General features: G+C 72.5%; 47 protein-coding genes, 1 tRNA gene and 2 pseudogenes (1 of these 50 only partly in view). 26 read left to right on the top strand and 24 right to left on the bottom strand.

Annotated elements, in window-relative coordinates:
• The 3 genes from ACX6XY_RS18515 to ACX6XY_RS18505 form a co-directional block, all read right to left on the bottom strand.
• On the bottom strand, positions 1-170 hold the start of the coding sequence (locus ACX6XY_RS18515; protein WP_460331890.1) for a DNA repair ATPase. 4744 nt of this gene lie to the left of the window's left edge; only the first 170 of its 4914 coding nucleotides appear in the window; its start codon is at positions 168-170; its stop codon lies beyond the left edge, outside the window.
• 78 nt (positions 171-248) lie between these two features.
• The gene (locus tag ACX6XY_RS18510; RefSeq protein WP_460331888.1) at positions 249-2327 is read right to left on the bottom strand and encodes a flotillin family protein; all 2079 of its coding nucleotides are present in this window, start codon (positions 2325-2327) and stop codon (positions 249-251) included.
• 57 nt (positions 2328-2384) lie between these two features.
• Complete coding sequence (locus ACX6XY_RS18505) at positions 2385-3029, bottom strand: hypothetical protein (protein WP_460331886.1); 645 nt, start codon at positions 3027-3029, stop codon at positions 2385-2387.
• Positions 3030-3542: 513 nt separating this feature from the next.
• Here ACX6XY_RS18505 and ACX6XY_RS18500 point away from each other — a divergent pair.
• Entirely contained in the window at positions 3543-3962 is a 420-nt protein-coding gene (locus ACX6XY_RS18500; protein WP_460331884.1) for a hypothetical protein, read from the top strand.
• On the opposite strand, the gene ACX6XY_RS18495 is transcribed toward ACX6XY_RS18500, so the two are convergent.
• Positions 3952-4827, bottom strand: a complete 876-nt coding sequence (locus ACX6XY_RS18495) for a helix-turn-helix domain-containing protein (RefSeq protein WP_460331882.1) — start codon at positions 4825-4827, stop codon at positions 3952-3954. The two genes, ACX6XY_RS18500 and ACX6XY_RS18495, sit on opposite strands and share 11 nt — an antisense overlap.
• 112 nt (positions 4828-4939) lie before the next feature.
• On the opposite strand from ACX6XY_RS18495, the gene ACX6XY_RS18490 reads away from it, so the two are divergent.
• Both ACX6XY_RS18490 and ACX6XY_RS18485 read left to right on the top strand, forming a co-directional pair.
• Positions 4940-5245: a 4a-hydroxytetrahydrobiopterin dehydratase gene (locus ACX6XY_RS18490; protein ID WP_460331880.1), complete on the top strand. Its 306-nt coding sequence runs from the start codon at positions 4940-4942 to the stop codon at positions 5243-5245.
• A 153-nt stretch (positions 5246-5398) separates the two neighbouring features.
• Complete coding sequence (locus tag ACX6XY_RS18485) at positions 5399-6322, top strand: class I SAM-dependent methyltransferase (protein WP_460331878.1); 924 nt, start codon at positions 5399-5401, stop codon at positions 6320-6322.
• A 79-nt stretch (positions 6323-6401) separates the two neighbouring features.
• Here the strand turns inward: ACX6XY_RS18485 and ACX6XY_RS18480 are convergent, their stop codons facing one another.
• The 3 genes from ACX6XY_RS18480 to ACX6XY_RS18470 form a co-directional block, all read right to left on the bottom strand.
• Positions 6402-7202, bottom strand: coding sequence for an aldo/keto reductase (locus ACX6XY_RS18480; RefSeq protein ID WP_460331930.1), 801 nt, complete (start codon positions 7200-7202; stop codon positions 6402-6404).
• 116 nt (positions 7203-7318) lie between these two features.
• Entirely contained in the window at positions 7319-9142 is a 1824-nt protein-coding gene (locus ACX6XY_RS18475; RefSeq protein ID WP_460331876.1) for an AMP-dependent synthetase/ligase, read from the bottom strand.
• Positions 9143-9261: 119 nt separating this feature from the next.
• Positions 9262-10140 carry a LysR substrate-binding domain-containing protein gene (locus ACX6XY_RS18470; protein ID WP_460331874.1) on the bottom strand — a complete coding sequence of 293 codons (879 nt, stop codon included), beginning with the start codon at positions 10138-10140 and terminating at the stop codon, positions 9262-9264.
• Between the two features lie 188 nt (positions 10141-10328).
• Here ACX6XY_RS18470 and ACX6XY_RS18465 point away from each other — a divergent pair, with 188 nt between their 5' ends.
• On the top strand, positions 10329-11384 hold the full coding sequence (locus ACX6XY_RS18465; RefSeq protein ID WP_460331928.1) for a bile acid:sodium symporter family protein: 1056 nt from the start codon (positions 10329-10331) through the stop codon (positions 11382-11384).
• Here the strand turns inward: ACX6XY_RS18465 and ACX6XY_RS18460 are convergent.
• On the bottom strand, positions 11320-12621 hold the full coding sequence (locus ACX6XY_RS18460; protein WP_460331926.1) for a DUF4185 domain-containing protein: 1302 nt from the start codon (positions 12619-12621) through the stop codon (positions 11320-11322). The genes ACX6XY_RS18465 and ACX6XY_RS18460 overlap by 65 nt on opposite strands.
• Before the next feature lie 105 nt (positions 12622-12726).
• Positions 12727-13641, bottom strand: a complete 915-nt coding sequence (gene fdhD, locus ACX6XY_RS18455; RefSeq protein WP_460331872.1) for a formate dehydrogenase accessory sulfurtransferase FdhD — start codon at positions 13639-13641, stop codon at positions 12727-12729.
• A 260-nt stretch (positions 13642-13901) separates the two neighbouring features.
• Here fdhD and ACX6XY_RS18450 point away from each other — a divergent pair, with 260 nt between their 5' ends.
• Both ACX6XY_RS18450 and ACX6XY_RS18445 read left to right on the top strand, forming a co-directional pair.
• Positions 13902-14849: a beta-ketoacyl-ACP synthase III gene (locus ACX6XY_RS18450; RefSeq protein WP_460331870.1), complete on the top strand. Its 948-nt coding sequence runs from the start codon at positions 13902-13904 to the stop codon at positions 14847-14849.
• A gap of 181 nt (positions 14850-15030) precedes the next feature.
• Positions 15031-15118 (top strand) — tRNA-Leu (locus ACX6XY_RS18445).
• 69 nt (positions 15119-15187) lie between these two features.
• Here the strand turns inward: ACX6XY_RS18445 and ACX6XY_RS18440 are convergent.
• The 4 genes and pseudogenes from ACX6XY_RS18440 to ACX6XY_RS18425 form a co-directional block, all read right to left on the bottom strand.
• A pseudogene (locus ACX6XY_RS18440) lies at positions 15188-15806 on the bottom strand (aminoglycoside phosphotransferase family protein); the annotation flags it as partial.
• 129 nt (positions 15807-15935) lie between these two features.
• Positions 15936-16388: pseudogene (locus ACX6XY_RS18435) on the bottom strand (GNAT family N-acetyltransferase); the annotation flags it as partial.
• Positions 16389-16420: 32 nt separating this feature from the next.
• Complete coding sequence (locus ACX6XY_RS18430) at positions 16421-17041, bottom strand: hypothetical protein (RefSeq protein WP_460331868.1); 621 nt, start codon at positions 17039-17041, stop codon at positions 16421-16423.
• 136 nt (positions 17042-17177) lie between these two features.
• Positions 17178-18146, bottom strand: coding sequence for a ribokinase (locus ACX6XY_RS18425; protein WP_460331924.1), 969 nt, complete (start codon positions 18144-18146; stop codon positions 17178-17180).
• Between the two features lie 129 nt (positions 18147-18275).
• On the opposite strand from ACX6XY_RS18425, the gene ACX6XY_RS18420 reads away from it, so the two are divergent.
• From ACX6XY_RS18420 to ACX6XY_RS18400, 5 genes are all read left to right on the top strand, one after another.
• Positions 18276-19676, top strand: a complete 1401-nt coding sequence (locus ACX6XY_RS18420; RefSeq protein WP_460331866.1) for a family 2B encapsulin nanocompartment shell protein — start codon at positions 18276-18278, stop codon at positions 19674-19676.
• Positions 19673-20713, top strand: a complete 1041-nt coding sequence (locus tag ACX6XY_RS18415) for a family 2 encapsulin nanocompartment cargo protein polyprenyl transferase (protein WP_460331864.1) — start codon at positions 19673-19675, stop codon at positions 20711-20713. The genes ACX6XY_RS18420 and ACX6XY_RS18415 overlap by 4 nt, the downstream gene beginning before the upstream one ends.
• A gap of 148 nt (positions 20714-20861) precedes the next feature.
• The gene (locus tag ACX6XY_RS18410; protein WP_460331862.1) at positions 20862-23045 is read left to right on the top strand and encodes a terpene synthase family protein; all 2184 of its coding nucleotides are present in this window, start codon (positions 20862-20864) and stop codon (positions 23043-23045) included.
• 569 nt (positions 23046-23614) lie between these two features.
• A complete protein-coding gene (locus ACX6XY_RS18405; protein ID WP_460331860.1) occupies positions 23615-23782 on the top strand; it encodes a hypothetical protein in 168 nt (55 codons plus the stop codon).
• A gap of 68 nt (positions 23783-23850) precedes the next feature.
• Positions 23851-24609, top strand: coding sequence for a bestrophin-like domain (locus ACX6XY_RS18400; RefSeq protein WP_460331858.1), 759 nt, complete (start codon positions 23851-23853; stop codon positions 24607-24609).
• Here the strand turns inward: ACX6XY_RS18400 and ACX6XY_RS18395 are convergent.
• Together ACX6XY_RS18395 and ACX6XY_RS18390 are read right to left on the bottom strand one after the other, a co-directional pair.
• Complete coding sequence (locus ACX6XY_RS18395; protein ID WP_460331856.1) at positions 24593-25414, bottom strand: sirohydrochlorin chelatase; 822 nt, start codon at positions 25412-25414, stop codon at positions 24593-24595. The genes ACX6XY_RS18400 and ACX6XY_RS18395 overlap by 17 nt on opposite strands.
• Positions 25411-26544: a uroporphyrinogen-III synthase gene (locus ACX6XY_RS18390; RefSeq protein ID WP_460331854.1), complete on the bottom strand. Its 1134-nt coding sequence runs from the start codon at positions 26542-26544 to the stop codon at positions 25411-25413. The genes ACX6XY_RS18395 and ACX6XY_RS18390 overlap by 4 nt, the downstream gene beginning before the upstream one ends.
• Before the next feature lie 192 nt (positions 26545-26736).
• On the opposite strand from ACX6XY_RS18390, the gene ACX6XY_RS18385 reads away from it, so the two are divergent.
• The 5 genes from ACX6XY_RS18385 to ACX6XY_RS18365 all read left to right on the top strand — a co-directional run bounded on the left by ACX6XY_RS18385 (position 26737) and on the right by ACX6XY_RS18365 (position 34597).
• The gene (locus ACX6XY_RS18385) at positions 26737-28866 is read left to right on the top strand and encodes a molybdopterin oxidoreductase family protein (RefSeq protein WP_460331852.1); all 2130 of its coding nucleotides are present in this window, start codon (positions 26737-26739) and stop codon (positions 28864-28866) included.
• Positions 28863-30146 carry an NAD(P)/FAD-dependent oxidoreductase gene (locus tag ACX6XY_RS18380; protein ID WP_460331850.1) on the top strand — a complete coding sequence of 428 codons (1284 nt, stop codon included), beginning with the start codon at positions 28863-28865 and terminating at the stop codon, positions 30144-30146. The genes ACX6XY_RS18385 and ACX6XY_RS18380 overlap by 4 nt, the downstream gene beginning before the upstream one ends.
• Positions 30143-32713: a nitrite reductase large subunit NirB gene (gene nirB, locus ACX6XY_RS18375; protein WP_460331848.1), complete on the top strand. Its 2571-nt coding sequence runs from the start codon at positions 30143-30145 to the stop codon at positions 32711-32713. Before ACX6XY_RS18380 ends, nirB begins: the two co-directional genes overlap by 4 nt.
• Entirely contained in the window at positions 32710-33138 is a 429-nt protein-coding gene (gene nirD, locus ACX6XY_RS18370) for a nitrite reductase small subunit NirD (RefSeq protein WP_460331846.1), read from the top strand. Before nirB ends, nirD begins: the two co-directional genes overlap by 4 nt.
• Positions 33139-33232: 94 nt before the next feature.
• Complete coding sequence (locus ACX6XY_RS18365; protein WP_460331845.1) at positions 33233-34597, top strand: nitrate/nitrite transporter; 1365 nt, start codon at positions 33233-33235, stop codon at positions 34595-34597.
• 8 nt (positions 34598-34605) lie between these two features.
• On the opposite strand, the gene ACX6XY_RS18360 is transcribed toward ACX6XY_RS18365, so the two are convergent.
• The 3 genes from ACX6XY_RS18360 to ACX6XY_RS18350 form a co-directional block, all read right to left on the bottom strand.
• The gene (locus ACX6XY_RS18360) at positions 34606-35394 is read right to left on the bottom strand and encodes an N-formylglutamate amidohydrolase (RefSeq protein WP_460331843.1); all 789 of its coding nucleotides are present in this window, start codon (positions 35392-35394) and stop codon (positions 34606-34608) included.
• Between the two features lie 71 nt (positions 35395-35465).
• Complete coding sequence (locus tag ACX6XY_RS18355) at positions 35466-37232, bottom strand: hydroxysqualene dehydroxylase (protein WP_460331841.1); 1767 nt, start codon at positions 37230-37232, stop codon at positions 35466-35468.
• Positions 37233-37343: 111 nt separating this feature from the next.
• Positions 37344-38417, bottom strand: a complete 1074-nt coding sequence (locus ACX6XY_RS18350; protein WP_460331839.1) for an ATP-dependent DNA ligase — start codon at positions 38415-38417, stop codon at positions 37344-37346.
• 74 nt (positions 38418-38491) lie between these two features.
• Between ACX6XY_RS18350 and ligD the strand changes: the two genes are divergently transcribed.
• The 3 genes from ligD (at position 38492) to ACX6XY_RS18335 (ending at position 40711) form a co-directional block, all read left to right on the top strand.
• The gene (gene ligD, locus ACX6XY_RS18345) at positions 38492-39508 is read left to right on the top strand and encodes a non-homologous end-joining DNA ligase (protein ID WP_460331837.1); all 1017 of its coding nucleotides are present in this window, start codon (positions 38492-38494) and stop codon (positions 39506-39508) included.
• 32 nt (positions 39509-39540) lie between these two features.
• Positions 39541-40332, top strand: a complete 792-nt coding sequence (locus ACX6XY_RS18340; RefSeq protein WP_460331835.1) for a VOC family protein — start codon at positions 39541-39543, stop codon at positions 40330-40332.
• 127 nt (positions 40333-40459) lie between these two features.
• Positions 40460-40711, top strand: a complete 252-nt coding sequence (locus ACX6XY_RS18335; protein WP_460331833.1) for a WhiB family transcriptional regulator — start codon at positions 40460-40462, stop codon at positions 40709-40711.
• 33 nt (positions 40712-40744) lie between these two features.
• On the opposite strand, the gene ACX6XY_RS18330 is transcribed toward ACX6XY_RS18335, so the two are convergent.
• The 3 genes from ACX6XY_RS18330 to ssgD all read right to left on the bottom strand — a co-directional run bounded on the left by ACX6XY_RS18330 (position 40745) and on the right by ssgD (position 44368).
• Entirely contained in the window at positions 40745-41722 is a 978-nt protein-coding gene (locus ACX6XY_RS18330; RefSeq protein ID WP_460331831.1) for an acyl-ACP desaturase, read from the bottom strand.
• 227 nt (positions 41723-41949) lie between these two features.
• Complete coding sequence (locus tag ACX6XY_RS18325; RefSeq protein WP_460331830.1) at positions 41950-43590, bottom strand: ABC-F family ATP-binding cassette domain-containing protein; 1641 nt, start codon at positions 43588-43590, stop codon at positions 41950-41952.
• A 361-nt stretch (positions 43591-43951) separates the two neighbouring features.
• Positions 43952-44368, bottom strand: coding sequence for a spore wall synthesis regulator SsgD (gene ssgD / locus ACX6XY_RS18320; RefSeq protein ID WP_460331828.1), 417 nt, complete (start codon positions 44366-44368; stop codon positions 43952-43954).
• Between the two features lie 151 nt (positions 44369-44519).
• Here ssgD and ACX6XY_RS18315 point away from each other — a divergent pair, with 151 nt between their 5' ends.
• Together ACX6XY_RS18315 and ACX6XY_RS18310 are read left to right on the top strand one after the other, a co-directional pair.
• Positions 44520-45689, top strand: a complete 1170-nt coding sequence (locus ACX6XY_RS18315) for a WD40/YVTN/BNR-like repeat-containing protein (RefSeq protein ID WP_460331826.1) — start codon at positions 44520-44522, stop codon at positions 45687-45689.
• Between the two features lie 135 nt (positions 45690-45824).
• Positions 45825-46625, top strand: a complete 801-nt coding sequence (locus ACX6XY_RS18310) for a hypothetical protein (protein WP_460331824.1) — start codon at positions 45825-45827, stop codon at positions 46623-46625.
• A 50-nt stretch (positions 46626-46675) separates the two neighbouring features.
• On the opposite strand, the gene ACX6XY_RS18305 is transcribed toward ACX6XY_RS18310, so the two are convergent.
• Together ACX6XY_RS18305 and ACX6XY_RS18300 are read right to left on the bottom strand one after the other, a co-directional pair.
• Positions 46676-46975, bottom strand: a complete 300-nt coding sequence (locus tag ACX6XY_RS18305; protein ID WP_460331822.1) for a YciI family protein — start codon at positions 46973-46975, stop codon at positions 46676-46678.
• A 402-nt stretch (positions 46976-47377) separates the two neighbouring features.
• On the bottom strand, positions 47378-47887 hold the full coding sequence (locus ACX6XY_RS18300; RefSeq protein ID WP_460331820.1) for a hypothetical protein: 510 nt from the start codon (positions 47885-47887) through the stop codon (positions 47378-47380).
• 956 nt (positions 47888-48843) lie between these two features.
• On the opposite strand from ACX6XY_RS18300, the gene ACX6XY_RS18295 reads away from it, so the two are divergent.
• Positions 48844-49599 carry an endonuclease V gene (locus ACX6XY_RS18295; protein ID WP_460331818.1) on the top strand — a complete coding sequence of 252 codons (756 nt, stop codon included), beginning with the start codon at positions 48844-48846 and terminating at the stop codon, positions 49597-49599.
• Here ACX6XY_RS18295 and ACX6XY_RS18290 read toward each other — a convergent pair.
• Positions 49571-50752, bottom strand: a complete 1182-nt coding sequence (locus ACX6XY_RS18290) for a saccharopine dehydrogenase family protein (RefSeq protein ID WP_460331816.1) — start codon at positions 50750-50752, stop codon at positions 49571-49573. The two genes, ACX6XY_RS18295 and ACX6XY_RS18290, sit on opposite strands and share 29 nt — an antisense overlap.
• A gap of 170 nt (positions 50753-50922) precedes the next feature.
• Here ACX6XY_RS18290 and ACX6XY_RS18285 point away from each other — a divergent pair, with 170 nt between their 5' ends.
• From ACX6XY_RS18285 to ACX6XY_RS18270, 4 genes are read left to right on the top strand one after another with little or no spacing between them, the layout of a single operon-like run.
• Positions 50923-52107 carry a CaiB/BaiF CoA transferase family protein gene (locus tag ACX6XY_RS18285; protein ID WP_460331814.1) on the top strand — a complete coding sequence of 395 codons (1185 nt, stop codon included), beginning with the start codon at positions 50923-50925 and terminating at the stop codon, positions 52105-52107.
• Between the two features lie 29 nt (positions 52108-52136).
• Complete coding sequence (locus ACX6XY_RS18280; protein WP_460331922.1) at positions 52137-53279, top strand: acyl-CoA dehydrogenase family protein; 1143 nt, start codon at positions 52137-52139, stop codon at positions 53277-53279.
• Positions 53280-53339: 60 nt separating this feature from the next.
• Positions 53340-54554 (top strand): acetyl-CoA C-acetyltransferase, encoded by a 1215-nt coding sequence (locus tag ACX6XY_RS18275; protein ID WP_460331812.1) that lies wholly within the window; start codon positions 53340-53342, stop codon positions 54552-54554.
• A gap of 45 nt (positions 54555-54599) precedes the next feature.
• Positions 54600-56780, top strand: coding sequence for a 3-hydroxyacyl-CoA dehydrogenase NAD-binding domain-containing protein (locus ACX6XY_RS18270; RefSeq protein ID WP_460331810.1), 2181 nt, complete (start codon positions 54600-54602; stop codon positions 56778-56780).
• Positions 56781-56889 lie beyond the last annotated feature (109 nt).

Genomic DNA, 56889 nt, shown 5'->3' with positions numbered 1-56889 from the left:
TTGTTCTCCGTGCGGATGCGCTCGGTGCCGGTGAGCGCCAGCTCGGTCGAGCCGAACGCCTCGGTGCGCTGGGCGTTCAGGACCTCGGCGCGGCGGGCGAGTTCGGCGGCCTGCCCGGCCAGCCGGTCGCGCAGGACCTCGTACGTACCGGCATCCAGACCGGTTTTCATGTGTCTGCTCCCTTTCGGGGAATGGCGGGCCGGGGGCCGCCGACCCTGCGGCGGCCCCCGACCCGGTCCGGCCGGACCTCAGGCCTTGGCCGCGCCGTTCAGCGCGGCCACCGGGGTGTCGGCGAGGCCCAGCTCGCCCGCCTTGTCGAGCAGCTCCTTGAGCTGGCCCGCCTGGCTGCCGCCGGACCGCATCAGCTTCATCAGCAGCGCCGACACCGTCAGGTTCTGCACGTCGCCCGTGGACACCGAGCCGAGGATCCGGCTCAGGTCGTCGGTGAAGTCCGCCGAGCCGTCCAGCCACGGACCGGCCAGGGTCTGCGCGGTCCGCGAGTTCTCCACGAAGCTGTCCACGCCCTTGCCGAGCGCGATCGAGGACACCAGCCGGTCGAAGAAGACCGACTCGCCGCCGACGATGTTGATGTCGGCGCTCTCCAGGCCGGCCGCGACGACCTTGGCCTGCGCCTCGGCGACCTTGTACTGCACCTCGATGCCGGCCATCCGGATGTCCTTCTCCGCCTCCAGGCGCAGCCGGTACTCCTCGTGCGTACGGGACGCCTCGTCCAGCGCCGCCATCGCGGCCGCCTTCTCGGTGAGGCCCTCGGCCTCGGCCTTCAGCTTCTCGCCGATGGCCGCGGCGTCCGCCTTGGCCTGCGCCTCGGCGCCCTCGGCGACGGCCAGGGCCTTGGCGCGCTCGCCCTCGGCCTCGGCGCGCAGCCGTGCCTGGGTGGCCTCGGCCTCGGCGCGGCCCGCCTTCTCGATGGCGTCGGCCTCCTTCTCGCGTACCTGCACGAGGGCCAGGCCCTCGGCGGCCGCCTCGGCCTGCATCCCCTCGGCCAGCCGCAGCTTGGCGCGGGCGTCCAGGTCGGACGCCTTGAGGCGGGCCTCGGCGAGGGTGAGCTCCTCGGCGGCGCGGTGCGTCGCGGCCTGCTCGGCCGCCTCCGCCGCCTTGATGTCCTTGACCAGCTTCTCCTGCGCCTCGGCCTCGGCGGCGATGATGACGGCCTGTCGCTGCCGCTCCGCCTCCTCGACGGCGCGCAGCTTCTTGATCGACTCCTCCTGCTCGGCGACCGTACGGTCCACGGCGACCCGCTCGCGGACGACGTCGGCGATCTCCCGCTTCTCCGCCTCGACCTCCTTGTCGGCGGCGATCCGGGTCAGTGAGGTCTCCCGCTCGCGGGCGATGACCTCCAGCATCCGGTCCTTCTCGATGCGCTCGGTCTCGATGGCGATGACCCGCTCGCGGTTCTTCTCGGCGACCGCGACCTCACGGCCCTGGTTCTCGCGCTGGATGCCGAGCTGCTCCTCGGTCTTCAGGAAGGCGCTCTGCGCCCGCAGCCGCTCCTCCTCCACCACCCGCGCCGTCTCGGCCTCCTCGCGCGCCCGCGCGGTCTCGACCTCGCGCTTCTGCTTGGCCTCGGCGTCGGCCTGGCGGCGCTCCAGCTCCAGGATCGCCTCGCGCGCGTCGACGTTCTGCCGGGTGGTCTCCTTCTCCTCGGTGCGCTGGTACTCGTTGGTGCGCACGCGCTCCACGGCGGTCAGCTCGGTGATCTTCCGGATGCCCTGGGCGTCCAGGATGTTGTGGCTGTCCAGCTGCGCGAGCGGCGTCTGCTCCAGGTAGTCGATCGCCGCGTCCTCAAGGCTGTAGCCGTTGAGGTCGGTGCCGATGACCTGGATGATCCGGTCCCGGAACTCGTCGCGCATGGTGTAGAGGTCGGTGAAGTCCAGCTGCTTGCCGACGGTCTTCAGCGCCTCGGAGAACTTCGCGTTGAACAGCTCCTGGAGCGTGTTCTGGTCGCTGGCGCGCTCGGTGCCTATCGCCTGGGCGACCTTGATGACGTCCTGGGTGGTCTTGTTGACCCGGACGAAGAACGAGATCCGGATGTCGGCACGGATGTTGTCCTTGCAGATCAGCCCGTCCCGGCCGGTGCGCGTGATGTCGATCGTCTTGACCGAGATGTCCATGGTCTCGGCCTTGTGCAGCACCGGCAGGACGACCTGCCCGGTGAAGGTCACGTCGACCTTGCGCATCTTGGAGACGATCAGCGCCTTGCCCTGCTCCACCTTGCGGAACAACCGGGTGAGACAGAGCAGCACCGCTACTGTCATGATCAGGACGACGGCGATGAGCACACCGAGGCCTTGAGTGAAGACGTCCATGAAGAATCCTTGAGTCAGTGCCGGAGTTCCGCTCGGGCGGTGGTGTCGCGAGCTCGGTCAGGCAGTGGTGTCGCGGGGCTCGGGCAGCCCGTCGTACGTCGGGTGGGGCGCGGCCCAGAAGAACTCGCCCGCTTCGTCGTAGGCGTACAGCAGCGCGGTGCTGCCGAAAGTCAACGCGTTCGCCGGGTGGGCGGCCAGATCGCGGGCGGTCTGCCGGACCTGGACGACGGCGGTGGAGCCGTCGTCGGCGGCGACCTCGGCTTGGCCGAATCCGTCGTCCACGCGACTGGTGCGGATGGTGCAGGCGCGTCCGACGAAGTCCAGCCGGGACGGCAGCGGCTCGTGGGCGAAGAGCGCGCGCAGCGGTCTGCTCAGCAGCCGCGTCAGCCGCCAGGAGACCAGTACGGCGATGATCAGCACGCCGCAGGCGGCCCCGGTGGCGAGGGCGCCGCTGACGCCCCAGCGGTCCAGGAGCACCGAGCCGACCAGGCTGGTGAACCAGGAGAAGAGCGTCAGCAGGGAGACCGTGACGGTGACCGGGACGCCGCCGAGGCCGACGGCCCCGAACCCGGCATCGGCGCCGAAGGAGTCCGCCTCGGCCGCGCCGAACGCGGCGAGCAGCCAGAAGCCCAGGACCACGACGAGCGCGCCGGTGAACAGGACCGTGGGAAAGGTGAGCGCGACATGCAGGAAGTCACTCATGATCCCGTCCCCCCGTCCCGTTCACTGCTCACGTGCGTACTGATGCACGCTGAACGATTCCAGCCACCCTAGTGGATGCCAGGCGCGGCCCCTTCTCCGGGACCGACGGCCCGCTGCCGCCGTCGCCGCCGTGGCTGCCGTGGCTGCCGTCGGCGTCATCCTGGCAGAAGGACGCCATCGCGGACACTGCCGGTTCCCGGCAGTTCTTATGCGTTCTCGATGCCGGGGCGGCACCACGGGACGCACCACGGGGCCCAGGTGATCAGTTTCCAGCTTCGCTGGCGGCGCGGGACACTGCCGGGACGCGGCAAGGCCGGTGTCCCGGTGACCAAGACGCGGCGCGCTCCGGCGATCGGGCGCCCCGGCGATCGGGCGGCCCGCGGGCGGGCAGGTCCGCGGGCGGTGCGGCCGCGCGGTCTCCCCGGCGCCATTACCTCGCGCGTAATCGACCGGCCCGGCGACGCACGGCAGGGTCGACCGTACGTCCCCCTGCTCGAAGGAGGCTGAATCCGTATGTCGACCTATGCGCTCACCACACTCGCCCGCACCTCTGATCCGCGGATCATGCTGCGCCGCTTTCTCGCCCTGGACGCCCTGGTGACCGGCGCCAACGGGCTCGCCTACGCCGCCGCGTCGAAACCGCTCGGGCGGCTGCTCGGCGTGGACGCCGCCCTGCTGCTCGCCGCCGGCGTCCTGCTGGTGCTGTACGCGGCCGCGGTCGGGTACGTCGCCGCCCGTAGGCGGCCCTCGGCGCTCGCGGCCCGCGCGGTCATCGAGGCCAACGCGGCGTGGGCGGTGCTCAGCCTGGCCGTGCTGGTCGGCTGGCTGTCGCCGACCACGGCGGGCGCGGTGTGGATTCCGCTCCAGGCCGCGGTCGTGGCGGGCTTCGCGGCCGTGCAGTACGCGTCCCTGCGCGCGTGCGTCAGGGCGTGAGCGACCGCAGGTAGCTGACCGTCGCCGGGTCGGCCGGGAGGAGCGTCTCGATGGCCAGCTCGGCGACCGTCACGTCCATCGGCGTGTTGAACGTCGCGATCGACGACACGAACGACAGCACCCGCCCCTCGTGCTCGATCAGCAGCGGCAGCGCGAAGTACGGGTACGGGACGGACGCCCCCGTACCGCCGGGCCCGGCCCCGCTCGGCCTGGCCCCGTCGGGCCCTGCCCCGCCAGGCCCCGCCCCGGCGTCCTCCGCGACCGGATACGCCGCCACCTCCTCGTACAGCGCCCGCAGCGCGGCGGACCGCTGGAGCGCGATCTGTCGCTCCATCTGATGCAGCAGATGCCCGCGCCACTCACGCAGATTGCGGATCCTCGACGCCAGGCCGTCCGGGTGCAGGGTCAGCCGCATCGCGTTCAGCGGCGGCGTCAGCAGCCGCTGAGGGATCCCCGCCAGGAGCATGGTGATCCCCCGGTTGGCGGCGACCACGTCGTACGTCGCGTCGACGACCAGCGCCGGATAGGGCTCGTACCCGCGCAGCAGCCGCTCCAGGCCCTCGCGCAGCGCCCCCATCGAGGGGTCGTCCAGTGGCGTCTCGGAGAAGCGGGGCGCGTAACCGGCCGCGAGCAGCAGCGCGTTCCGCTCCCGTACCGGCACCTGGAGATGCTCGGCGAGCCGCAGCAGGAAGTCCTCGCTGGGGCGGGACCTGCCGTTCTCCACGAAGCTGATGTGCCGGGCCGACGAGTCCGCGCGCAGCGCCAGCTCCAGCTGGCTGATACGCCGTCGCTCGCGCCAGCCGCGCAGGAGCGGCCCCGCGCCCTTGGGCGCCTGGGTTCCCTGACCGGAAACGACGGTTGCCATACCGGGACGGTAGTACAGACCGCGTCGGCGTCCGGCCGCCTGTGGCACGCTGAGGAGCATCCGCAGCGAAACACCGACCCTCCCTTTCCGGCTTTTCCGAAGGAGCGCGCCCATGCCCGTCGAACCGCTGTCGCAGAAGGACATCGAGGACCGGCTCACGGAGCTTCCCGGCTGGTCGCTGCAAGGCGACCGGATCGCCCGCTCGTACCACCTGGCCTCGCACTTCGCGGCGACCGCGATGGTCGTGCACATCGCCCAGGTGCAGGAGGAGCTCAACCACCACGCGGATCTGACCCTCGGCTACAACACCGTCGCGCTCACCGTGAACACCCACAGCGTGGGCGGAGCCGTCACCGCCATGGACTTCAAGCTCGCCCACCGGATCGAGCAGCTCGCTCCCGGACACGGCGCGGCCTGAGCCGCCCGACGGGCCCCGTGGCGGCGGGCGCACACCACCGGTTTGCCGGAACCGCAACAATGATTGCCGCGCCGGCCCGGCCCGCCGCACACTGACGACGCCCCGGCGCACCGCGGCCAACCGGCCGACGACCGGGCGACGAAAGGGGACCTCATGGGCGGCCACCACCCCGCGCACACCGACAGCGGCACCGACACCCCTGCGCACGCGCATGGGCACGACCACACCACCCAGCCGGACTGGGACGCCCTGGCCGACGCGATCGAACGCCGCGCCGAGGTGTTCGGGCCGCTGTACACGCAGGTACTCGACGCCTTGCGCGAGCAACTGCCGCCCGCCGCCGGGGCTCCCGCCCGAATCGTCGACGCGGGCAGCGGCCCCGGCGTGCTCACCTGCCGCCTCGCCGAGACCTTCCCCGAGGCGGAAGTGATCGCCGTGGACTCCACCGCGAGCCTGCTGGAGCGCGCCACGCTCCGCGCCAGGGACGCCGGACTCGCGGCACGCGTCCACACCCGGCTCGCGGAACTCCCCGAGGGCCTGGCCGACACGGGCGCCGCTGACCTGCTCTGGCTGAGCCACACCCTGCACCACTTCGCCGACCAGCGGGCCGCACTCGCCGACTGCGCCCGTGCGCTGGCCCCCGGCGGCACGCTGGTCCTCATCGAGGGCGGACTCCCCGCGCGCTACCTGCCCCGCGACATCGGCATCGGCCGCCCCGGCCTGCAGTCCCGACTCGACGCGGCCAACGAGGACGTCTTCGCCGGGATGCGCGCGGCGATCCCCGGCGCCAAGGACGACGCGGAGGACTGGCCCGCCCTGCTCGACTCGGCGGGCCTGCGCCACACCGCGACCCGCAGCTACCTCCTGGACCTCCCGGCCCCGCTGACCCCCGAAGCCCTCGCCCACGTCACCGAGACCCTCACCCGCTACCGCGAGTCCTTCGCCGACCGCCTCGCCCCCGACGACCTGACCACCCTGGACCGCCTGCTCGACCCGAAGGACCCGGCAGGCCTGCACCGCCGCACGGACGTGTTCCTGCTCAGCGCCCAGACGGTCCACACGGCGGTCAAGCCGTAACGGACACCTCGACGGGCCGTGAGGGCACCGGGTCCTGATACAGGGTCAGGAACCGAAGGAACCGAAGGACCGGCAGGTGTCAGTTGTAGTCGAAGTCGTCCGGGTTCGGGCCCAGGCGCTTGCCCTCGTCGAGTGCCGTGATGGCGGTCAGGTCCTCGGTGTCCAGGTCGAAGCCGAAGACGTCGATGTTCTCCTGGATCCGGGACGGCGTCACGGACTTGGGGATCGCGATGTTGCCGGTCTGGAGGTGCCAGCGCAGCACGATCTGGGCCGGGGTGCGGCCGTGCTTCCGGGCGATGGCGACGAGGGTCGGAACCTCCAGGAGGCCCTTGCCCTGGCCGAGCGGTGACCAGGCCTCGGTGGCGATGCCGTGCTCGGCCTGGAGGGCGCGCAGCTCCGACTGCTGGAGCTGCGGGTGCAGTTCGACCTGGTTCACGGCGGGGACGACGGAGGTCTCGTCCAGCAGGCGGCGCAGATGGGCCGGCTGGAAGTTGGAGACGCCGATCGCCCTGGCCCGGCCGTCGGCGGCGATCTCCTCGAAGGTCCGCCAGATCGTGAGGTAGTCGTCGCGCATCGCGCGCGGCCAGTGGATCAGGTAGAGGTCGACGTACTCCAGGCCGAGCTTCGTCAGCGAACTCTCGAACTCGCGCAGGACGTTGTCGCGCGTCCAGGTCTCGGACGCGCTGTTCCACAGCTTCGTGGTGACGAAGAGGTCCTCGCGGGCGACGCCGGAGGCGGCCAGGGCCTTGCCGGTGCCCTCTTCGTTGCCGTAGACGGCGGCTGTGTCGATGCTGCGGTACCCGGCCTCGAGCGCGGCGCCGACGGCCCGTGTGGCCTCGGCGTCCTCGACCTGCCAGACGCCGAAGCCGAGCTGGGGCATCGCGACGCCGTTGTTGAGGGTCTTGCTGGGGACCTTGCTGCTCACGGGCTCTCGATCCTTACGTGGTGGGGTGGTACCTCCATCGTGAACGATCAGGGCCGCGCGGGCATTCCCGTTCACCCGCCGTAGAGCGCCTCGACCTCGGCCGCGTAGGCCTGCTCGATGGCCTTGCGCTTCAGCTTCAGCGACGGGGTCAGCAGCCCGTGCTCCTCGGAGAACGGCTGGGCCAGGATCCGGAAGGTGCGGATCGACTCGGCCTGGGAGACCAGGGTGTTGGCGGCGATCACGGCGCGCCTGAGCTCGCTCTCCAGGTCCGGGTCGCGTACCAGCTCGGCCGGTTCGAGCTTCGGCTTGCGGCGCATGTTCAGCCAGTGGTCGACCGCCTCGGGGTCCAGTGTCAGCAGCGCCGCGATATACGGGCGGTCGTTGCCGACCGCGACGCACTGCGCCACCAGCGGATGGTCGCGTACGCGCTCCTCCAGGCGCGCGGGCGAGACGCTCTTGCCGCCGGAGGTCACCAGGATCTCCTTCTTGCGCCCGGTGATGGTCAGATAGCCGTCGCTGTCGAGCCGTCCCAGGTCACCGGTGGCCAGCCAGCCGTCGCGGAGGGCGGCCTCGGTGGCCGCGGGGTCGCTGAGGTAGCCCGGAAAGACATGGGCGCCGCGCAGCCAGATCTCGCCGTCGTCCGCGATCCGTACCGAGGTGCCGGGGATCGGGTGGCCCACCGTGCCGAAGCGGGTCCGCTCGGGCGGGTTCATGGTGGCGGCCGCGCTGGTCTCGGTCAGCCCGTACCCCTCGTAGATCATCACCCCCGCGCCCGCGAAGAACAGGCCGAGGCGCCGGTTCATGGCCGAGCCGCCGGACATCGCGTGCCGGATGCCGCCGCCCATCGCCTCGCGCACCCTGGAGTAGACCAGCTTGTCGAAGACCTGGTGCCGCATCCGCAGCGCGGCCGAGGGGCCGGGACCCGTGCCGAAGGCCTTGTGCTCCAGCGCCTCCGCGTACCGCACCGCGACCTCGACCGCCTTGTCGAACGGCCCGAGCCTGCCCGCCAGCTCCGCCGCCCGCCGCGCCGCGTGGAAGACCTTCTCGAAGACGTACGGCACGGCCAGCACGAACGTCGGCCGGAAGGACGCCAGGTCGGGCAGGAGCGCGGCCGCGGTGAGCTCGGGCTGGTGTCCGAAGACCACCCGGCCGCGGATGCCCGCCACCTGCGCCACCCGGCCGAAGATGTGCGCGAGCGGCAGGAACAGCAGGCTGGACGCCTCGTCGCCCGGCTTGGAGTGGAAGACCGGCTCCCAGCGCCCGAGCATCATGTCGCACTCGAACATCAGGTTGGCGTGGGTGAGCAGGCAGCCCTTGGGGCGGCCGGTGGTGCCCGAGGTGTAGATCACCGTGGCGGTCGAGTCCGGGGTGACCGCGCGCCGGTGGCGGTGCACCACCTCGTCGTCGATGTGCTCGCCCGCCGCGCGCAGTTCGCCCGCCGCCTGAGCGTCCAGCTGCCAGAGCCGCTTGAGGTGCGGCAGCCGGTCGACGACCGAACCGACCGTCATCGCGTGGTCCTCGTGCTCGACCAGACAGGCCGTGACCTGCGCGTCGTGCAGGATCCACCAGACCTGGTCGGCCGACGACGTGGGGTAGACGGGAACCACTTGCGCGCCGACCGTCCACAGCGCGAAGTCGAAGAGCGTCCACTCGTAGCGGGTACGGGACATGAGGGCCACCCGGTCCCCGAACCGCACCCCCTGCGCGAGCAGCCCCTTGGCCAGTGCCAGCACCTCGTCGCGGAACCGCGCCGCGGTCACATCCCGCCAGCGCCCCTCGACCTTGCGGCGCAGCGCGACCCGGTGCGGGTCGCTCTCGGCATGGTCGAAGACGGCGTCGGCGAGTCCGCCCACCGGTGGGGCCGACGTCAGGGGGCGGGAGGTGAACTCGAGCACGGGCACTCCCTTGTGGCGCTCTGTGCAGCGCCGGTGACGGTACCCCACCCCGTGCTCGGTGGGGAGGGGGCGGAGCAAAATGCTTACTTGAAAGTAACTTACTGTTCCGTAAGCGCGGATCACCGGTCGCGTGCCGCCCGGTGCAGCCGGTCCCCGCCCGCGAGGATCGCCGCCGCCAGCGCCCGCGCCGGACCGCGCGCCGCCGACGCCCCGGCCCCGTGCAGCAGGACGAAGTCCACCCCGCCCAGCTCCGGCAGCCCCGCCCGCACCCGTGCCAGCCCCGGCGGGATCAGGCCACGGCTGTGCGCCATCACACCGAGCCCCGCGTGCGCGGCGGCCAGCAGCCCGTTCAGGCTGCCGCTGGTGCAGGCGATGCGCCACGGGCGGCCGTGCCGCTCCAGGACCTCCAGGGCGCGGGCGCGGGTGATGCCCGGCGGCGGGTAGACGATCAGCGGCACCGGGCGGTCCGGGTCCAGGCGCAGCCCCTCGGCGCCGATCCACACCAGCTCGTCGTGCCACACCACCGTCTCGCGCGCGCCGTGCGGGTCGCCTGGACCGCGCTTGGCCAGCACCAGGTCGAGCCGCCCGGCCGCGAGCCGCTCGTGCAGCGTCCCGGACAGCTCGACCGTCAGCTCCAGGTCGACCTCGGGGTGCTCCTGGCGGAACGCCCCCAGGATCTGCGGCAGCCGGGTCAGGACGAAGTCCTCCGACGCCCCGAAGCGCAGCCGCCCGCGCAGCCGGGTGCCGGTGAAGAACGCCGCGGCCCGCTCGTGCGCCCGCAGGATCGTCCGCGCGAAGCCGAGCATGGCCTCGCCGTCCTCGGTCAGCCGCACGCTGTGCGTGTCCCGCGCGAACAGCTGTCGCCCGGTGGCGTCCTCCAGGCGGCGCACATGCTGGCTGACCGTGGACTGGCGCAGCCCGAGGCGCTGGGCGGCCTGGGTGAAGCTCAGCGTCTGCGCCACCGCCAGGAACGTACGCAGCTGTGACGGGTCGTACACGCCCCCAGGCTAGCGCGATTATCGCGATGCGTGATGACAGTCAGTTCTGTATACGGGATTCCCGATGATCCCGGAGGGGAGGACGATGGACAGGGGACGGCCCGCCCCCGACGACGGTGCCCCGACCCCGACGACTGTGCCCCGACCCCGCCCTGATGACCTGGAGCTCGTGCGCCGTGAAAGCCTGGATGCCCGTCGACCCGTTCATCGCGACGCTCGTCGGGACCGTGGGCGTCGCCGCGCTGTTCCCCGCGCGCGGGACCGCGGCCGACGTCGCCTCCGGGGCCTCGACCGCCGCCATCGCCCTGCTCTTCTTCCTGTACGGCGCCCGGCTCTCGACCCGCGAGGCCGTCGCGGGGCTGCGTAACTGGCGGCTGCACCTGACCGTGCTGGCCTGCACCTTCGCGGTGTTCCCGCTCCTCGGCCTGGCGGCCGGGGGCCTGGTCCCGTACGTCCTGACCCCCGCCCTGTACAGCGGCCTGCTGTTCCTCACCCTGGTGCCCTCGACCGTCCAGTCGTCGATCGCCTTCACCTCGATCGCCCGCGGCAACGTGCCCGCGGCGATCTGCGCGGGCTCGTTCTCCTCGCTCGTCGGCGTGCTGCTGACACCGCTGCTGGCCGCGGCGCTGATCGGCGGGCAGGCGGGGTTCTCCGCCGACTCGCTCGTGAAGATCGCGCTCCAGCTGCTGGCGCCGTTCGTCGCGGGCCAGCTGCTGCGGGGCTGGTGGAATCGGAAGGGGCGCGCGCAGCGCGCCAGGCAGGCTGGTGGTGGGCGACGGGCGGGCTTCGCCGCGCGGAACCGGAGGGTGCTGGCACTCGTCGACCGGGGCTCGATCCTGCTGGTCGTCTACACCGCCTTCAGCCAGGGCATGGTGCGGGGCATCTGGGGACAGGTCACCCCGGCCAGGCTCGGCGCGCTGCTCGCCGTCGAGGCGGTGCTGCTCGCGGTGATGCTGGCGCTGACCTGGTACGGGGCCAAGCGGCTCGGCTTCGCCCGCGCCGACCGGATCGCGATCCAGTTCGCCGGGTCCAAGAAGTCCCTGGCGGCCGGGCTGCCCATGGCGAGCGTGCTGTTCGGAGCGCAGGCCGCGCTCGCCGTACTGCCGCTGATGCTGTTCCACCAGATGCAGCTGATGGTGTGCGCGGTCATCGCCAGGCGGCGCTCGCGCGACCCGGAGGTCAGTCCGCCGGACCGAGCCGCAGACGCACGAACCGAGGCCGGTACAGGGCCACGTTCCGGGTGATGTGCGACAGCCCCGCCTGCGGCCTCGGGTCCAGCCAGTTCACGTCGTAGCTGACCACCAGCTCACCGCCCCGCCCGCCGAGCGCGGTGTGCGCCTGCGGGTTGTAGGCCGCCGCGTCCCGCCGCGCGGCGCTGTCAGCGGGCAGCGGCGGCACGAAGGCCTTGGCCGGTCCGTGCCACGGCCCGCTCGGCGAACAGGCCCAGTACGAGGTGACCGTGGTCAGCCCCTCGGCGCCCGCGGCCATGGTCAGCAGCACCCAGCTCGACCCGTCGCGCACGACCGTGAACGCGCTGCCCACGCCCTTCCGGTCGCCGTCGCCGAGCACCGGCCGCGCATGGCGGTCGCGGGTGTCCCAGCCGGTGCCGTCCCAGTACTCCCACGCGGCCGGTTCGGCCAGCCTGCCGTCCGGCACGCGGGCCAGGTGAGCGGCCGACGTCGGGCGCGCGGTGGCCTGCTCGTCACTGCCGCCGAACACATAGGTGTAACCGTCCAGGTCGACCGCCGTGGTGCCGTACAGCACACGGCTCGCCGGGTCGGCCACCGCGGACTGGTCGGACACCTTCACGATGCCCTCCAGGCGCAGGTCGGGCAGCGAGAGCGTGGCGACCTCGGTGGCCAGCGGCACCCCGTAGATCCACGGCCCGGCCCCGGTCTCGCGCGTCCACAGCAGCACCCGTACGACACGCTCGGACGCGCCGGGCGTACGGGCCTCGACCTTGGCGGCGACCGGCCAGCGCCACTGGCGCGGCGCGGGGTCGGGGAACAGCGGCGCGGGCAGGGTCCGCTCCAGACGCCCCGCCGCCGACATCAGCACGCCGGAGTTGCGCAGCAGCGGGGTGCTCTCGGCCCGCCAGGAGTGCGGCTGGCCCGCGAGGTTGGGCGGCGGGTTGACCCGGCCCAGATAGGTGTCCGAGAACAGCCACAGCACCCGCCCGTCCGGCAGCCGCACCGAGTGGGTGCCGTCGCCTCCCGACCAGTCGTCGTCCCGTGCCGCGTCGTCGCCGTACCGCGCGAACTCACCGGTGGTGCCCTCGTCCGCCGTCCATGAGGCGACCTTGCGGGGGGCGCACTCGACGGCGCGGCCGTCGTCGTCCCCGTCGTCCGGGAGAGCGGTGATCACGACGGCTGTCAGGAGCAGCACCACCAGGAGGATGAGACCGGTCCCCGGCCGCGGCCTGCCGCTCCGCTCGTCGTGTGGCTGACCTCGCCGCGCGGTCGCGCGGTCCCCGGTGGGTATGACGGACACGCTCGGGACGCTATACGGGTGGCGCGGACGCGGTCCATGGGGCACCGCGGCACGGTGTCCCGTGTCACACCCGGCGCGGCGCGGCGGCGGCGCGGGTCAGCTCCGGGCGGCCGGGTGCCCGAGAGCGACGCGGTGTTCGCCCGCGTACACGTTCATGGCGGAGCCGCGCAGGAACCCCACCAGGGTGAGGCCGGTCTCGGCGGCGAGATCGACCGCCAGCGAGGACGGCGCGGACACCGCCGCGAGCACCTCGATGCCCGCCATCACCGCCTTCTGCGCCAGCTCGAACGAGGCGCGCCCGGACACCAGCAGCACCGTACGGGACAGCGGCAGCCGCCCCTCGCGCAGCGCCCGCCCGACCAGCTTGTCGACCGCGTTGTGCCGCCCCACGTCCTCCCGTACGTCGAGCAGTTCACCCGAGGGCGAGAACAGCGCGGCGGCGTGCAGGCCCCCGGTCTGGTCGAACACCCGCTGCGCGGCGCGCAGTCGGCCGGGGAGCCCGGCGAGCAGCTCGGGCGTCAGCCGGACCGGGGGAGCGCCGGTGCCGTCGCCGGTGCCGTCGGCGTCGCCGCCCCGGCCGTCCGCGCCCTGGCCGTCCACGCCGCTGAGCGGCCAACGCGCCTGTGTGCGCACGGCGTCCAGGCTCGCCTTGCCGCACAGGCCGCAGGACGAGGTGGTGTAGACGTTCCGCTCCAGGGTGATGTCCGGCGGCACGACACCGGGCGCGGTCCGCACGTCCACCACGTTGTACGTGTTGGCGCCGTCCCCCTCGGTCGCTCCCGCGCAGTACACGATGGACCGCAGCTCGTCCGCCGAGCCGAGCACCCCCTCGCTCACCAGGAACCCGGCCGCGAGCGCGAAGTCATCGCCGGGCGTGCGCATCGTGATGGCGAGCGGCTTGCCGTTCAGCCGGATCTCCAGCGGCTCCTCCGCGACCAGGGTGTCCGGCCGGGTGGTGACCCGTCCGTCCCGGACGCGGATCACGCGCCGTCGCTCCGTGACTCGTCCCATGTCGTGATCAGTCCCGTCGGTCCCGGTGCCGTCCGTGCTCGCTGTCCGTGCTCGCTGTACGTGCTCATTGTCCTGCACACACAACCGCGGCCGCGGCCGAGCCCCGCGGTGCGCGAACACCGCCGCCGCCACGGAGATCGCGTGAAGCCTCCAAGGCTGACGTGCGAATCCTGTCGCTTCACACGCCCGCGTACTGGTGAGTCGCTCAGCAGACTGTGCTTCTCGTACGTCACGTCACCGCTACGGAAGGCCCCTCGCACATGAACGGCTCTCGCATCGTCGCGGTCGGCCACTACCAGCCCGCCAAGGTCCTCACCAACGCGGAGCTGGCGGAGCTGGTCGACACCAGCGACGAGTGGATCCGCAGCCGGGTGGGCATCCGCACCCGCCATGTGGCCGGGCCCGACGAGCCGGTGGACGAGCTCGCCGCCCACGCGGCGGCCAAGGCGCTGGCCTCGGCGGGCCTGAACCCCGAGGACGTCGACCTGGTGGTGGTCGCCACCTCCACCGCGATCGACCGCTCCCCGAACATGGCCGCGCGGGTGGCCGCCAGGCTCGGCATCCCCTCGCCCGCGGCCCTGGACGTCAACGTGGTCTGCGCGGGCTTCCCGCACGCCCTGGCCACCGCCGACCACACACTGCGGGCCGGGGCCGCGACCAGGGCGCTGGTGATCGGCGCCGACAAGATGACCGAGGTGACCGACTGGACGGACCGCACCACCTGCGTGCTGACCGGCGACGGCGCCGGCGCCGTCGTCCTGGAGGCGGTCCCGGACGGCGAACAGCCCGGCGTCGGCCCGGTGCTGTGGGGCTCGGTCCCCGGCATGGGCAACGCCGTACGGATCGAGGGCACCCCGCCGCGGTTCGCCCAGGAGGGCCAGAGCGTCTACCGCTGGGCCACCACCCAACTGCCCGCGCTCGCCCGGCAGGCGTGCGAGAAGGCGTCGCTCGCGCCACAGGACCTCGCGGCCGTCGTCCTGCACCAGGCCAACCTGCGGATCATCGAGCCGCTCGCCGCGCGGATCGGGGCGACCGGCGCGGTCGTCGCCCGCGATGTCGTCGACTCGGGCAACACCTCGGCCGCGAGCATCCCGCTGGCCCTGTCGAAGCTGGTGGAGCGCGGGGAGGTCGAGCGGGGCGCGCCGGTGCTGCTCTTCGGTTTCGGCGGGAACCTGTCGTACGCGGGGCAGGTCGTCCGCTGCCCCTGAGCTGACCGCAGGGGCCCTCTGCGTGACGGTCGCCTCACGCACCGTGAGAATCTGTCGACGCTCGCCCCGCACCCGGTCTACCTGCGCGTACTCGGCGGATACGCAGGTGAAAGGCACCGGAAATCCTTGGTATTGTTGTCCATGTCGCCGCGGGGCCCGCTCCGGGGCCGACAGACACCTAGTCCGGGTGGCGGAATGGCAGACGCGCTAGCTTGAGGTGCTAGTGCCCTTTATCGGGCGTGGGGGTTCAAGTCCCCCCTCGGACACCAGCAGGACATATGCGAATGACCGGTCGAGCCCCTCTGGCTCCCCGGTCTTTCGTCGTGCGCGCTTTCGCCCTTCTCGGCGTCCGGGGCGAAGGCCAGGGCGTCCAGCAGCCGCCAGTACAGATGTGCGCCACCGTCGGCCAGGGCGCCGCCCGCCGCGACGTACTGATCGGCGAACCGCATACCGGTGGGGGCGCCGTGCAGCAGGGCCAGGGCCGTCGAGCAGTGCGCCACATCCAGGTCGGCCGGTCCCCAGGAGGTCTCCACCCAGTCCACGGCGCCGGTGAGCCGAGGCCCGGCGTCGTCCAGGGCGAACAGGACGTTGCCGGGATGGAAGTCCCGGTGCAGGAAGCAGGCCCGGTGGGCCGGGGCTCGCGGCGGATCGCTCGCACGGCCCGCTGCCACAGCTCGGGGCGTCGGGTGTCACCGGGCGGAGTGACGCGCTCCGGCGCGGTCCATGCCTGGTAGACGCGGGGCCGGTGTTCCGGGGGCACCCGCAGCCGGTGGATACGGACGAGCTGGCGGGCCATCAGGTCGCCGCCTCGCGGTTCAGCAGGCCCTCCGCGTGCCGTACGTAGAAGGGCTTGACGAAGGACCGCAGCACCAGCGACCTGCGGCCGTCCGGCCCGGCGATGCCCAGTCGGCGCATCTGCGACGTACTCCCGCCGCGCAGCCGGGCGACCTCCGTGATCCGCTCGGCGTCGGACAGGCCCCGCTCGACCCAGGCGCGCGTCGCGTCCCAGGCCGGGGCCTCGCCGTCCGGGCCCTCGTCGTGCGGGTCCTCGTCGTGCGGGGGCAGTGCGGGCGTGCGCGGGGTCACCGGTTCCCAGGTGTAGCGGACGTCCGGCTCGCGTTCCTCGTTGCGCCGCCCGTCGGTACGCTCCCCGGCCACGAAGCCGTGCCGCTCGTAGAACCGCCGGGCGGGCCCGTTGACCTGGAACGTCCACAGCCCGAGACCGTCCGGTCGCCGCTCCTTGGCCAGGCCCAGGAGCCGGTCACCGACGCCCCGGCCGCGCCAGGAGGGTTCGAGGTAGAGCTGTTCGAGCTCCGCGCCGTCCAGCACCAGGAGCCCCACCACGGACCCGCCGACGACAGCCACCCATGTCTCGTGCCGTGACACGACCACCTGAGCGAACCAGCCCCGCACCTCGTCGTCGCCGTGCGCGCGGCGCACGGTCGGCAGCGCGGCGGCGAACGACCGTAGCCATACGTCGGCCACTTCGGCGGCGTCGGATCCGTCGGCCCGCCGCAGAACCAGGTCAGCGGTCTCCACGAGCTCCACGATGTGCGCCTCTCCCTGTCTCGCTATACCTTGCGGTCCAGCCGGACGCCCAGCACATCGCGCGCGTAGCGCTCGACGAAGCCGGGGAGGTACGGGTCGCGGTCCAGTGCGGCGAAGGGCTCGTCGAAGCGCGCGTCCGGCGCGTCCGTAAGCAGCACGATGCGCCAGGTGTTCAGGGGGTGCTCATCCGTGCCAGCCACTCCGTGCTGCACATGGAAGAGCGGCTGCCGTGGATCAGCGGTCAGCGGCGTACCGTCCGCGTCCGGCAGCTCGGCCCGCCCGATGAACGTCACCACCTGCCGCTCGTGGTTCAGCCCCACTTCTTCGAGTACGAGACCGTATGCGTCGGGGTCGGCCCACAGCCGCTGCGTCGACCGCCGTACGAACGCGTCCCCGAGCGCGCCGTCGGTGCGCCCCGGAGCCCAGGCGGCGTCGCTGCCCGCCTTCACGACGTAGGGGATGAACGCGCCGGGGCTGGCCGCCTTGCGCACCTCCATGTCCCACAGGTCGGCCCGCGTGAGCCGCAGCGGTTCACCGGTGGTGTAGTGCTCGTCGAGCACCTTGTTGACATCGACCGGCGTCAACTCGGCCCGAGTGTGGTGCGGGTCGGCCCAGGCTCGCTCGAACTCCGCCTCAGCAGCCACGTACGACATGCTTGCCCCGTCCCTCCGAGCTCCCACCGGGAGCCGCTCGATGCGTTTGCCGCGCGGAACATGATCATACGAGTGAGGAGGGGCACAGCCACTCGAATTGCACGGGGGACGGGGGCCCGGCGGCCGCTCACCCGGTCGGCACCTCTTCCGCGGTCGGGAAGGACTCCTGGGCGCCCTTCCGGGTGACGGCCGCCGCGCCCACCCGCGCCGCGAACGCGGCGGCCGCCGGGAGCGCCTCGCCCCGGCCGAGACGCCAGGCCAGGGCGGCGGTGAAGGCGTCGCCCGCGCCGGTGGTGTCCACGGCGTCCACCCGCGGACTCGGGACCCGTACGACGGCGCCCGTACCGGATTCGGCGACCAGCGCGCCCGCCGCGCCCAGCGTCACCACCGCCGACCGCGGCCCGAGCGCGAGCAGCCGCCGCGCCCAGTCCTCGGGCTCCGGGCCCGCGAAGCCGCCGAGCACGACCGCCGCCTCGTGCTCGTTCACCACCAACGGATCGCAGGCGGCGAGCACTTCGGCGGGCAGCGGCGCCGGGGGAGACGGGTTCAGCACCAGCCGGGCCCCGACGGGCAGCGCCCGCACCACCTCGGCGACCGTGTCCAGCGGGATCTCCAGCTGGACGGAGACGACGCGGGCGCGGCCCAGCAGGCTCCCGGCGGCCCGGACGTCCTCGGGGACCAGCCGGGCGTTGGCGCCCGGCGAGACCACGATGCTGTTGTCGCCGGAGGGGTCCACGGTGATCAGGGCGACCCCGGTCGGCGCCCCGCCGACCAGCACCCCGCCCGTGTCGACCCCGGCGGCACGCTGCGCGTCGAGCAGCAACCGGCCGTGGGCGTCGTCTCCGACCCGCGCCAGCAGGGCCGTCCTGGCTCCGAGGCGGGCCGCGGCGAGCGCCTGGTTGGCGCCCTTGCCGCCCGGATGGACGCTCAGGTCGGAGCCGAGCACGGTCTCGCCGCGGGCGGGCCGGCGCTCGACGCCGGTCACCAGGTCGACGTTGGCCGATCCGACGACCACGAGGTCATAGCGGTCATCGCGGTCATCGCGGTCGTCACAGTCGTCGTGCTCATCGAGGTCGCCGGTCGCGAAGCCTGCCATCTGCCCGCGTTCGGACTGATCCATTCTCGCTCCTTCGGGTAGTACCACGCGCACCCATTGTGTTGGAAGGCTGGGCTCGCGCACCGCAGCGCAGTTCACCACAGGTCACAGAAGGTCGAGGGGACACCCATGTCCGTAGGCGAAGAGACGCGCACCGAGCAGGTCGAGCAGAAGAGCCTCGGCACAGCCGCCGCGCGAAATCTGGCCACCACCGCCAAGTCCGTTCCCCAGATGCAGGAGATCAGCTCACGCTGGCTGCTGCGCAAGCTCCCCTGGACCCAGGTGCAGGGCGGCACCTACCGGGTGAACCGCCGACTGAGCTACACCGTCGGGGACGGCAAGATCACCTTCGTGAAGACCGGCTCCCAGGTGCGGGTCATCCCGGCTGAGCTCGCCGAGATCCCGGTGCTGCGTGGCTACGAGGACGAGGAGGTGCTCGGCGAGCTGGCCGACCGCTGCGTGCAGCGCGAGTTCGCGCCGGGCGAGATCCTGGCCTCCTTCGGCAGCCGGATGGACCAGGTGTTCCTGCTGGCGCACGGCAGGGCCGAGCAGGTCCATGAGGGCGCGTACGAGGACGAGGCCGTACTCGGCGTGCTCGCCGACGGCGCGCACTTCGGCGATGCCTGCCTGACCGACGCGGACGCCATCTGGGAGCAGACGGTACGGGCCGAGACCACCTGCACCGTCCTGCTGCTGCCCCGCGACGCCGTCCTCCAGGTGGCGGAGCGCGCCGAGTCCCTGAGCGCCCAGCTCAACCGGCCCGCCGTACCGAACCAGCGCGCCAACCGGTACGGCGAGAAGGAGATCGACCTGTCGGCCGGACACGTCGGCGAGCCGGAGATCCCCGGCACCTTCGTGGACTACGAGGCGTCCCCGCGCGAGTACGAACTGAGCGTCGCGCAGACCGTCCTGCGCATCCACACCAGGGTCGCGGACCTCTACAACCAGCCGATGAACCAGCTGGAGCAGCAGCTGCGGCTCACGGTCGAGGCCCTCAAGGAGCGCCAGGAGCACGAACTGGTCAACAACCGCGAGTTCGGGCTGCTCAACAACTGCGACTATGAGCAGCGGATCCAGCCGCACGACGGCGTGCCGGGCCCGGACGACATGGACGAACTGCTCAGCCGCAGGCGCGGATCGAAGCTGTTCCTCGCGCACCCCAAGGCGATCGCCGCGTTCGGCCGCGAGTGCAACAAGCGCGGCCTCGTCCCGGAGACGATCGACGTGGACGGCAACCGCATTCCCACCTGGCGCGGCGTCCCGATCTACCCCTGCAACAAGATCCCGGTCAGCGACGCCCGTACGACCTCGATCATCTGCATGCGTACCGGCGAGAAGGACCAGGGCGTCATCGGACTGCATCAGGCCGGAATCCCCGAGGAGATCGAGCCCAGCCTGTCCGCGCGCTTCATGGGCATCAGCGAACAGGCCATCGCCTCCTACCTGGTGACGGCCTACTACTCGGCCGCGGTCCTGGTGCCGGACGCCCTCGGCGTCCTGGAGAATGTCCAGGTGAGCAGGTGGCGATGAGCCAGCGCACCGAGGCGGCCCCGGAATACGAGGCACGTGCCCTGCTGGAGGAGACCCGGCACATAGTCGACCCCGAACTCCGGGCGGCGGTGGACTCACTGCCCGGCGCGATGCGGCGGATCGCGCGCTACCACTTCGGCTGGGAGGACGCCGACGGCTTACCCGCGGCGGGTCCCGCCGGAAAGGCGGTGCGTCCCGCGATGGTACTGGCCACCACCGCGGCGCTGGGCGGCTCACCGGGTGGCGCGGTGCGGGCGGCAGCGGCGGTGGAGCTGGTGCACAATTTCACGCTGCTGCACGACGACATCATCGACCGCGACCGCACCCGCAGACACCGCCCCACCGCCTGGACGGTCTTCGGCGAGGCGGACGCACTCCTGGCGGGGGACGCGCTCCAGGCGCTGGCCCTGCGTCTGCTCCTTGAGGACTCATACCCGGCGTCCGCTCCCGCCGCCGCGCGGCTCGCCGCCTGTGTGGTGGAGGTCTGCGAGGGCCAGCAGACGGACGGCGCCCTGGAGCGCCGTGACGTCCGGGACGTCACCCTGGACGACTGCCTGACCATGGCCGGGGCGAAGACGGGAGCCCTGCTCGGCTGTGCCTGTGCGATCGGGGCGCAGTACGCGGGGGCGGGCGAAGCCGAGGTGACCGCGATGGACGCCTTCGGCCGGGAGGCCGGGCTCGCCTTCCAGCTGATCGACGACATCATCGGGATCTGGGGGGACCCGAGGCACACCGGGAAACCGGCGGGCGCCGACCTCGCGGCACGCAAGAAGTCCCTGCCGGTGGTCGCCGCGCTCACCTCGGGCACGCCCGAGGGCGCCGAACTCGCCGAACTGTATACGCGCCCGCTCGCCGACGCCGACCTGGAGCGCGCCGGGGTCGCGGTCGACCGGGCGGGCGGCCGCGACTGGGCCGCGCGTCACGCCTCGGACCGGATGGCGACCGCGATAGACCGCCTCTCGCACGCGGTGCCCGACCAGCAGGCGGCGGGCGGCCTGCTGGCGCTCGTGGAGTTCGTGACCCGACGCACGTACTGACGGCGCCCGAGTACGTACTGACGGATGGCCGGGGTCAGTTCGGCAGGCCGACCCCGGCCGCCCCTTTCCCCCTCCCTCTCGCGCCCCTTCTCTCCTTCTCTCCTTTTCTTATCGGATCCCTTATCGCATATCGCACCAGGAGTGACCGATGCCGCAGTCATTCGCGCTGCCCAGCTTCTATATGACGTATCCCGCCCGGCTGAACCCCCATGTCGAGTACGCGCGCGAGCGGTCCGAGCGGTGGGCGCGCGACATGGGGATGCTGGAAGGCTCCAAGGTCTGGGACACCGACGACCTGCGCTCTCATGACTACGCCCTGCTGTGCGCGTACACGCATCCGGACTGTTCCGCGGACGTGCTCACGCTGGTCACCGAGTGGTACGTGTGGGTGTTCTTCTTCGACGACGCCTTCCTCTGCCTGTTCAAGAAGACCGGCGACCTCGACGGCGGCAAGAAATACCTGGACCGCCTCGCCGCCTTCATGCCGACGGACTCCGCGCAGCCGATCCCGGAGCCCGCCAACCCCGTGGAGCGGGGCCTCGCGGACCTGTGGGCGCGCACCGTGCCCGCGATGTCCCAGGGCTGGCGCCAGCGGTTCGCCGAGAGCACGGTGAACCTGCTCAATGAGTCCCTGTGGGAACTGTCCAACATCAACAGCGGTCGGATCGCCAACCCCGTCGAGTACATCGAGATGCGCCGCAAGGTCGGCGGCGCGCCTTGGTCAGCGGGGATCGTCGAGTTCGCCGCGGGCGCCGAAGTACCGGCGTCGGTGGCGGACTCCAGGCCGCTGCGGGTCCTGCTGGAGACTTTCGCCGACGGGGTCCACCTGCGCAACGACCTGTTCTCCTACCAGCGGGAGATCGAAGAGGAGGGCGAACTGAGCAACGGTGTGCTCGTCCTGGAGACCTTCCTCGGCTGTACGACCCAGCAGGCCGCCGACAGGGTCAACGACCTCATCACCTCCCGGATGCGGCAGTTCGAGCACACCGCGCTGACCGAACTGCCCGCGCTCTTCGCCGAGAAGGCGCTGCCACCGCAGGACTGCGCGGCCGTGCTCGCGTATACGAAAGGCCTCCAGGACTGGCAGTCCGGCGGCCACGAGTGGCACATGCGCTCCAGCCGTTACATGAACGAGGGCTGTGTGCCCGACGCGTCGTCGCCGGGCCCCATGGGCATCGGAATCCCCGCCATGGGCCTCAAGGACCTGATCGCGGCCACCGGAGCCACCGAGCGGGCCCGCGCCTATTCCCATGTTCCGTTCCAGCGCGTGGGGCCGTCCGTGCTCCCCGACATGTCCCTGCCGTTCCCGCTGTCCCTCAGCCCCCACCTGGAGGCCTCGCGGCGTCACACGATCGACTGGTCGCACCGGATGGGCCTGCTCCAGCCGCAGCCCGGCGTGCCCGGCTCGTACGTCTGGGACGAGCGCAAGCTCGCCGGGATCGACCTGCCGCTGTGCGCCGCGGGCCTGCACCCGGACGCGACACCCGAGGCCCTCGACCTGGCGTCGTACTGGCTGACCTGGGGCACCTACGGGGACGACTACTTCCCGGCGGTGTTCGGCCGGACCCGTGACCTGGCGGGCGCGAAGCTGTGCAACGACCGCTTCCCGCTGTTCATGCCGCTCGACCTGGCCGACACACCGGAACCGGCGAACGCGCTGGAGCGGGGCCTGGCCGACCTGTGGCGGCGCACGGCCGGTCCGATGAGTCCGGGAGCCCGTGCGGCCTTCCGCACCGCCGTCGAGGAGATGACGGACAGCTGGTTGTGGGAGCTGTCCAACCAGGCGCAGAACCGCGTCCCCGACCCGGTCGACTACATCGAGATGCGACGGCTCACCTTCGGCTCCGGACTCACCATCAGCCTGTGCCATATCGGGCTCGGCGACACGGTCCCCGAAGAGGTCTACCGCAGCGGTCCGGTACAGGCGTTGGAGAACGCGGCCATCGACTACGCGTGCCTGCTGAACGATGTCTTCTCGTACCAGAAGGAACTCGAGTACGAGGGCGAGATCCACAACGGAATCCTGGTCACGCAGCACTTCTTCGACTGCGACTACCCCTCCGCGCTCCGGATGGTGCACGACCTGATGAAGGGGCGGCTGAGACAGTTCCAGCACCTGGCGGAGAACGAACTGCCCCGGCTGTGCGCGGACCTCGACCTGTCGGAGCAGGCTCGCGCGGGCCTGTGCGGATACGTCCGGGAGCTGGAGAACTGGCTGGCCGGGATTCTCAACTGGCATCACGGATGCGTCCGCTACCGCGCCGAGGACCTCACGCACAGCCCGCTGCCCGAGACGATGCCCCGCATCGATCTGCCCGCGCTGGTCCGGTGAACGGGAGCCGCCGCGCGGGACGCGGAAGCGGGCGGTGGTGCGGGCGGGTCGGGGCGGCGCTCGCCGCCACGGCCTGTGTGACGGTCTGCTGGGCGCCGACGGCCGCGGCCGATGCGCGGGCCCGCCCCGTGGGCGATGCCTGCGCGTACGTCGGCGTCGACCTGGACTTCGACGGGCTGGCCCGCACCGCGGGCGAGCGGGGGGTGGGCCAAGCGGTGTGGGACGCCTGCCACCCGACTCCCACGCCGACCCCGACACCGTCACCGACTCCCACACCGTCACCGACTCCGGCCCCGACTCCGGCCCCGACTCCGACTCCCACGCCGACACCGACTCCCACGCCGACACCGGCTCCCAAGCCGACGCCGACACCGGTGCCGACCCCGCCTCCGCCGAAGCCCACGCCGCCGCCTCCGTCGCCTCCCGCACCGTCCCCCTCGCCGACGCCTCCGGCGGCCCAGGCCCGCCCCGCCCCATCGGTGACGCCCCCGCCGCCCCCGCCCCCGACCCCGGAGCCGACTGCCACCCCGTCGCCTCCGCCCCGTACGACCCCGTCGCCCACTCCGTCCGTGCCGCGCGCCTACCAGGGCACACCGGCCAAGAAGGACCACGGCGGGCGGCCGCTCGCCGCTACCACGCTGCTCCTGGTGGTGCCCGCCGTGCTCGCCGCGGCCGCGCTCTCGCGAGGCTCCGGACTCGGCGGACGCTCAGGGGGCGGCCACGGCGGTCGCGGATGAACCCATGTCAGTTCCTATGAACCCCACGTCAGTTCCTTCCCCCTCTTTCACCCAGTTGGAGGCTCGTCGTGCCGCACTGGCTGACGCTGATCCTCGCCATGGCGGCGACCTGCGCGCTCGTCGTGATCATCACCAAGGTCGTCCGGCGGCGCGGCGTGGACACCGACCCGTCGGAGACCCCCGACGTCATCGAGTACATGACGATGATGATCGGCGTGGTGTACGCCATCGTGCTGGGCCTCGCCATCGCGGGCGTCTGGGAGGCCCGCGGCGAGGCCGACGCGACGGTGCGCACCGAGGCCCAGGCCCTGCACGAGGTGTCCGAACGCGCCCAGGTGTTCCCCGAGCCGGTGCGCGACAAGGTCGACCGGAGCATCGAGGCCTACGCCCGGTACGTCGTGGACGAGGAATGGCCGCGGATGGCGGAGCACGGGCAGCTGACCGAACGCGGAGACCAGCTCCTCGACGCCGTACGGGTGGCCGTCCGCGAGAGCGAGCCGCGCAACGAACTCCAGGGCCAGGCGTACGCGCCCATGGTCGACCAGGTGGCCCTGGCCGACGAGGCCCGGACCAACCGGGGTGACGCGGCGGAGCCCGCGATGCCGCCCGTGGTCTGGTTCGGGCTGATCGCCGGCGCCCTGGTGTCCGTCGGCATGATCTTCGCGCTGCAGATCCGGTACACCCGGCGCGAGCTGACGGTGGCGGGACTCTACACAGCGCTTTTCGTGTTCCTGCTGATCCTGATCTGGGACATGGACGCGCCCTTCAGCCGCGGCATGCCGATCACCGCCGACCCGTTCACCGGCCAGCTCACCGCCGGCGGCTGACCCCCGTGGCCACGCCCTCCGCGTCCATGGCCCCCGCGTCCACGGCCTCGTCGTACCGGTCCAGGACCAGCCGGGCGACCGCGTCATGCCGGGCGAGCGGCGCCGAGGTGCGCCGCGCGCCCGCACGCGCCGCGCGCCGCGTGAAGAAGCCCGGCGCGATCAAGTACGTGGCGAGCGAGACCTGTTCGTGCCCGGCGGCGCGCAGCTGGGCGACGGCCTCGGCAGGAGTCGGCGCGGACGCGCACAGATAGGACGGCACGACCGGCGTGCGCAGCCGCGCGGCCAGCAGCTCGGCCATCCGCTCGGTGTCGGCGTTGGCCCGCGGGTCGGTGGACCCGGCGGCCGCGAGCACCACCGGGCCGTCGCCGGGCGCGCGTCCCGCCTGGGTGAGCAGGTCGCCGAGCGCGGTGGCGAGCAGCGGGTCGGGCCCCAGCGCGCGGGCGGTACGGGTGCGCAGATGCGGCGCCGCGGCCAGCGCGTCGGGGATGTCCACCCGGATGTGGTAGCCCGTGCCGAGCAGCAGCGGGACGAGCACCGCGTCGCCGCTCAGCCCGGCCAGCGTCTCGGTCAGCGGCGGGTCCACCAGGTCCAGCCAGCCCACCTCGACCCGCAGCCCCGGCCGCAGTTCCCGTATCCGCTCCAGCAGCTCCAGCGTCGCCGCCGCCCCGGCGGCCTCCCGCGTGCCGTGCCCGACGGCCACCAGCGTCGGCGCCGCCCGCGCGGCGGAACGGGACCGGGGAGCGGGGCGCGGCGGCGCGGTCCGGGCCGCCGCGCCGACCGGGGGAGTGGCTGACGTAGGGCTCATCGCTCGGCGACGTCCACGTTGAGCCGGTACCCGCGCTTGGGCACCGTACGGACCAGACCCGCGTGCCTGCCCAGCGCCCCGCGCAGACGGGCCACGGCGGCCTCCACCACATGCTCGTCGGCCCGCTGCCCGGCCCAGGCGCGCCGCAGCAGGTCGGCCCGGCTCAGCACCCAGCCGGGGCGCTCGGCCAGCGCACGCAGCACGGCGGCCGACACCGGGGACAGCCAGATGCTCTCGCCGTCGACGAGCAGGGCGCTGCCCTGGAGGGCCAGCGTCCGGTCACCGGCCGACAGCTCCTGGCGGGCCCGCCGGGGCAGCGCCTGGGCGAGGGCGCGCACCATCGCGCCCAGCCGCCCGCGCTCCGGCCACAGCGGGTCCACGCCGAGTTCCTGGAGCGGGCGGGCGCAGACCGGCCCGACGCACACCGACAGCACATCGCCCTGAAGCCGGGCCAGCACCGCGTCATACTGCCCGGCCGCCCGCGCCGCCTCCAGGAACGCCGTGATCGCCGGGGCGCTGGTGAAGGTCAGCGCGTGCACCTCGCCGCGCGCCGTCAGCTCGGCGAGCCGCCGCACCGCGTCCGGGTCCTCGGGCGGCGCCCAGCGGTATACCGGCACCTCGATCACCTCGGCGCCGCGCTCCCGCAGCGCGCCCGTGAAGCCGGGCTGCGGCGCCCCGTGCTCCTGGACGGCGATCCGGCGGCCGCGCAGATCACGGGCGAGCAGCCAGGTCAGCAGCTCGTCGATGGCCTCGGAGCCCGGCGAGTACGCCTCGTCGAGCCCGCTGGCCCGGACCGCACCGGTCGCCTTGGGCCCCCGAGAGAGCACCGAAGCGCCCTGGCAGGCACGCGCGAGCGCGGCCCCGTGCCCCCAGCCGTCGGCCGCGCTCATCCAGCCGCGCCAGCCGACCCCGGTGGTGGCCACCACATAGTCGAGCGGCCCGGTCAGGCACTGTTCGGTGGCGTGGCGCAGCGCCGCGTCGTCCTCCAGAGGAACGATCCGCAGCGAGGGCGCCTCGATGATCCGGGCGCCCCGGCGCGACAGCAGACTGGCGAGTTCGTCGCGCCGACGCGCCGCCGTCACGCCGATGGTGAAGCCGGTCAGCGGCTGGTCGGTCTTGCGAGGTTCCATGCGTTGAAGGCTCAAGGAGCACCGTTGCGCCGCCATTGCCCGTATGTGACGTGCGCGTTAGCGAAGCGACGTCCTTTGTTACGGGAGATGTCCCCGACCCCACGGGCCCCGAGGTCGAGCGTGAGAACCGTATATCGCGCCCGCAACACAGCGGACCCTGCCGCGTAACGGCCACGCGTGACGATCGACGGCATGAAAACGATCCAAGCGAGCGGCACGGCGGGTCCGGGTGGTACGACGGACACCGTCGACACCCACTGCCCGTACTGCTCGCTGCAGTGCGGGATGCGCCTCGGGCCCGCCGCGGACGGCGCCCCGGTCGAGGTGCGGGAGCGGCCCGGCTTCCCGGTGAACCGCGGGGCGCTGTGCGGCAAGGGACAGAGCGCGGCCGCCGTCCTGTCGCGTACGGCCCGGCTGATCACCCCCCTCGTACGCGACGACGGCGGCGAGCTGCGCCCGGCCTCCTGGGACGAGGCGCTGGAGCGGACCGTCGCCGGGCTCACCGCGGCCCAGCGCCGCCACGGCGTCGACGCCGCGGGGATCTTCGGCGGCGGCGGACTGACCAACGAGAAGGCCTATCTGCTCGGCAAGTTCGCCCGCGTCGCGCTGCGTACGGTCAACATCGACTACAACGGCCGGTTCTGTATGTCGTCCGCGGCCGCCGCGGGCCGCAAGGCCTTCGGCGTCGACCGCGGCCTGCCCTTCCCGCTGGAGGACATCCCGCACAGCGGCTGTGTGATCCTGGTCGGCTCCAACCCGGCCGAGACCATGCCGCCCGCGCTGCGCTACTTCCGCGAACTGCGCGAGAACGGCGGCAAGCTGATCGTCGTCGATCCGCGCCGCACCCGCACCGCCGACCTCGCCGACCTGCACCTCCAGCCGGTGCCGGGCACCGACCTCGCCCTCGCGCTGGGCATGCTCCACCTGGTGATCGCCGACGGGCACCGCGACACGGCGTTCATCGACGCCCGTACCACCGGCTTCGAGCAGGCCAGGGCCGCCGCCATGGCGCACTGGCCGGAGCGCGTCGAGCAGCTGACCGGCGTCCCCGTGGACCAGCTGGCCGCCGCCGTCGACCTCTTCGCGCGGGCCGAGACCGGCATGGTGCTCACCGCGCGCGGCCCGGAGCAGCAGAGCAAGGGCACCGACACCGTGGGCGCCTGGATCAACCTCTGCCTGGCCACCGGCAAGGCCGGACGGCACTACTCCGGATACGGCTGCCTGACCGGGCAGGGCAACGGCCAGGGCGGCCGCGAGCACGGCCAGAAGGCCGACCAGCTGCCCGGCTACCGCTCCATCGAGGACCCCGAGGCCCGCGCCCACGTCGCGTCCGTGTGGGGCGTCGACCCCGCCGACCTGCCCCGCTCGGGCGTGTCCGCGTACGAGCTGCTCGACGGGCTCGGCCAGGACGGCGGCGTACGGGCCCTGCTCCTGATGGGCTCCAACCCCGTGGTGTCCGCGCCGCGCGCCGCACGGGTCACCGACCGGCTGCGCGCGCTGGACTTCCTCGCCGTCAGCGATGTGGTGCTCTCCGAGTCCGCCCAGCTCGCCGACGTGGTGTTCCCGGCGACGCAGTGGGCCGAGGAGACCGGCACCACCACCAACCTGGAGGGCAGGGTGATCCTCCGCCGCAAGGCCGTCGACGCGCCCGAAGGGGTGCGCAGCGACCTGTACGTGCTGCGCGAGCTGGCCGCCCGGCTCGGCGTGGAGAAGGGGTTCCCGGACGACCCGGAAGAGGTCTTCGAGGAGCTGCGCCGGGCCTCGGCGGGCGGCCAGGCCGACTACGCGGGCATCAGCTACGCGCGGGTGGCCGCCGAGGACGGCGTGTTCTGGCCCTGCCCCGACGAGGACCACGCCGGTACGCCCCGGCTCTTCCTGGACCGCTTCGCGACCCCCGACGGGCGGGCCAGGTTCGCGCCCGTGACGCACCGCCCGGCGGCCGAGGAGCCGGACGCCGACTATCCGCTGTATCTCACCACGGGCCGGGTGGTGTCCCAGTACCAGAGCGGCGCCCAGACCCGCCGCGTCCCGGAGCTGAACCGGGCCGCGCCAGGCCCGTTCGTCGAGCTGCACCCGCGGCTGGCCGAGCGGCTCGGGGCGGCCGACGGCGACCTCCTCGCGGTCACCAGCCGCCGCGGCCGGGCCGAGGCGCCGGCCAGGGTCACCGACACGATCAGGCAGGACACCGTCTTCATGCCGTTCCACTGGGGCGGCGCGGGGCGGGCCAACACGCTCACCAACCCCGCGCTCGACCCGGCGTCGAAGATGCCGGAGTTCAAGGTGTGCGCGGTCCGCGTCGAACGGGCGGAGGCCCCGCGATGACCGCACAGCCCACGACACAGCCCACGACACAGTCCACGCCCCAGCCCACGACGCGGTCCCCCGCACAACCCCCCGCCCCCCGCCGCATCGCCGTCGTAGGCGCCGGGATGGCCGCCGCCCGCTTCGCCGAGCGGTACGCCGCACTCGGCGGCCGCGGCCAGGTCACCCTGTACGGCGCCGAGCCCCGCGCCCCCTACAACCGCGTCCTGCTCGCCGACGTGCTCACCGGCCGCTACGACGCCGACGCGATCACCCTCCAGTCCGCCGCCGCGGAGCTCCGCACCGGCGCCGAGGTCACCGGCATCGACCTCGCGGCGCGCACCCTGACCACGGCCGACGGCACGACGGCAGGCTACGACGACCTGGTCCTGGCCACCGGCGCGAACCCCGTGCTGCCCCCGATCCGCGGCCTGCGCGCCGCCGACGGCGAGCTGCTGCCCGGCGTGCACTCCTTCCGCACGGTCGAGGAGTGCGCCCGGCTCGCCGACGAGGCCCGCGACGCGGAGCGCGCCGTGGTCATCGGCGGCGGCGTGCTCGGCGTGAGCGCCGCCCGCGCGCTGGCCGCGCTCGGGGTACGGGTGGAGATCGTCCACCAGGCCCCGCAGCTGATCGAGCGGCACCTCGACGCCCAGGCGGGCGCCGCCCTGCGCACCGCGCTCGCCGGGCTCGGCGTCGAGACCTACCCCGACAACCGGGCCCGCGCCCTGCGCGGCGCCGACCGCGTCACCGGCGTCGAACTGGCCAGCGGCTACGTCCTGGAGACCGACCTGGTGGTCCTGGCCTGCGGGGTCCGGCCGCGCACCGGCCTGGCGCACACCGCGGGCCTGCCCGTACGCCGCGGCGTCGAGGTCGACGACACCCTCGCCTGCGCGCCGGACGTCTACGCGATCGGCGACTGCGCCGAACACCGCGGAGCCGTGCACGGCCTGGCCGGGCCCGCCTGGGAACAGGCCGACGTGCTGGCCGCCCGGCTCTCCGGCGCCGACCCCGACGCCCGGTACACCGGCTCCCGGCCGCTGTCCCGGCTGACCGCGGGCCCGGTCCGGTACGCCGCCTTCGGCGACGTGGGCGCCGACGGGCCCGGCCTGGACGTCCTGCGCATCCAGGACGCCACCAGCGGCGCCTACAAGAAACTCGTGCTGCGCGGCGACCGGATCGTCGGCGGCATCCTCCTGGGCGACCTGGCCACGGTCGGCGCCCTCACTCGGGCCTACCAGCGGGACGAACCCATGCCCGCTGATCCCCTGTATCTGCTCACCACGCAAGGAGTTGCCCCATGACGCCGAAGCCGGTTGGCGCCGCCACCCGCAAGGAGCTGGTCCTGGTCGGCCACGGCATGGTCGGCCAGCGCTTTCTGGAGGCGCTTTTCGAGCAGCCTTCGGCCGCCGACACCTGGCGGGTCACCGTACTCGCCGAAGAGCCGAGGGCCGCCTACGACCGGGTCCAGCTCAGCTCCTGGTTCAAGGGCACGACCGCGGACGAACTCGGCATGTGCCCCAAGGAGTTCCTGGACGAGCACGGCATCGACCTGCGCTGCTCCGAACCCGCCGCGTCGGTGGACCGCGGAGCCCGCATCGTCACCACCGCGTCCGGCGAGCGACTCCCGTACGACGCGCTGGTGCTGGCCACCGGCTCGTACCCGTTCGTGCCGCCGGTACCGGGACACGACGCGGAAGGCTGCCATGTCTACCGCACCATCGAGGACCTGGAGGGCATCCGCGCGGACGCCGAGCGGGCACGGGTCGGCGCGGTGGTCGGCGGCGGACTGCTCGGCCTGGAGGCCGCGGGGGCGCTCACCGCACTCGGCCTGGAGACCCATGTGGTGGAGTTCGCCCCGCGCCTGATGGCCCTTCAGGTCGACGACGGCGGCGGCGAGATGCTGCGCCGCAAGATCGAGGACCTCGGCGTCCAGGTGCACACCGGCGCCGGAACCCAGCGCATCGACACCGGCGACGACGGCCGGGTCCGTTCCATGGCGCTCTCCGACGGCAGCGAGGTCAAGGCCGACCTGGTGATCTTCTCGGCGGGCGTGCGCCCCCGTGACCAGCTCGCCCGCGACTGCGGGCTCCCCGTCGGCGAGCGCGGCGGCATCGTCGTCGACGAGCGGTGCCGTACCGAGGACCCGCATGTGTGGGCCATCGGCGAGTGCGCGCAGACCGTCGACGGGCGGGTGTACGGACTGGTCGCGCCCGGCTACGCGATGGCCGAGGCCGTGGCTCGCGAACTCGGAGACGGCGAAGGCTCGTTCACCGGTGCCGACACCTCCACCAAGCTCAAGCTGCTCGGCGTGGACGTGGCCAGCTTCGGCGACGCGCAGGGCGCCGCGGACGGCGCCCTGGACCTGGTGTACGCCAACAGCCGCGCGGGCGTCTACAAGAAGCTGGTGATCGGCCCCGACGGCGCCCTGCTCGGCGGCGTCCTCGTCGGCGACACCGAGTCGTACGCGACCCTGCGGCCGCTCGCCATCGGCGGCGCCCCGCTGCCCGCGCCCCCGGAACAGCTGGTCCTGCCCGCGGGCTCCGGCGCGCCGGTCGGACCGATCGCGCTGCCCGACGACGCCGTGGTCTGCTCCTGCCACAACGTCAGCAAGGCCGCCATCAAGGCCGCCGTGCACGAGGGCGGCTGCACCAGCGCCCCCGAGGTCAAGAAGTGCACCAAGGCGGGCAGCGGCTGCGGCAGTTGCGTCAAGCTGATGACCACCATCGTCACCGACGAACTGGCCGCCAGCGGAGTGGAGGTCTCCTCCGCCCTGTGCGAGCACTTCCCGCACACCCGTGCCGAGCTCTACGAGATCATCCAGGTCAAGGGCATCACCGACTTCTCCCGCGTGCTCGCCGAACACGGCACGGGCGAAGGGTGCGACATCTGCAAGCCCACCGTCGCCTCGATCCTCGCGAGCCTCGGCGGCGGCCACATCCTGCACGGCGAACAGGCCGCCCTCCAGGACACCAACGACCACTTCCTCGCCAACCTCCAGCGCAACGGCTCCTACTCCGTCGTCCCGCGCGTGCCCGGCGGTGAGATCACCCCCGAAGGGCTGATCGTCATCGGCGAGATCGCCCGTGACTTCGGCCTCTACACCAAGATCACCGGCGGGCAGCGGATCGACCTGTTCGGGGCCCGCGTCGACCAGCTCCCGCCGATCTGGAAGCGCCTGGTCGACGCCGGATTCGAGTCCGGGCACGCCTACGGCAAGGCGCTGCGCACCGTGAAGTCCTGTGTCGGCGAGACCTGGTGCCGCTACGGCGTCCAGGACTCGGTGGGCCTGGCCATCGAACTGGAGTTGCGCTACCGGGGGTTGCGCGCCCCGCACAAGCTCAAGTCCGCGGTATCCGGCTGCGCCCGCGAGTGCGCGGAGGCCCAGAGCAAGGACTTCGGCGTCATCGCGACGTCCACGGGCTGGAACCTCTACGTCGGCGGCAACGGCGGCATGACGCCCCGGCACGCGGACCTGCTCGCCGCCGACCTGGACCGCGAGACCCTGATCCGCACCATCGACCGCTTCCTGATGTTCTACATCCGCACCGCCGACCGCCTGGAGCGCACCGCGCCCTGGCTGGAGCGCCTGGAGGGCGGCCTGGACCACCTGCGCGAGGTCGTGATGGAGGACTCGCTCGGCATCTGCGACGACCTCGACGAACTGATGGGCCGTCATATCGAGACCTACGAGGACGAGTGGGCCGCGACCCTGGCCGACCCGGACCGAGTGCGCCGCTTCGTCTCCTTCGCCAACGCGCCCGGCACCCCCGACCCGACCGTGCGCTTCGCCCCCGAGCGCGACCAGATCCGCCCGGCCAGGCCCGGCGAACTGGTCGCCGGACCCGCACTGGAGGTACGTACCCGATGAGCCCGACGAACCCGACGAGCCCGCTGACCGAGGCGAACGTGGAGATCCACGACGGAGCCGAGTGGCGGCCCGTCTGCGCCCTGGCCGACCTGATTCCGGGCCGCGGCGTCGCGGTCCTCGTCGACGGCGAGCAGGTCGCCGTCTACCGCGACCGCGCGGGGAACGTCTACGCCATCGACAACCACGACCCGTTCAGCGAGGCGTACGTCATGTCGCGCGGCATCCTCGGCAGCCGCGGCGACGTCCCGGTGGTGATGTCCCCCATGTACAAGCAGGCCTTCGACCTGCGCACCGGCGCCTGCCTCGACGAGGAGACCCCCGCCCTGCGGGTGTGGCCGGCGCGGGTCGCCGAGCCCGCCGGGCCGGGCGGCGGATCCCCGCCTCGAACCTCACAGCTCGCCGCGGCCGGTGTGCGCGAGCCGTAGCACGACGGAGCCACCACGGTCGGCGGGGGGAAATCTCCCGCCGCCAGGGTGAACACCGTCTCAACCGCTCCTCCGACACCCTGGCAGGCTCTCCATGACCACTGCGGCAGACCCGAAACCGCGACCTTCCGTACGCACCCGCGACATCGAAGACTGGCGGCCGGAAGACCGTGCCTTCTGGGACGAGGCGGGCGCCCGCATCGCCCGCCGCAACCTCGTCTTCTCAGTGATCTCCGAACACATCGGCTTCTCGGTCTGGAGCCTCTGGTCGGTGATGCTCCTCTTCCTCGGCCCGGAGTACGGCATCGACCCGGCTGGGAAGTTCACGCTCGCCGCCGTGCCCGCGGCACTCGGGGCGGGGCTGCGGCTGCCGTACACCTTCGCGGTGGCCAAGTTCGGCGGCCGCAACTGGACGGTCTTCAGCGCGAGTCTGCTCCTGGTCCCGACCGTCCTCGCCGCGATCGTGCTGGAGCCGGGCGTCAGTTACACCACGCTGCTCGTGGTGGCCTGTGTCGCCGGTGTCGGCGGCGGCAACTTCGCCTCGTCCATGGCGAACATCAACGCCTTCTATCCGCAGCGGCTCAAGGGCTGGGCGCTCGGCATCAACGCGGGCGGCGGCAACCTCGGCGTACCGGCCGTCCAGCTGCTCGGCCTGCTGGTGCTGGCCACGGCGGGCGCCGCCCATCCGCGCCTGCTGCCGATGATCTACATCCCGCTGATCGTGCTGGCCGCACTCGGCGCCGCGTTCAACATGGACAACCTGACCGGCATGCGCAACGACAAGCGGGCGATGCGCGACATCTGCAAGGAGCCGCACACCTGGATCATCTCGGGTCTGTACATCGGCACCTTCGGCTCGTTCATCGGCTTCAGCTTCGCCTTCGGCATGGTGCTCAAGATCCAGTTCAGTGAGCAGTTCGACACCCCGCTGAAGGCCGCCTACCTCACCTTCATCGGGCCGCTGCTCGGCTCGCTGATCCGCCCGGTGGGCGGCCTGCTCGCCGACCGGTTCGGCGGCGCGAAGGTGACGCTGTGGAACTTCGCCGGGATGACGGCGGGAGCGCTGGTGGTGCTGGTGGCCTCGCGCCAGGAGTCGCTGGGGCTGTTCATCGCGGGCTTCGTGGCGCTCTTCGTGCTCACCGGGATCGGCAACGGCTCGGTCTACAAGATGATCCCGGCCATCTTCCGCGCCAAGGCGAAGATCGCCGTCGGCGGCGGCATCGACGAGAACGAGGCCGAGGAGCGCTCCCGCCGCGGGGCCTCGGCGCTGATCGGGATCGCCGGATGCGTCGGAGCCTTCGGCGGCGTCCTGGTCAACATCGCCTTCCGGCAGTCCTTCCTCAGCACCGGGAACGCCGACACCGCGTACCTGGTCTTCTGCCTCTCCTACGTCCTGTGCTTCGTGGTGACCTGGGCGGTCTATCTGCGGCCCTCGCCGAAGCGCCTGACCGGGGTGTAGCCCCCGGCTCAGGACAGCGCGTCGACGAGCCGGGCCAGGGCCGCCGCCAGCGGCCCGAGGCCCGGCCCCGCGCGTCCACCGGGCTCGGCCATATACCGGTCGCGCCGAATCTCGATCATCAGCGCACCCACCCGCGGGTCACGCCCGTAGTGCCGCAGCGGGACATACGTCCCCGCGAACGGGCTGTTCACCGCCGTGCCCCCGCATGCCGCGAACGCCCGCTCCGCGTGCCCGAGCAGCTCGTCGGACGTGTGGAAGGCGTCCGTGCCCAGGCACACCGGCGGCCGCGCCCCGGCTCCGTGCAGCTCGTAGGGCAGCGCCCGGCTGGGATACGAGTGCACGTCGACGAGCACGGCCCGCCCGGTGGCCGCCAGACGGGCGTCGACCGCGTCGGCGACCGCCCGCGCGTACGGCTCGAAATAGGCCTCGATCAGCGGCTCGGGGTCGGCGTCCGGCGGGCGCAGCCGGGTACCCCGCGAGGTGTGCGTGTACACCGCGCCCATCCCGACCGCCCGCATCTCCTCCCGCTCGTCGGGAAACCGCTCCGGGTCGACGACCAGCCGGGACAGCCGGTTCACGAACCGCCACGGGGTGACGGACGCCGCCGCCGCGGCCCGCTCCGCGAGGGTGTCGGTATGCGCGTCGGTGAGCTGGTCCAGCTCGTCCTCCAACGCCGCGTCATCCAGCGCGATACCGCGCCGGACCGCCTCGGGGACGGCCCGCGCGGCATGCGGCACATGCAGCAGTACGGGGGAGTCCGGCGCGCCGGGCAGCAGCTGGAAGGGCGTACGGGTCATGAGGGCACCCTACGGACCCGCTCACCCCGCACCGCATCGCCTCACCCCGCATCGCCTCACTCTGGATCGCGTCACCCCAGGTCGAACAGGTTGCGCAGGCCGAGACGGTAGCGCGTACGGTCGTGACGCTTGAGGGACTCCAGCTCCGGCGGCCGGAACAACGGGATGACCTCGCACCGGGGCGCGCGCGAACCCACCTCGTCCAGCAGGGCGTTGACCGCCTCGCGGGCCGACGCGTTGGCGCCCTCCATCGTCGCCAGGTCGATGTCCACGGCCACATAGTCCCCGGACAGGAACAGGTTGGGGATCGCGGTCCGGGCCGTCGGGCGATGGTGGAAGGTGCCGACCGGGTGGATCAGCAGCTCGTCCTCGTTGGTCGGGTCCGGGGTGCCGATGCCGTCCACGCCGGGGTCGAGGAACCACGAGTGCAGCAGGCCGTCCCGGAGCACGTTCCGGCCGGTGTCGTTCAGCGCGGCCTTGAGCTGCGCCCACACCTCGCGGGCGACCTCGTCGCGGGTGCACTGCTTGGCCGTCTTGCCGTACAGCATGCCGGGCTTGTCCCACTCGGAGATGTCCACCGACAGACAGTCCCGCACCGTGCCGTCGCCGTAGTCGGCGGGAAAGTCGCGGTCCGGCCAGTGCGTCGCCTGCGCGATCGCGGTCAGCGACCAGGGCGAGTCGACGCAGTTGAGATGCCCGTGCAGGATCGGCGTGCGCTCGGTGAGATAGAACTGGATGCCCGTCATCCAGTCCGTCTCCAGCTTGTCGCAGCGCGCCAACTGCGGGTCCGCCGCTCTGAGTTCGGCACCCCAGGTGGGCCGGGCGTGCTCCACGGGCATGGCCTGGACGTAGTGGTCGGCGGTGACGGACCGGCGTACGCCGTCGGGGTCGTCGACCGCGACCGAGGTGATCCGCCCCGCGCCGAACCGCAGTTCGCGCACGCTCCAGCCGATCTTGAACTCCACGCCCAGGGACCTCAGATGGGCCGCCCAGGGGTCGATCCAGGCCTCGTTCGTGGGCGCGTTCAGAATCCGGTCCGGCGGTCCGTCCGCGCCCCGGCCCAGCGCGTTGAACACGAAGGCCTCGCCGAGCGTGCCGACCGTACGAGTGCTGGCCTCCTCGGCCTTGGTCGCGACGATGTTCCGGGTCACCCCGACGGCCAGCAGCCGCTGGTACGTCTCGGACATCCGCCCGGCCCGCACGAAGTCCCACCAGGGAGTGGCCTCCCACTGCCGGTCGCGTCGCTCGTCGCAGCTGGTGAGGAAGACCACCGCGCGGTTCACGAAGTACGCCGCCTCGTGCGCGGGCAGCCCCTTCGCGGCGTCCAGCAGACCGCGCAGGGCGCGCCGGATCTCGTCGAGGCTCAGCTCGGCGGGCCGGTGGCCCGGCCACGGGAGGGGGATGCGCAGATCCTCGTACCCGGTGCGCGCCATCATCATCTCCCTGGGCGCGACGAGGTTGTCCCACACGCCGTTGGCGTTGCCGGGGAACGGCGTACGGCGCATCGTGTCGGGGAGGTTGTGGTAGATCCCCGGAATGAACCGGAAGCCGTGCTCGGCGGGCAGCGGTCGGCGAGCACCCTTGGCGCTGTCCGGCACGTCCATCGAGCGGGCCTTGCCGCCGAGCGCGCGGCGCTCGTAGACGGTCACGGCGAAGCCGCGTTCGGCCAGTTCGTGTGCGGCGGTCAGCCCGGCCACGCCGCCGCCCAGCACGGCCACGGAGTGCCGCTCCTCGGCGCGGGACGCCGCCGCGGTGTGCGGCAGGCCGAGCGCGGCCGCCCCGCCCGCCGCGGCCGTGCCCGCCACGAATGCGCGTCGTGTACTGCCCGTACGCCCCATGCCCACCCCTTACCGACGGTAACTGTATGTCGGCGCAGGAGCATAGGGGCCCCACCGGTCACCCGGAAGGACACCCGCACCAATGGCGCGAAACCGCCGTCGACTCCTTTCCTACGCGTCCCCACCGCTCAGGACCTCGCCGAGGTCATAGCCGACCGGCTCGTCCAGCTGCGCGTACGTACAGCTGGCCGGATCCCGGTCGGGCCGCCAGCGGCGGAACTGGGCGGTGTGCCGAAACCGCGCCCCGTTCTCCAGGTGGTCGTACGCCACCTCCGCGACCAGCGCCGGCCGCAGCGGCACCCAGGACGGATCCTTCTTCCCCGACCATCTGCTCGGGGCCCCCGGCAGCCGCGCCGACTCGTGGGCCGACTCCTCGCCCCAGGCCGCCCACGGATGCCCGTCGGCCGACTCCATCCGCAGCGGCTCCAGCTCCTCGACCAGCTCCGCCCGGCGCCTCATCGCGAACGCCGCGCAGACCCCGACATGCTGGAGCATCCCCTCGGCGTCGTACAGGCCTAGCAGCAGCGAGCCCACGACGGGGCCGCTCTTGTGGAAGCGGTAGCCCGCGACCACCACATCCGCCGTCCGCTCGTGCTTGATCTTGAACATCAGGCGCTCACCCGGCCGGTAGCGCAGATCGAGCGGTTTGGCCATGACCCCGTCCAGGCCCGCGCCCTCGAAGGCCGTGAACCACTCCAGGGCGAGCTCGGGATCGGTCGTCGCGGGGGCCACATGCACCGGGGCCGACGTCCGGGACAGGGCCTTGACCAGCAGAGCCCTGCGGTCGGTGAGCGGGACGTCGAGCAGGGCCTGGTCGCTGAGCGCGAGCAGGTCGAAGGCCACGAACGAGGCCGGGGTCCGCTCGGAGAGCAGCTTCACCCGCGACGCGGCGGGGTGGACGCGCTCGGTGAGCGCGTCGAAGTCCAGCCGCCCGCCGCGGGCGATCACCAGCTCCCCGTCCAGGACGCACCGCGGAGGCAGCCGCGCCCGCAGTGCCTCGACCAGCTCGGGAAAGTACCGGGTCAGCGGCTTGCCGGTGCGGCTGCCCAGCTCGACCTCGGCGCCGTCCCGGAACACGATCGCCCGGAAGCCGTCCCACTTGGCCTCGTAGTGCATACCGGGCGGGATCTTCGCCACGGACTTGGCGAGCATCGGCTTGACGGGCGGCATCACCGGGAGATCCATGAGCCGATTCTGTGCCGGAAAGCCAGGGGTCGCCCGATATGCGCCCTCTCGGGTGCGGACCTAACGTGGCTCGCATGGGTGGCGCAGCCGTGGAGCTCGAGGCCGGGGGCCGTACCGTCCGGCTGTCGAGCCCGGACAAGGTCTTCTTCCCGGAGCGCGGGTTCACCAAGCTGGACCTGGCGCAGTACTACCTGGCCGTCGGCGACGGCATCCTGCGCGCCCTGCGCGACCGTCCCACCACCCTGGAGCGCTACCCGGACGGCGTCGCGGGCGAGTCCTTCTACCAGAAACGCGCCCCCAAGAACCTCCCCGACTGGATCCCCACCGGCACGATCTCCTTCCCCAGCGGCCGCACCGCCGACGAGATCTGCCCCACCGAGGTCGCCGCCGTCGTCTGGGCCGCGCAGTTCGGCACGCTGACCTTCCACCCCTGGCCGGTACGGCGCACCGCCCCCGACCACCCCGACGAGCTCCGGATCGACCTGGACCCGCAGCCCGGCACCGACTTCGCCGACGCCGTCCGCGCCGCCCGCGAACTCCGCGCGGTCCTCGACGAGTTCGGCGGTCTGCGGGGCTGGCCCAAGACCTCCGGCGGCCGCGGCCTGCACGTCTTCGTGCCGATCGAGCCGCGCTGGACCTTCGTCGCGGTGCGCCGGGCCGCGATCGCCTGCGGCCGTGAACTGGAGCGCCGGATGCCGGACGCGGTGACCACCGCCTGGTGGAAGGAGGAGCGCGGCGCGCGCATCCTGGTCGACTACAACCAGACCGCGCGCGACCGCACCATGGCCTCCGCCTACTCCGTGCGCGCACACCCCCGCGCCCCGGTCTCCGCGCCGCTGCGCTGGGACGAGATCGACTCCGTCGAGCCCGAGGACTTCGACCTGGCGACCATGCCCGCCCGGTACGCCGCGCTCGGCGACGTACACGCCGACCTGGACCGGCACGCGTACGGACTTCAGGCGCTGCTCGAACTGTCCGAGCGGGACGAGCGCGACCGCGGGCTCGGCGATCTGCCGTACCCGCCCGAGTACCCGAAGATGCCGGGCGAGCCCAAGCGCGTCCAGCCGAGCCGCGCGAAGCACGAGACATGACGACCGCGACGGGATCCCACGAAGGAGCGACCATGCTCACCACCCGTTTTGTCACCGGCTCCGTCAACTGGATCGATGTCGGGACCCCCGACATCGAGGGAGCGAACACCTTCTACGGCGAACTCTTCGGCTGGCGCTTCCAACCGGGCAGCCCCGAATTCGGCGGCTACGGCACCTACGCCCTGGACGGCCAGGCGGCCGCCGGCGGCATGCCGCTGACCGGCGACATGGGGGCGCCCGGCTGGGGCGTGTACTTCCAGAGCCCGGACGCCGACGCCACGGCCGAGGCCGTGCGGCAGGCGGGCGGCACGGTCATCGCCCCGCCGATGGACGTCGCCGACCTCGGACGGATGACGGTCTGCGCGGACCCCGCGGGCGCGGGCTTCGGGATCTGGCAGCCCGGCACTGTGAAGGGCCTGGACGCGGTGAACGTGCCCGGCGCCCTGCACTGGGTCGAGCTGTACACCGCGGACGTCGCCGCGGCCACCGCCTTCTACGGCGCCGTACTGGGCCTGCGGACCTTCGAGGTCACCTTCCCCGGCGGCTCCTACACCACGCTGCACCCAGCGGAGACCACCGAGGACGACATGTTCGGCGGGGTGCTCGCCAAAGATTCCGACCCGGTCGAAGCGGCGGGTGACTCCTACTGGCTGCCCTACTTCGCCGTGGCGGACTGCGACGCGACCGTCGCCACGGCCGAGCGGCTCGGCGGCACGGTACGGATGCCGCCGACGGACTACCCGGACGTGGGCCGCGTCGCCAAGCTGGCCGACCCGCAGGGCCTGCGGGTCGCGGTGCTCAAGCCCGTGGCACAGGACGCCTGAGCCCCTGTACGCCGCTCGCCCCCGGTGCGCCGGCAGAGGCCCTGCCCCGGCGCGCCGCGCCGGGGGCGAGGTGGGCGTTCAGCGTTCGTTGATCGCTTGTTTCGCGCCGGTCGGCAGCATGACCGGCATGATCAGCGATACTGACGTCGTCCGTGTCCCGGCCTGGCAGGCGGAGGCGCTCTGCGCCCAGACCGGGCCCGAGTTCTTCTTCCCCGAGCCCGGCGGCTCGGTCAGCGAGGCCAAGCGCCTCTGCATGGCCTGCGAAGGGCGCGCCGCCTGTCTGGAGTACGCCCTCGTCCACGACGAGCGCTTCGGCGTCTGGGGCGGCCTCTCGGAGAAGGAACGCCAGCGGCTGCGCCGCGACCGGCACCGGGACTGAGACTGAGCCGCCCGGTGCCCGGTCGCGGGCAGGTCAGCGCGCGGCGGCGCGGGCCGCGAGGCGGGCCTTGCGGGCCGCGAGCTTCTCGTCGAACTTCGCCGCCTCCGCGTCCAGACCGCCCATGTACAGGCCGAGCTCCTCCTGCGCCTGGAGGCCCTCAGGGCCGAGCCCGGTGATCTCCAGGACCTTCAGGAAGCGCAGCACCGGCTGCAGCACGTCGTCGTGGTGGATGCGCAGGTTGTAGATCTCGCCGATCGCCATCTGCGCGGCGGCCCGCTCGAATCCGGGCATGCCGTGCCCCGGCATCCGGAACTCGACCACGACGTCCCGCACCGCCCGCATGGTCAGGTCGGGGGCGATCTCGAAGGCCGCGCGGAGCAGGTTGCGGTAGAAGACCATATGCAGGTTCTCGTCAGTGGCTATACGCGCCAGCATCCGGTCGCAGACCGGGTCGCCCGACTGGTGTCCCGTGTTCCGGTGCGAGATCCGGGTCGCCAGCTCCTGGAAGGCGACATACGCCACCGAGTGCAGCATCGAGTGCCGGTTGTCGGACTCGAAGCCCTCGCTCATGTGCGCCATCCGGAACCGCTCCAGCTGGTCCGGGTCGACCGCGCGCGAGGCGAGCAGATAGTCCCGCATCACGATGCCGTGCCGCCCCTCCTCGGCCGTCCAGCGGTGCACCCAGGTGCCCCAGGCGCCGTCGCGGCCGAACAGCGTGGCGATCTCGTGGTGGTAGCTGGGGAGGTTGTCCTCGGTCAGCAGATTGACCACCAGGGCCGTCTTGCCGATGTCGGTGACCTTGGACTGCTCCGGGGCCCAGGCCTCGCCGTCCTCGAAGAAGCCCGGAAAGTTCCGGGCGTCCGACCACGGCACGTACTCGTGCGGCATCCAGTCCTTGGCCACCTTGAGGTGGCGGTTGAGCTCCTGCTCCACCACCTCCTCCAGCGCGTACAGCAGCCGGGCGTCGGTCCAGGTGTCCGGGCTGCCGAGGTGGGGGGAGGCGATCGTCACGAGTGCTCCTGCGGGGACGGGAGAGTGCTACCTACGGATTCGTAGGTTACGAAACCGTAGGTTAAGCGCCCTGTAAAGGAGATCCCCCGCGAGGGGGGCCGGAAGACCGTTTCCTCCCGCTTTGCCCCGCCTCTTGGTAGCGCTACGTGTGCAGATCGCGCGGCCGGGCCGAGAGGCAGGTCACACCGCAGCCCTGCCCCCCCCCGCACCCGCCGCTCTCCTCGGAGTCAGCCGGTCGTCAGCGCCTCGCGCACCCCCTCCGCCGTGGTGTCCCGGAGTTCACCGTCGAGCAGCAGCCAGCGGGTGACGCCGATCGACTCCAGGAACGGCAGGTCGTGGCTGGCCACGATCAGCGCCCCCTCGTACGACTCCAGGGCCGAGGTCAGCTGCTTGACGCTGGCCATGTCCAGGTTGTTGGTCGGCTCGTCCAGCATCAGCAGCTGCGGCGCGGGCTCCGCGAGCAGCAGCGCCGCCAGCGCGGCCCGGAACCGCTCGCCGCCCGACAGGGTCGCGGCGGGCTGGTCGGCCCGTGCCCCCTTGAACAGGAAGCGGGCCAGCCGCGCCCGGACGCGGTTGTTCGTGGCGTCGGGCGCGTGCCGCGCCACGTTCTCGGCGACGGTCAGCTCCCCGTCCAGGACGTCGAGCCGTTGAGGCAGAAAGCGCAGCGGCACATGCGTCTGAGCCTCTCCTTCCTCCGGCCGGAGTTCCCCGGCGATCGTGCGCAGCAGCGTGGTCTTGCCCGCGCCGTTGCGGCCTACCAGCGCGATCCGCTCCGGGCCGCGCAGCTCGACGTCCCGCCACACCCGGTCCCCGTGGGCGGGGCGCAGGCCGTGCAGGGTGAGCACGGAGCGGCCCGGCGGCACCGCCGTGTACGGCAGGTCGACGCGGATCTCGTCGTCGTCCCGCACGGCGTCGACCGCGTCGTCGAGCCGCTCCCTGGCCTCGGTGAGCTTCTCCTCGTGCAGGATGCGGTGCTTGCCCGCCGACACCTGGGCGGTGCGCCCCCGCATCCTCATCACCGCGCGCGGCTCGCGCTTGGTGTCGTACATCTTCTGCGCGTAGCGCGCCCGCCGGGCCAACTTCACGTGTGCGTCCGTCAGTTCGCGCTTCTGGCGTTTGAGATCGGCCTCGGCGACCCGGACCATGCGCTCCGCGGCCTCCTGCTCGACGGCCAGCGCCTCCTCGTACGCGGAGAAGTTGCCCCCGTACCAGGTGATGCCGCCCTCGCGCAGATCGGCGATCTGGTCGACCAGGTCCAGGAGTTCCCGGTCATGGCTGATCACGACCAGCACGCCGGACCAGGCGTCGACCGCGCGGTACAGCCGCTGCCTGGCGTGCAGGTCCAGGTTGTTGGTCGGCTCGTCGAGCAGCAGGACGTCGGGGCGGCGCAGCAGCAGCGCGGCCAGCCTGAGCAGCACGGACTCGCCGCCCGACACCTCGCCGACGGTGCGGTCGAGTCCGATGTGGCCGAGCCCCAGCTGGTCGAGGGCGGCCAGGGCGCGTTCCTCGACATCCCAGTCGTCGCCGACGGCGCTGAAGTTCTCCTCGCTGGCGTCGCCCGCCTCGATGGCGTGCAGCGCGGCCCGGCTCGCGGCGATGCCGAGCGCCTCGTCGACCCGCAGCTCCGTGTCGAGCGTGACGTTCTGCGGCAGATAGCCGACCTCGCCCGCGAGGCGCACCTTCCCGTCGGACGGGTCCAGTTCACCGGCGATCAGCTTCAACAGGGTGGACTTCCCTGAGCCGTTGACGCCGATCAGCCCGGTTCTGCCCGGCCCGAAGGCGACTTGCAGGCCGTCGAAGACCTCGGTGCCGTCCGGCCAGGAGAAGTCGAGCGAGGTGCAGGTGATGAAAGGGGAGTGGGTAGACATAAGGGCCTCCGGCGCGCACTGGTGATGATCAGGGGGCAACGCGGTGCGAGACACCGTGGCGCGGCGCGGGACGGCAGCGGCGAGAGTAAAGGAGGAGCGATACGGAAACAGAAAAAGGCCCGTTCCGCCTCGGACGGCTCGACAGCTGAGGTCACACACGACGCGCAAGGAACGCAGGTTCGACGCAGGGTCACTTCACTGCGATGCGCGGTGTCTCAAGACCTCAGACGAGCAACGTCCTACTCCTATCGGCGGCAACAGGTACTCCGTCACCTTAAGGCGACGGCCTTCACCAGGGCAACGGCTTTTTCCGGCCAGACGGCGGAAGAACTCAGCGGGCCTCAGCGGGCTCCAGCGGTTCTCAGCAGGCGTCGCGCATGAGTTCCGCGAGGTCCGCGTCCAGGTCCAGGAGGAGGTGCTCGTGCCCCAGCGGCACCAGCACCTCGGTGCTGTCCAGGAAGCAGCGCAGATCCGCCGTGAGCACATGGACCACGGCGGTGCCCTCGGGTGCGTGGAACTCCAGCACCGTCCGGTCGAAGCCGTACGGCCGCACCCGGACGTCACCGCGGCCCGCGGGATCCTCCATGCCGAGGGCGAGCAGCTCGCGGCCGAACACCCAGGACACCTCGACCCCCTCCAGGGTCGCCGGGGCGGGGAACGTCATCCGCACGGCGAACGCGTCACGGGAGTCGTAGCGCAGGGTCGCGGGAATGGTCGGCATCCTCGGTGCGGCGGCGACAAGGCGGGCCTCGACGGCTTGCTCGATGACGGTGGTCACGCCTGCTCCCTTACGACAGCTGGTTCGTACGGCTATCTGGTTAGACGGCGGAAGGAGGCATTCCGTGCACGCCGGAAGAGGTGACCTGTGTCACCAGAGCGGATCCAGGCACCCTGGACGCCGCCGGACCCGTCGGCTAGCTTCGCCGCCCATGAGGGGACTGGGAAACACGAGACGTACGCGACGCAGGACGGCCGCCGGGGCGTGCGGGGCGGCACTCGCGGCCACACTGACCGCCTCGGCGCTGACCGCGCCCGCGCGGGCGGCGTCCGCGCCGACCACGGCCGCCCAGGCCGTACGGGTGGAGTCCGGCGCCGCGCAGGCCGCCGAGGCGCGCGCCGGATGGCGCGGCTGGGAGCTCACCCGCACCGGCACCGACGCCCGGTTCCGCGGCCTCGCCGCCGTCAGCCGCCGCACCGCCTGGGCGGCGGGCTCGGGCGGCACCGTGCTGCGCACCACCGACGGCGGCCGCCACTGGCGGGACGTATCGCCCGCGGGCGCCGCGGACGAGGCGCTCGCGTTCCGCGACGTCGAGGCCTTCGACCGCCGTCGCGCCGTGGTGCTGGCGATCGGTCCGGGCGAGGCGTCCCGGATCCTGCGCACCGAAGACGGCGGCGCGACCTGGACCGAGACCTTCCGCAACACCGAGCCGCGGGCGTTCTGCAACTGCGTCACCTTCTTCGACCGCCGCCACGGGCTGGCCGCGAGCGACCCGGTGGACGGCAGGTTCCGCATTCTGTCCACATCCGACGGCGGCCGCTCCTGGTCGGTGCTGCCCGACGACGGCATGCCCCCGGCCCTGGCGGGCGAGGCAGGGTTCGCGGCGAGCGGCCAGTGCCTGGTCAGCTCGGGCCCCAAGGACGTCTGGCTGACCACCGGCGGCGGCTCACACGCGCGCGTGCTGCACTCCGCCGACCGCGGCCGGACCTGGACGGCGACGGACACCCCGATCCCAGCCGGGGAACCCGCGCGCGGTGTGTTCGCGGTGGCCTTCCAGGGCCGCCAGCGCGGCATCGCGGTCGGCGGCGACTACCGCACCGGCCAGGCGTCCCCCCGGGCCGCGGCCCGCAGCGCCGACGGCGGCCGCACCTGGCGGCCGTCCTCCGCGCCGCCGCCCGCCTACCGCTCGGGCGTCACCTGGCTGCCGCACAGCAGGACGGCCGCGCTGGCCGTCGGACCCACCGGCACCGACCTGACCACCGACGGCGGCCGCACCTGGCGGACGGTCGACACCGGCTCGTACGACACCGTCGACTGCACCCGCGACCGGACCTGCTGGGCGGCGGGCGAGCAGGGCCGCATCGCCCGCCTGGGGAGCTGACCGCCGTGCGGGTGCGCGGAGTTCACCCGCCGCGCACTCCCGGACACGCCGCCGCGTTGGCATAATCGCCCGCGCACGCCGCACGGGTCACGGCAGCGACGAGTGACGAGTCAGGAAGCAGGGGGCCAGGGGAAGATGGCGGCGACAGGATTCTCGATCGAGCTGGACGGCAGCGGCGGAGCGCACGCCGGACGCTGGCCCGACGGCAGCCGCCTGATGGTGCTGCCCGACGGCGAGCACCGCGCGGAGCGGGCGGCGGCGCACATCGAACTGGTGGAGCCGGGCAATGTGGTGGCCCCCGCCGCGCCGCCCGCCCGCGCCGAGCGCCCCGGCACGGGAGCCGCCGCCACCCGCCCGGCCGCCCCGTCGGCGTCGGTGACGGTGGCGGAGGTGGAGGCCCGGATGCGGACCGTCGCCCGTACCGGCGAGATGCACCCGCTGTTCGTGCTGCGCGACCCCGACCAGCGGACCCTCTGCTCGGTGCGGCCCGAGCCGCTCCCCAAGGGCGAACCCGGCTGGTTCACCGTCCTGGACGAGGGCGGCGGGGAACTGGCCCGCATCCACCGAGGCCGCCCGAGCCGGCTGCGGCGCTTCCGCTGGCGGATCGAGTTCGCCGACGGCCGGGCCCCGCTCGTCGGCTACAAGGGCGGCTGGGCGGACTGGCTCGGGTTCGCGCTGCTGCTGCCGCTGTGGGGCCTGTTCTTCGTGGTCTCGGTGCTGATCGCGCTGGTCACGCTCAGCGAGGGCGTCGGGCTCCAGGTGTGGAGCTGCCCCAAGCACATCGCCTGGCGCGCGCGTGACGGGCGGCCGTTCCCGCGGGCCGCCCTGGAGTTCCGGCATATGAGCGCGGGCTACCGCTGGCACGACGACCGGCTGGACCGCCGCATCGCCTACGCGCAGGCGGCGATCCACCAGTTCGCCCAGCTCAGGACCTGAACCCCAGGCCTGAGGCCAGGAGAGAGCCCAGGAGAGAGCCCAGGAGAGAGCTAGGGCCGAGGCCGCTGACGGTACGCGGTGAGCTCCGGCGCGGTCTTCGTCGCGATGAACTCCGTGATCCGGTACGCGCACACCCCGGCGACCGTGAACGGGTCCGCGGCGGCGATCTCCTCGATCCACGCGCGGTCCTCGCCCGCCGCGAGGATCACCCCGCCGTCCCGCGGGTCCTTACGGCCCGAAGCGAGGAACACTCCCGCCGTGTACTGCTCGTCGAGCCAGGCGATGTGCGCCTCCATGTGCTTCTCGACGTCGGCCAGCTCGGCGGTGTAGGTCAGCTCAAGTACGAACATGGAGGTGAGGCTACCGTTCCTGCGTGAGTCGGCCGGTGTTGGCCGAGTCGCATAAATCCGGACGGGTGGTCCGGTGACCTCGCGAACGGTCTTCGAGGTCGGGGAACAGCGTGAGCTGGTCACCTCGGCTCCAGCAGGTCTTGCCGCCTCCGTTTGGCGTGCCTGTGGTCCTGGGCGGGCTCACGGTCCCACGCGCCCTCGGGATGGACACGGTCTGGCCGGTAGCTCTCCGCTGCCCGATCCTCTGGGCGAGTGCGGTCACACCTGGCCGACGCCGAATCGTATGTCCGAGGGCGCGTCGTCCGATCGCCACTATCGTCTCGCGGCCGGTTGCGAGGGCGTCGTCGAAGCCCAGGTTCTCCACCGCGATCCCCGCACAGTGGTGCTCTTTCGCGATGTGGATCAGGTCGGTGACGGCCTGGCGCAACCGGCCGTCTCGGGTGGCGGCCGGTCCGTGAGGTCGATGCCGAGCAGGCGCTCACCGAGCGCCTGAATCTCCTGTGGGCCTGGGAGGACAGCGGTCTCGGACGCCCAGGAGGCGTCCAGGTACCAGCGGCCCCGGTCCGGATCGAAGGTGATGTCGTAGCGCACGGCCCGGTTGGCGCTGGCGCGGTCCAGCCACGCCTCCCGGCGGTGGTGGAACTGCACGGTGCAGGCGAGCGTGTACCGGCCGCGTGGGGCGTTGGCCAGGTGCCGCAGCGGTTCGGGCAGCACGATCGACACCGCGCCGCTGTCCGGGTCGACGGTGATGGTGTAGTTGCCGTACGGGGCTCCGGACTCTCCGTCGGCGGTCAGGAACAGCCGCCTGGCGTCCCACCGCCGACGCCACTGCTCCTCGGTGAACGGCGCTGCTTCTGGAAGCGTTCGTCCTGGTCGGCGTAGCCGCGTACCCTTCCCTGACGCCCCCGGCACGGGGCGGCCAGACGGCGCTTGATGGTGCGGATGGCCCGGCGCAGACTGGCGCGCTCGTCGTAGAGGCAGCGCACAGAGAGCTGGTACTGGTCCTCGCTCGCTCTGGTCAGGGCCCCGGCCCAGCGGGACGAGGACACAGCGGCGAGCGTCTTCTTCCGCTCAGCCCGCCGGTTCTCCTTGACCTTGACCTTTCCGATACGGACGCGGCAGTGACGCGCAACCGGTCACGGATACGCGCCCCTTTCGGGGCGGCCACGGTGAACGGAGCAGCCAGCAACCGCAGTTCCCGCTTCTCCTTACGCTTACGCGCCACAGACCAGCCCCCTCCCCAGTCACCGCGAACCCGGATGCCACCACCGATCATGCGTTCCCGACGCCCGCATGACCTCGGGAACCGTCCCCGTTCACCCATACGAGGGGCAGGGCGACCAGCCATGACCAACCGTCGCGACGCTGCGACGCAGGGGTCCGTCGCAAATCCGTTACATGCCGCTCCCAGGAATTTCTCATCCGTGTGCGGCACATTGGAGGCATGCCTTTCCTCGTTCCTGTATGCCCCAACTGCGGTCGGGTGCGCTGTATATGCCCCACCAGGACGGCCGTCACGGCCGTGGCGGCCACCCGGACCGGCTGTCCGGCACACTTATACGCCCCGACCGGCCAAGCACCCGCGCACCGTGTCCGGAAACCGGCGGCGAGCACGCCGTAGCCCTTGCAAGACCGCGGTCACCCGGCGGCCAGTGGGTCGCTGAGCGGTCGGCGGACTTCCCCGGCGGAGTGTTGTACGCGGACATGAGTCCGGGCGGCGACCTCGTCCCGAGCGACACGGTGAGCGTCCTGGAGACCTTCATCGGCCTGCCGGACGTCCCCCGTGACGAACTTGACCCGGACGTACCGGCGTTGGGCGGCCACGCGAAAGCACGCCCGAACCACGGGCCACGTACCCTCGACCCATCATGCCCCTCGCACACACGCCCGCCGAACCGCCCACGCCCGAACCGCCCGCCTCCGAAGCCGAGGCCCGAGCGATCCAGGACGCGCTGCGCGCCCGCGTCAGCCTGGACGAGCCGGGCCCGCCGCCGAGTACCGGACATGTCACCGGAGTCGACGTCGCCTACGACGACGAACGCGACCTGGTCGCCGCGGCCGCCGTCGTCCTGGACGCGGCGACCCTCGAGGTCGTCGAGGAGGCCACCGCCACCGGGCGGGTCGCCTTCCCGTACGTCCCCGGCCTGCTCGCCTTCCGGGAGATTCCCACGGTGCTGGACGCCCTCGCGTCCCTGGGGGCGGATCCGGGACTCGTCGTCTGCGACGGCTACGGCCGTGCGCACCCGCGCCGCTTCGGCCTGGCCGCGCACCTCGGCGTACTCACCGGACGGCCGACGATCGGCGTCGCGAAGAACCCGTTCACCTTCGGGTACGAGGAGCCGGACGCCCCGCGCGGCTCCACGTCCCCGCTGCTCGACGGCGTCGAGGAGGTGGGCCGCGCGGTGCGCACCCAGCACGGCGTGAAGCCGGTCTTCGTGTCGGTCGGCCACCGGGTGACCCTGGACCGGGCCGTGGCCCACACCCTCGGGCTCACGCCCCGCTACCGCCTTCCGGAGACCACCCGCCGCGCGGACGCCCTGTGCCGCCGCGCCCTGCGCGACGCGGCCGACGCTCTCAGCGCGCCGCCACCCGGAATCAGCGCGCCGCCGCCACCCGGAACGTGATCCCCGCCGCCCGCAGCCGTGCGATGAGCGCGTCGCCCATCGCCACCGCGGGGGTGACCTGGCCCGCCGTGTCGGGCAGGTCGTCGAAGGCCAGGCTGAGGGCCGACTCGGCGAGGATCTTCGCCGTCTCGCCGTAGCCGGGGTCACCGCCGCTGACCTCGGTGTACACCCGCCGCCCGCCGCCGTCCCCGACGAACCGCACCGAGAACCAGGACTTCGCCCGCCGACGCTCGTCGGGCCCGTCTCCCGGCTTGACCCGGTCGCCCAGCCACCGTCTGGCGGGCGGCAGTTGGGCCGCTGCGAACAGCGCGCCCACGGCCGCCGCGCCGCCCACGGCGACCGGCAGCGACTTGACCGCCGCGTACTCCCGGTAGCGGAAGTCGGGCCCGTACCGCTCCAGGGCGCGGGCCGAGCGCTGGACGACCTGCGCGTCGAGGGTCGGCAGCGGCAGCGCCCAGGCGTCGACCTCCTTCGCGTACCGCGGCGCGCCCACCGGGGCGTAGGCCTTGCGCCCCGCCGGGCGCGGCTCGTGCCGCCGTCGCTCCCGCCGCGCGGCCAGGGTCTCCCGGCCGCGCGAGAACGCGGTGAGCGCGGAGGCGAACGTTCCGCCCGAGAACGCCCCACGGGCCCGGACGAACCCGTCCACCCGCAGCGGCACCCCCTCGGGCAGCTGCCGCACGGTGAAGTACGCGCCCAGATCGTAGGGAACCGAGTCGAACCCGCACGCGTGCACCAGCCGGGCCCCGGTCTCCCGCGCACGCGTGTCGTGCCGCACGTACATCAGGTCGACGAACTCGGGCTCGCCGGTCAGGTCCAGGTAGTCCGTGCCGCTGGCGGCGCAGGCCGCGACCAGTTCCCGCCCGTAGGTGATGTACGGGCCGACCGTGGTGGCCAGCACCCGCGTCCGCCCGGCCAGCTCCCTCAGCGCGGCCGGGTCGTCGGCGTCCGCGCGCAGCACGGGAAGGTCCGCGCAGGCCTTGTCGATCCCGGCCAGCCGCTCCCGTACCCGCCGCAGCTTCCGCTCGCTCCGCCCGGCGATCGCCCAGCGCAGCCCGTCGGGCGCGTGCTCGGCGAGATACTCGGCGGTGAGCGCGCCGACGAACCCGGTGGCCCCGAAGAGCACGATGTCGTACGGGCGATCCTGACTGCTCATGACATCCCTCTGTCCTGTCTCAGTCCTGCCGTAGTCCTGCCGTGGTCACGGTAGGAACCCGAGACTAGCGAGTGATTTCCAAGCGCTTGCTCGCCAGGTCTTGTGCGGAGTGGAACGTGTTCTTAACATCGTCGCTGTTACATCAGTTGTGTCACAGCTCTGGGGGCTTGATGACAGGGACAGGAAGCGGGCCGGGCACAAGACCGGACACAGGGTCGGGAACAGGGTCGGGAACGGGCCCGCTGGCCGGAATCCGGGTGGTGGAACTGGCGGGCATCGGTCCCGGCCCGTTCGCCGCCATGCTGCTCGCGGATCTCGGCGCCGACGTCGTCCGCGTGGACCGGCCCGGCGGCCCCGGCCTCGCCATCGACCCGGCGTACGACGTCACCAACCGCAACAAGCGCTCGGTGCTGGTCGACCTCAAGTCGGAGCACGGCCCCGCCCGCGTCCTCGACCTGGTCGAACGCGCCGACATCCTGATCGAGGGCTTCCGCCCCGGCGTCGCCGAGCGCCTCGGCGTGGGCCCCGAGCCGTGCCACGCCCGCAACCCGAGGCTGGTCTACGGGCGGATGACCGGCTGGGGCCAGGAAGGGCCGCTCGCCCAGCGGGCCGGGCACGACATCGGGTACATCGCGATCACCGGCGCCCTCGGCATGATCGGCAAACCGGACGAGCCCCCGGCCGTGCCCGCCAACCTCGTCGGCGACTACGCGGGCGGCTCGCTCTACCTCGTCGTCGGCGTGCTGGCCGCGCTCCAGCACGCCCGTACGGCGGGCGAGGGGCAGGTCGTGGACGCCGCGATCGTCGACGGCACGGCCCACCTGACGGCGATGATCCACGGCATGCTGGCGGCCGGTGGCTGGCAGGACCGGCGCGGCGCCAACCTGCTGGACGGCGGCTGCCCCTTCTACGGCAGCTATGAGACGTCCGACGGCGGCTGTATGGCCGTCGGCGCGCTGGAGCCGCGGTTCTACGACGCGTTCACCGCCATCCTGGGCATCGGGGACGTGGCGTCCGCCCGCCACGACGTCGCCCGCTGGGACGAACTGCGCGCGGCCGTCGCCGAGCGCTTCAAGACGAAGACCCGCGCCGAGTGGACCGCCCTCTTCGAGGGCTCGGACGCCTGTGTGGCGCCCGTGCTGTCCCTGGGCGAGGCCCCCGCCCACCCGCACCTGGCCGCCCGCGCCACCTTCACCGACCACGGCGGGATCACCCAGCCCGCCCCGGCCCCGCGCTTCTCGGCCACCCCCACCGCCGTCCGCACCCCTCCCGCGCGGCCCGGCGCCGACACCGAAGCGGTGGCCCGCGACTGGGACGTACCGCACCTCACGAAGGACACGAAGGACGCCCCATGACGTCACAGACCCCCAAGACCCCCTCGGGCATGCGGCGCGAGCTCTACACCGCCGACCACGAGGCGTTCCGCGAGACCGTGCGCACCTTCCTCGCCAAGGAGGTGCTGCCGCACTACGAGCAGTGGGAGAAGGACGGCGTCGTCTCCCGCGAGGCCTGGCGCGCGGCCGGACGCCAGGGCCTGCTCGGACTCGCCGTGCCCGAGGAGTACGGCGGCGGCGGGATGGACGACTTCCGCTACAGCGCGGTCCTGGCCGAGGAGTTCACCCGCGCGGGCGCGCCCGGACTCGCCGTCGGCCTGCACAACGACATCATCGGCCCGTACCTCACCACTCTCGGCACCGACGAGCAGAAGCGCCGCTGGCTGCCCGGCTTCTGCTCCGGCGAGACCATCACCGCCATCGCCATGACCGAGCCCGGCGCGGGCTCCGACCTCCAGGGCATCCGCACCACCGCCGACGACCGGGGCGACCACTGGCTGCTGAACGGCTCCAAGACCTTCATCTCCAACGGCATACTCGCCGACCTGGTGATCGTCGTCGCCAAGACCACCCCGGACGGCGGCGCCAAGGGCCTGTCGCTGCTCGTCGTCGAGCGCGGCATGGCGGGCTTCGAGCGCGGCCGCAACCTCGACAAGATCGGCCAGAAGGCCCAGGACACCGCCGAGCTGTTCTTCACCGACGTACGCGTCCCCAAGGAGAATCTGCTCGGCGAGCTGGACGGCGCCTTCATCCACCTCATGACCCACCTCGCCCAGGAGCGGATGGGCATCGCGGTCGCCGGGATCGCCGCCGCCGAACACCTCCTGGAGATCACCATGCGGTACGTCCAGGAGCGCGAGGCGTTCGGACGGCCGCTGGCCAAGCTCCAGCACATCCGGTTCGAGATCGCCGAGATGGCCACCGAGTGCGCCGTCACCCGCGCCTTCCTGGACCGCTGCATCGCCGACCACGCGCGGGGCGGACTCGACGCCGTGCACGCGTCGATGGCCAAGTGGTGGGCCACCGAACTGCAGAAGCGCGTCGCCGACCGCTGTCTGCAACTGCACGGCGGCTACGGCTATATGGCCGAGTACCCCGTCGCCAAGGCCTTCACCGACGGCCGGATCCAGACCATCTACGGCGGCACCACCGAGATCATGAAAGAGATCATCGGCCGCTCCCTGCTGCCGTGACCTCCGCCCGCCCCACACGCCTCCCGCATCCTCATCCCGCACCCTGAAAGGCTGCCGACCTTGAGCACCGAAGCGTATGTGTACGACGCGATCCGCACCCCGCGCGGCCGCGGCAAGGCCAACGGATCCCTGCACGGAACCAAGCCGATCGACCTGGTCGTCGGCCTGATCCAGGAGATCCGGGACCGCTTCCCCGACCTGGACCCGGCCGCCGTCGACGACATCGTGCTCGGCGTCGTCGGCCCGGTCGGCGACCAGGGCTCCGACATCGCGCGGATCGCCGCGATCGCCGCCGGACTGCCCGACACCGTCGCGGGCGTACAGGAGAACCGCTTCTGCGCCTCGGGCCTGGAAGCGGTCAACCTGGCCGCGATGAAGGTCCGTTCCGGCTGGGAGGACCTGGTGCTCGCGGGCGGCGTCGAGTCGATGTCGCGCGTCCCGATGGCCTCCGACGGCGGTGCCTGGTTCGCCGACCCGATGACCAACTACGAGACCGGCTTCGTGCCCCAGGGCATCGGCGCCGACCTGATCGCCACCATCGAGGGCTTCTCCCGCCGTGACGTCGACGAGTACGCGGCCCTGTCCCAGGAGCGCGCCGCGACGGCCTGGAAGGAAGGCCGCTTCGCCAAGTCCGTCGTCCCGGTCAAGGACCGCAGCGGCCTGGTCGTCCTCGACCACGACGAGCACATGCGCCCCGGCACCACCGCCGACTCGCTGGCCAAGCTGAAGCCGTCGTTCGCCGACATCGGCGAACTGGGCGGCTTCGACGCGGTCGCGCTGCAGAAATACCACTGGGTGGAGAAGATCGACCACGTCCACCACGCGGGCAACTCCTCCGGCATCGTGGACGGCGCGTCCCTGGTCGCCATCGGCACCAAGGCCGTCGGCGAGCGGTACGGCCTCACGCCGCGCGCCCGGATCGTGTCCGCCGCCGTCTCCGGCTCCGAGCCCACCATCATGCTCACCGGCCCCGCCCCCGCGACCCGCAAGGCACTCGCCAAGGCCGGGCTGACCATCGACGACATCGACCTGGTCGAGATCAACGAGGCGTTCGCGGGCGTCGTGCTGCGCTTCGCCAAGGACATGGGCCTGTCCCTGGACAAGGTCAACGTCAACGGCGGCGCCATCGCGCTCGGCCACCCGCTGGGCGCGACCGGCGCGATGATCCTCGGCGCCCTGGTCGACGAGCTGGAGCGGCAGGACAAGCGCTACGGCCTGGCCACGCTCTGCGTCGGCGGCGGCATGGGCATCGCCACCGTCGTCGAGCGGCTCTGACCTTCCTCGTCCCCACCCCTCACGGATTTCACGGAGAACCCAAGCATGAGCGAGTCCACCACCATCCGCTGGGAACAGGACGAGACCGGCGTCGTCACTCTCGTCCTGGACGACCCGAACCAGTCCGCGAACACCATGAACCAGGCCTTCAAGGACTCCATCGCGGCCATCGCCGACCGCGCCGAGGCCGAGAAGGACTCCATCCGCGGCATCGTCTACACCTCCGCCAAGAAGACCTTCTTCGCGGGCGGCGACCTCAAGGAAATGATCCAGGTCGGCCCGGAGCACGCCCAGCAGGCCTTCGAGGCCGGAACCGGCATCAAGAACTCCCTGCGCCGCATCGAGACCCTCGGCAAGCCGGTCGTCGCCGCCATCAACGGCGCGGCGCTCGGCGGCGGTTACGAGATCGCCCTGGCCAGCCACCACCGCGTCGCCCTCGACGCGCCCGGCTCCAAGATCGGCCTGCCCGAGGTCACCCTCGGCCTGCTCCCCGCGGGCGGCGGCGTCACCCGTACCGTGCGGCTGATGGGCATCACCGACGCGCTGCTCAAGGTGCTGCTCCAGGGCACCCAGTACAACCCGAAGCGCGCGCTGGAGAACGGCCTGGTCCACGAAGTGGCCGCCACCGAGGAGGAGATGCTCGCCAAGGCGCGCGCCTTCATCGACGCCCACCCCGAGTCCCAGCAGCCCTGGGACGTCCCCGGCTACAAGATCCCCGGCGGCACCCCGGCGCACCCCAAGTTCGCCGCGAACCTCCCGGCCTTCCCCGCCAACCTCAAGAAGCAGACCGCGGGCGCCCCCTACCCCGCCCCGCGCAACATCCTCGCCGCGGCCGTCGAGGGCTCCCAGGTCGACTTCGAGACGGCGCTGACCATCGAGGCCCGGTACTTCACCGAGCTGGTCACCGGCCAGACCGCCAAGAACATGATCCAGGCCTTCTTCTTCGACCTCCAGGCCGTGAACTCCGGCGCCAACCGCCCCAAGGGCATCGAGCCCCGGACGGTCCGGAAGGTCGCCGTGCTCGGCGCCGGGATGATGGGCGCGGGCATCGCCTACGCCTGCGCCCGCGGCGGCATGGAGGTCGTCCTCAAGGACGTGTCGGCCGGGGCCGCCGCCAAGGGCAAGGGCTACTCGGAGCAGCTCTGCGCCAAGGCCGTGTCCCGCGGCCGTACCACCCAGGCCAAGGCGGACGCGCTGCTCGCCCTGATCACCCCCACCGCCGACCCGCAGGACCTCGCGGGCTGTGACGCGGTGATCGAGGCGGTCTTCGAGGACCCGGCGCTCAAGCACAAGGTGTTCCAGGAGATCCAGGACGTCGTCGAGCCCGACGCGCTGCTCTGCTCCAACACCTCCACGCTGCCCATCACCCAGCTCGCCGAGGGCGTATCCCGGCCGGTGGACTTCATCGGCCTGCACTTCTTCTCGCCGGTCGACAAGATGCCGCTGGTAGAGATCATCAAGGGCGAGCGGACCGGCGACGAGGCGCTGGCCCGCGCCTTCGACCTGGTCCGCCAGATCAACAAGACCCCGATCGTCGTCAACGACTCGCGCGGCTTCTTCACCTCGCGCGTCATCGGCCACTTCATCAACGAGGGCGTCTCCATGGTCGGCGAGGGCATCGAGCCCGCGTCGGTCGAGCAGGCCGCGGCCCAGGCCGGATACCCGGCCAAGGTGCTGTCCCTGATGGACGAGCTCACCCTCACCCTCCCGCGCAAGATCCGCGACGAGACGCGGCGCGCCGTCGAGGCGCAGGGCGGCAGCTTCCCGGCGCACCCGGCCGACGGCGTCATCGACCGCATGGTCGACGAGTTCGGCCGCACCGGCCGCAGCGGCGGCGCGGGATTCTACGACTACGAAGAGGGGGGCGCCGGCAAGCGCGGGGCCCTCTGGCCGGGGCTGCGCGAGCACTTCACCCGCGAGGGCGCCGAGATCCCGTTCAAGGACATGCAGGAGCGCATGCTCTTCGCGGAGGCGCTGGACACCGTACGGCTCCTGGAGGAGGGCGTGCTGACCTCGGTCGCCGACGCCAACATCGGCTCCATCCTCGGCATCGGCTTCCCCGGCTGGACGGGCGGCGTCCTGCAGTACATCAACGGGTACGAGGGCGGCCTGCCCGGCTTCACCGCCCGCGCCCGCGAGCTGGCCGACCGGTACGGGGAGCGCTTCACGCCGCCCGCGCTGCTGGTCGACAAGGCGGCGAAGGGCGAGACCTTCACGGACGCCTGACCCACGGTCCCGCACGGGCCGCGAGCGGTGGGGGGGGGGGGCCGCGCCCCCCGGGCCCCCCCCCGGGCGGGCCGCGGGGCGCCCCCCGGGGGGCGGCGCCCCCCCCCCC

This window comes from Streptomyces sp. O3 (assembly GCF_054788135.1).
This window is presented reverse-complemented; position numbering and strand designations above follow the sequence as displayed.

Bases quoted from the DNA above. Each gene is read 5' to 3' on its own strand.
- ACX6XY_RS18510 (WP_460331888.1), bottom strand. From the start codon at position 2,327: ATGGACGTCTTCACTCAAGGCCTCGGTGTGCTCATCGCCGTCGTCCTG.
- ACX6XY_RS18505 (WP_460331886.1), bottom strand. From the start codon at position 3,029: ATGAGTGACTTCCTGCATGTCGCGCTCACCTTTCCCACGGTCCTGTTC.
- ACX6XY_RS18500 (WP_460331884.1), top strand. From the start codon at position 3,543: ATGTCGACCTATGCGCTCACCACACTCGCCCGCACCTCTGATCCGCGG.
- ACX6XY_RS18495 (WP_460331882.1), bottom strand. From the start codon at position 4,827: ATGGCAACCGTCGTTTCCGGTCAGGGAACCCAGGCGCCCAAGGGCGCG.
- ACX6XY_RS18490 (WP_460331880.1), top strand. From the start codon at position 4,940: ATGCCCGTCGAACCGCTGTCGCAGAAGGACATCGAGGACCGGCTCACG.
- ACX6XY_RS18485 (WP_460331878.1), top strand. From the start codon at position 5,399: ATGGGCGGCCACCACCCCGCGCACACCGACAGCGGCACCGACACCCCT.
- ACX6XY_RS18480 (WP_460331930.1), bottom strand. From the start codon at position 7,202: ATGCCCCAGCTCGGCTTCGGCGTCTGGCAGGTCGAGGACGCCGAGGCC.
- ACX6XY_RS18465 (WP_460331928.1), top strand. From the start codon at position 10,329: ATGCCCGTCGACCCGTTCATCGCGACGCTCGTCGGGACCGTGGGCGTC.
- fdhD (WP_460331872.1), bottom strand. From the start codon at position 13,641: ATGGGACGAGTCACGGAGCGACGGCGCGTGATCCGCGTCCGGGACGGA.
- ACX6XY_RS18450 (WP_460331870.1), top strand. From the start codon at position 13,902: ATGAACGGCTCTCGCATCGTCGCGGTCGGCCACTACCAGCCCGCCAAG.
- ACX6XY_RS18425 (WP_460331924.1), bottom strand. From the start codon at position 18,146: ATGGCAGGCTTCGCGACCGGCGACCTCGATGAGCACGACGACTGTGAC.
- ACX6XY_RS18420 (WP_460331866.1), top strand. From the start codon at position 18,276: ATGTCCGTAGGCGAAGAGACGCGCACCGAGCAGGTCGAGCAGAAGAGC.
- ACX6XY_RS18415 (WP_460331864.1), top strand. From the start codon at position 19,673: ATGAGCCAGCGCACCGAGGCGGCCCCGGAATACGAGGCACGTGCCCTG.
- ACX6XY_RS18410 (WP_460331862.1), top strand. From the start codon at position 20,862: ATGCCGCAGTCATTCGCGCTGCCCAGCTTCTATATGACGTATCCCGCC.
- ACX6XY_RS18395 (WP_460331856.1), bottom strand. From the start codon at position 25,414: ATGAGCCCTACGTCAGCCACTCCCCCGGTCGGCGCGGCGGCCCGGACC.
- ACX6XY_RS18390 (WP_460331854.1), bottom strand. From the start codon at position 26,544: ATGGAACCTCGCAAGACCGACCAGCCGCTGACCGGCTTCACCATCGGC.
- ACX6XY_RS18385 (WP_460331852.1), top strand. From the start codon at position 26,737: ATGAAAACGATCCAAGCGAGCGGCACGGCGGGTCCGGGTGGTACGACG.
- ACX6XY_RS18380 (WP_460331850.1), top strand. From the start codon at position 28,863: ATGACCGCACAGCCCACGACACAGCCCACGACACAGTCCACGCCCCAG.
- nirB (WP_460331848.1), top strand. From the start codon at position 30,143: ATGACGCCGAAGCCGGTTGGCGCCGCCACCCGCAAGGAGCTGGTCCTG.
- nirD (WP_460331846.1), top strand. From the start codon at position 32,710: ATGAGCCCGACGAACCCGACGAGCCCGCTGACCGAGGCGAACGTGGAG.
- ACX6XY_RS18365 (WP_460331845.1), top strand. From the start codon at position 33,233: ATGACCACTGCGGCAGACCCGAAACCGCGACCTTCCGTACGCACCCGC.
- ACX6XY_RS18360 (WP_460331843.1), bottom strand. From the start codon at position 35,394: ATGACCCGTACGCCCTTCCAGCTGCTGCCCGGCGCGCCGGACTCCCCC.
- ACX6XY_RS18355 (WP_460331841.1), bottom strand. From the start codon at position 37,232: ATGGGGCGTACGGGCAGTACACGACGCGCATTCGTGGCGGGCACGGCC.
- ACX6XY_RS18350 (WP_460331839.1), bottom strand. From the start codon at position 38,417: ATGGATCTCCCGGTGATGCCGCCCGTCAAGCCGATGCTCGCCAAGTCC.
- ligD (WP_460331837.1), top strand. From the start codon at position 38,492: ATGGGTGGCGCAGCCGTGGAGCTCGAGGCCGGGGGCCGTACCGTCCGG.
- ACX6XY_RS18340 (WP_460331835.1), top strand. From the start codon at position 39,541: ATGCTCACCACCCGTTTTGTCACCGGCTCCGTCAACTGGATCGATGTC.
- ACX6XY_RS18335 (WP_460331833.1), top strand. From the start codon at position 40,460: ATGATCAGCGATACTGACGTCGTCCGTGTCCCGGCCTGGCAGGCGGAG.
- ACX6XY_RS18325 (WP_460331830.1), bottom strand. From the start codon at position 43,590: ATGTCTACCCACTCCCCTTTCATCACCTGCACCTCGCTCGACTTCTCC.
- ACX6XY_RS18315 (WP_460331826.1), top strand. From the start codon at position 44,520: ATGAGGGGACTGGGAAACACGAGACGTACGCGACGCAGGACGGCCGCC.
- ACX6XY_RS18310 (WP_460331824.1), top strand. From the start codon at position 45,825: ATGGCGGCGACAGGATTCTCGATCGAGCTGGACGGCAGCGGCGGAGCG.
- ACX6XY_RS18305 (WP_460331822.1), bottom strand. From the start codon at position 46,975: ATGTTCGTACTTGAGCTGACCTACACCGCCGAGCTGGCCGACGTCGAG.
- ACX6XY_RS18295 (WP_460331818.1), top strand. From the start codon at position 48,844: ATGCCCCTCGCACACACGCCCGCCGAACCGCCCACGCCCGAACCGCCC.
- ACX6XY_RS18290 (WP_460331816.1), bottom strand. From the start codon at position 50,752: ATGAGCAGTCAGGATCGCCCGTACGACATCGTGCTCTTCGGGGCCACC.
- ACX6XY_RS18285 (WP_460331814.1), top strand. From the start codon at position 50,923: ATGACAGGGACAGGAAGCGGGCCGGGCACAAGACCGGACACAGGGTCG.
- ACX6XY_RS18280 (WP_460331922.1), top strand. From the start codon at position 52,137: ATGCGGCGCGAGCTCTACACCGCCGACCACGAGGCGTTCCGCGAGACC.
- ACX6XY_RS18270 (WP_460331810.1), top strand. From the start codon at position 54,600: ATGAGCGAGTCCACCACCATCCGCTGGGAACAGGACGAGACCGGCGTC.